The organism is Neisseria sp. 20925_1_37, assembly GCF_041433255.1.
Classification (GTDB): domain Bacteria; phylum Pseudomonadota; class Gammaproteobacteria; order Burkholderiales; family Neisseriaceae; genus Neisseria; species Neisseria flavescens_D.
This window is the reverse complement of the sequence record NZ_JAPWBC010000001.1, coordinates 56,095-113,765: the sequence shown is the minus strand read 5'-3', so window position 1 is coordinate 113,765 and position 57,671 is coordinate 56,095. Positions and strand designations below refer to the sequence as shown.

The 57,671-nt window shown below is 50.5% G+C and carries 56 protein-coding genes (2 of these 56 only partly in view); 22 read left to right on the top strand and 34 right to left on the bottom strand.

From position 1 onward, the window contains the following. The 10 genes from nuoG to truC form a co-directional block, all read right to left on the bottom strand. Window positions 1-374, bottom strand: the 5' portion of a protein-coding gene (gene nuoG, locus O3661_RS00570; protein ID WP_371491931.1) for an NADH-quinone oxidoreductase subunit NuoG. Its footprint begins 1,888 nt before the window's first position; only the first 374 of its 2,262 coding nucleotides appear in the window; the start codon lies at window positions 372-374; its stop codon lies off the left edge, out of view. Between the two features lie 58 nt (window positions 375-432). Next, window positions 433-1,728 (bottom strand): NADH-quinone oxidoreductase subunit NuoF, encoded by a 1,296-nt coding sequence (gene nuoF / locus O3661_RS00565; protein WP_003676995.1) that lies wholly within the window; start codon window positions 1,726-1,728, stop codon window positions 433-435. Between the two features lie 57 nt (window positions 1,729-1,785). Continuing rightward, complete coding sequence (nuoE, locus tag O3661_RS00560) at window positions 1,786-2,259, bottom strand: NADH-quinone oxidoreductase subunit NuoE (protein WP_004519138.1); 474 nt, start codon at window positions 2,257-2,259, stop codon at window positions 1,786-1,788. Further along, the gene (gene nuoD, locus O3661_RS00555; RefSeq protein WP_371491930.1) at window positions 2,259-3,515 is read right to left on the bottom strand and encodes an NADH dehydrogenase (quinone) subunit D; all 1,257 of its coding nucleotides are present in this window, start codon (window positions 3,513-3,515) and stop codon (window positions 2,259-2,261) included. The genes nuoE and nuoD overlap by 1 nt, the downstream gene beginning before the upstream one ends. Continuing rightward, window positions 3,505-4,098, bottom strand: a complete 594-nt coding sequence (locus O3661_RS00550; protein WP_002216335.1) for an NADH-quinone oxidoreductase subunit C — start codon at window positions 4,096-4,098, stop codon at window positions 3,505-3,507. The genes nuoD and O3661_RS00550 overlap by 11 nt, the downstream gene beginning before the upstream one ends. A 12-nt stretch (window positions 4,099-4,110) precedes the next feature. After that, window positions 4,111-4,593: an NADH-quinone oxidoreductase subunit B family protein gene (locus O3661_RS00545; protein ID WP_002215610.1), complete on the bottom strand. Its 483-nt coding sequence runs from the start codon at window positions 4,591-4,593 to the stop codon at window positions 4,111-4,113. Next, window positions 4,584-4,940, bottom strand: coding sequence for an NADH-quinone oxidoreductase subunit A (locus O3661_RS00540; protein WP_003747867.1), 357 nt, complete (start codon window positions 4,938-4,940; stop codon window positions 4,584-4,586). The genes O3661_RS00545 and O3661_RS00540 overlap by 10 nt, the downstream gene beginning before the upstream one ends. Window positions 4,941-5,265: 325 nt before the next feature. Next, window positions 5,266-6,723 carry an oligopeptide:H+ symporter gene (locus O3661_RS00535; protein ID WP_371491929.1) on the bottom strand — a complete coding sequence of 486 codons (1,458 nt, stop codon included), beginning with the start codon at window positions 6,721-6,723 and terminating at the stop codon, window positions 5,266-5,268. A 196-nt stretch (window positions 6,724-6,919) separates the two neighbouring features. Continuing rightward, window positions 6,920-8,023, bottom strand: a complete 1,104-nt coding sequence (gene prfB, locus O3661_RS00530) for a peptide chain release factor 2 (RefSeq protein ID WP_003681666.1) — start codon at window positions 8,021-8,023, stop codon at window positions 6,920-6,922. A 97-nt stretch (window positions 8,024-8,120) separates the two neighbouring features. After that, a complete protein-coding gene (gene truC / locus O3661_RS00525) occupies window positions 8,121-8,837 on the bottom strand; it encodes a tRNA pseudouridine(65) synthase TruC (protein WP_283121436.1) in 717 nt (238 codons plus the stop codon). Window positions 8,838-8,977: 140 nt separating this feature from the next. Here truC and O3661_RS00520 point away from each other — a divergent pair, with 140 nt between their 5' ends. Further along, window positions 8,978-9,706 (top strand): TIGR00730 family Rossman fold protein, encoded by a 729-nt coding sequence (locus O3661_RS00520; RefSeq protein ID WP_371491927.1) that lies wholly within the window; start codon window positions 8,978-8,980, stop codon window positions 9,704-9,706. Window positions 9,707-9,818: 112 nt separating this feature from the next. On the opposite strand, the gene O3661_RS00515 is transcribed toward O3661_RS00520, so the two are convergent. Together O3661_RS00515 and sstT are read right to left on the bottom strand one after the other, a co-directional pair. Further along, window positions 9,819-11,675 carry an ABC transporter ATP-binding protein gene (locus tag O3661_RS00515; RefSeq protein ID WP_371491925.1) on the bottom strand — a complete coding sequence of 619 codons (1,857 nt, stop codon included), beginning with the start codon at window positions 11,673-11,675 and terminating at the stop codon, window positions 9,819-9,821. 227 nt (window positions 11,676-11,902) lie between these two features. Further along, window positions 11,903-13,126 carry a serine/threonine transporter SstT gene (sstT, locus tag O3661_RS00510; protein WP_371491923.1) on the bottom strand — a complete coding sequence of 408 codons (1,224 nt, stop codon included), beginning with the start codon at window positions 13,124-13,126 and terminating at the stop codon, window positions 11,903-11,905. A gap of 447 nt (window positions 13,127-13,573) precedes the next feature. Between sstT and O3661_RS00505 the strand changes: the two genes are divergently transcribed. Continuing rightward, the gene (locus tag O3661_RS00505; RefSeq protein WP_371491922.1) at window positions 13,574-15,415 is read left to right on the top strand and encodes an autotransporter assembly complex family protein; all 1,842 of its coding nucleotides are present in this window, start codon (window positions 13,574-13,576) and stop codon (window positions 15,413-15,415) included. 78 nt (window positions 15,416-15,493) lie between these two features. Beyond that, window positions 15,494-19,642: a translocation/assembly module TamB domain-containing protein gene (locus tag O3661_RS00500; RefSeq protein ID WP_371491921.1), complete on the top strand. Its 4,149-nt coding sequence runs from the start codon at window positions 15,494-15,496 to the stop codon at window positions 19,640-19,642. Window positions 19,643-19,882: 240 nt separating this feature from the next. Here O3661_RS00500 and O3661_RS00495 read toward each other — a convergent pair whose 3' ends face one another. The 12 genes from O3661_RS00495 to gltX all read right to left on the bottom strand — a co-directional run bounded on the left by O3661_RS00495 (window position 19,883) and on the right by gltX (window position 29,755). After that, the gene (locus O3661_RS00495; RefSeq protein WP_371491920.1) at window positions 19,883-20,056 is read right to left on the bottom strand and encodes a zf-HC2 domain-containing protein; all 174 of its coding nucleotides are present in this window, start codon (window positions 20,054-20,056) and stop codon (window positions 19,883-19,885) included. A gap of 12 nt (window positions 20,057-20,068) precedes the next feature. Next, window positions 20,069-20,647, bottom strand: coding sequence for a sigma-70 family RNA polymerase sigma factor (locus O3661_RS00490; protein ID WP_107857761.1), 579 nt, complete (start codon window positions 20,645-20,647; stop codon window positions 20,069-20,071). A gap of 143 nt (window positions 20,648-20,790) precedes the next feature. Continuing rightward, window positions 20,791-21,477, bottom strand: coding sequence for a DUF2063 domain-containing protein (locus O3661_RS00485; RefSeq protein WP_371491919.1), 687 nt, complete (start codon window positions 21,475-21,477; stop codon window positions 20,791-20,793). After that, a complete protein-coding gene (locus O3661_RS00480) occupies window positions 21,467-22,309 on the bottom strand; it encodes a DUF692 domain-containing protein (protein WP_371491917.1) in 843 nt (280 codons plus the stop codon). The genes O3661_RS00485 and O3661_RS00480 overlap by 11 nt, the downstream gene beginning before the upstream one ends. Before the next feature lie 86 nt (window positions 22,310-22,395). Next, entirely contained in the window at window positions 22,396-22,668 is a 273-nt protein-coding gene (locus O3661_RS00475) for a hypothetical protein (protein ID WP_049333024.1), read from the bottom strand. An 85-nt stretch (window positions 22,669-22,753) separates the two neighbouring features. Continuing rightward, on the bottom strand, window positions 22,754-23,203 hold the full coding sequence (locus O3661_RS00470; protein ID WP_070712394.1) for a DoxX family protein: 450 nt from the start codon (window positions 23,201-23,203) through the stop codon (window positions 22,754-22,756). Between the two features lie 222 nt (window positions 23,204-23,425). Continuing rightward, window positions 23,426-25,735, bottom strand: coding sequence for a DNA helicase RecQ (recQ, locus tag O3661_RS00465; RefSeq protein WP_371491915.1), 2,310 nt, complete (start codon window positions 25,733-25,735; stop codon window positions 23,426-23,428). A 108-nt stretch (window positions 25,736-25,843) separates the two neighbouring features. Beyond that, complete coding sequence (locus tag O3661_RS00460; RefSeq protein ID WP_049323689.1) at window positions 25,844-26,179, bottom strand: zinc ribbon domain-containing protein YjdM; 336 nt, start codon at window positions 26,177-26,179, stop codon at window positions 25,844-25,846. Window positions 26,180-26,238: 59 nt separating this feature from the next. Then, window positions 26,239-26,577 carry a hypothetical protein gene (locus tag O3661_RS00455; protein WP_308881978.1) on the bottom strand — a complete coding sequence of 113 codons (339 nt, stop codon included), beginning with the start codon at window positions 26,575-26,577 and terminating at the stop codon, window positions 26,239-26,241. Between the two features lie 278 nt (window positions 26,578-26,855). Beyond that, window positions 26,856-27,830 carry a hypothetical protein gene (locus O3661_RS00450; protein WP_371491914.1) on the bottom strand — a complete coding sequence of 325 codons (975 nt, stop codon included), beginning with the start codon at window positions 27,828-27,830 and terminating at the stop codon, window positions 26,856-26,858. After that, the gene (locus O3661_RS00445; protein ID WP_234394602.1) at window positions 27,823-28,254 is read right to left on the bottom strand and encodes a hypothetical protein; all 432 of its coding nucleotides are present in this window, start codon (window positions 28,252-28,254) and stop codon (window positions 27,823-27,825) included. The genes O3661_RS00450 and O3661_RS00445 overlap by 8 nt, the downstream gene beginning before the upstream one ends. Before the next feature lie 106 nt (window positions 28,255-28,360). After that, entirely contained in the window at window positions 28,361-29,755 is a 1,395-nt protein-coding gene (gltX, locus tag O3661_RS00440; RefSeq protein ID WP_371491913.1) for a glutamate--tRNA ligase, read from the bottom strand. Between the two features lie 165 nt (window positions 29,756-29,920). Here gltX and O3661_RS00435 point away from each other — a divergent pair, with 165 nt between their 5' ends. Both O3661_RS00435 and O3661_RS00430 read left to right on the top strand, forming a co-directional pair. Further along, window positions 29,921-31,015, top strand: coding sequence for an ABC transporter substrate-binding protein (locus O3661_RS00435; protein WP_128581090.1), 1,095 nt, complete (start codon window positions 29,921-29,923; stop codon window positions 31,013-31,015). 117 nt (window positions 31,016-31,132) lie between these two features. Then, complete coding sequence (locus O3661_RS00430) at window positions 31,133-31,285, top strand: hypothetical protein (protein ID WP_234394603.1); 153 nt, start codon at window positions 31,133-31,135, stop codon at window positions 31,283-31,285. A gap of 179 nt (window positions 31,286-31,464) precedes the next feature. On the opposite strand, the gene O3661_RS00425 is transcribed toward O3661_RS00430, so the two are convergent. Together O3661_RS00425 and arsC are read right to left on the bottom strand one after the other, a co-directional pair. After that, entirely contained in the window at window positions 31,465-32,121 is a 657-nt protein-coding gene (locus tag O3661_RS00425) for a YdcF family protein (protein WP_070584448.1), read from the bottom strand. 25 nt (window positions 32,122-32,146) lie between these two features. After that, the gene (arsC, locus tag O3661_RS00420; protein WP_004519164.1) at window positions 32,147-32,506 is read right to left on the bottom strand and encodes an arsenate reductase (glutaredoxin); all 360 of its coding nucleotides are present in this window, start codon (window positions 32,504-32,506) and stop codon (window positions 32,147-32,149) included. A 169-nt stretch (window positions 32,507-32,675) separates the two neighbouring features. Between arsC and O3661_RS00415 the strand changes: the two genes are divergently transcribed. The 9 genes from O3661_RS00415 (at window position 32,676) to O3661_RS00375 (ending at window position 41,706) form a co-directional block, all read left to right on the top strand. Then, the gene (locus O3661_RS00415) at window positions 32,676-33,158 is read left to right on the top strand and encodes a TlpA disulfide reductase family protein (RefSeq protein ID WP_049349226.1); all 483 of its coding nucleotides are present in this window, start codon (window positions 32,676-32,678) and stop codon (window positions 33,156-33,158) included. Between the two features lie 249 nt (window positions 33,159-33,407). After that, window positions 33,408-34,058: a cell division ATP-binding protein FtsE gene (ftsE, locus tag O3661_RS00410; RefSeq protein ID WP_003681151.1), complete on the top strand. Its 651-nt coding sequence runs from the start codon at window positions 33,408-33,410 to the stop codon at window positions 34,056-34,058. Next, complete coding sequence (ftsX, locus tag O3661_RS00405) at window positions 34,055-34,972, top strand: permease-like cell division protein FtsX (protein WP_371491910.1); 918 nt, start codon at window positions 34,055-34,057, stop codon at window positions 34,970-34,972. The genes ftsE and ftsX overlap by 4 nt, the downstream gene beginning before the upstream one ends. Window positions 34,973-35,168: 196 nt before the next feature. Beyond that, window positions 35,169-36,422 (top strand): UDP-N-acetylglucosamine 1-carboxyvinyltransferase, encoded by a 1,254-nt coding sequence (murA, locus tag O3661_RS00400; RefSeq protein WP_049333045.1) that lies wholly within the window; start codon window positions 35,169-35,171, stop codon window positions 36,420-36,422. Window positions 36,423-36,685: 263 nt separating this feature from the next. Continuing rightward, window positions 36,686-37,165, top strand: a complete 480-nt coding sequence (locus tag O3661_RS00395) for a protein-(glutamine-N5) methyltransferase (protein WP_371491908.1) — start codon at window positions 36,686-36,688, stop codon at window positions 37,163-37,165. Window positions 37,166-37,231: 66 nt separating this feature from the next. Next, window positions 37,232-37,933 (top strand): hypothetical protein, encoded by a 702-nt coding sequence (locus O3661_RS00390; RefSeq protein ID WP_371491906.1) that lies wholly within the window; start codon window positions 37,232-37,234, stop codon window positions 37,931-37,933. Then, on the top strand, window positions 37,930-39,300 hold the full coding sequence (locus tag O3661_RS00385; RefSeq protein WP_371491905.1) for a hypothetical protein: 1,371 nt from the start codon (window positions 37,930-37,932) through the stop codon (window positions 39,298-39,300). The genes O3661_RS00390 and O3661_RS00385 overlap by 4 nt, the downstream gene beginning before the upstream one ends. A gap of 126 nt (window positions 39,301-39,426) precedes the next feature. After that, window positions 39,427-41,484 (top strand): methionine--tRNA ligase, encoded by a 2,058-nt coding sequence (metG, locus tag O3661_RS00380; protein ID WP_371491904.1) that lies wholly within the window; start codon window positions 39,427-39,429, stop codon window positions 41,482-41,484. A 27-nt stretch (window positions 41,485-41,511) separates the two neighbouring features. After that, a complete protein-coding gene (locus tag O3661_RS00375) occupies window positions 41,512-41,706 on the top strand; it encodes a hypothetical protein (RefSeq protein WP_049349216.1) in 195 nt (64 codons plus the stop codon). A 108-nt stretch (window positions 41,707-41,814) separates the two neighbouring features. On the opposite strand, the gene rsgA is transcribed toward O3661_RS00375, so the two are convergent. Next, window positions 41,815-42,681 (bottom strand): ribosome small subunit-dependent GTPase A, encoded by an 867-nt coding sequence (gene rsgA, locus O3661_RS00370; protein WP_371491903.1) that lies wholly within the window; start codon window positions 42,679-42,681, stop codon window positions 41,815-41,817. A gap of 151 nt (window positions 42,682-42,832) precedes the next feature. Here rsgA and O3661_RS00365 point away from each other — a divergent pair, with 151 nt between their 5' ends. From O3661_RS00365 to O3661_RS00345, 5 genes are all read left to right on the top strand, one after another. Beyond that, window positions 42,833-43,450, top strand: coding sequence for a tellurite resistance TerB family protein (locus O3661_RS00365; RefSeq protein WP_371491901.1), 618 nt, complete (start codon window positions 42,833-42,835; stop codon window positions 43,448-43,450). A gap of 99 nt (window positions 43,451-43,549) precedes the next feature. Beyond that, window positions 43,550-44,470, top strand: a complete 921-nt coding sequence (locus O3661_RS00360) for a patatin-like phospholipase family protein (protein WP_371491899.1) — start codon at window positions 43,550-43,552, stop codon at window positions 44,468-44,470. A gap of 108 nt (window positions 44,471-44,578) precedes the next feature. Continuing rightward, window positions 44,579-46,435, top strand: coding sequence for a ribonuclease catalytic domain-containing protein (locus tag O3661_RS00355; RefSeq protein WP_371491898.1), 1,857 nt, complete (start codon window positions 44,579-44,581; stop codon window positions 46,433-46,435). A 135-nt stretch (window positions 46,436-46,570) separates the two neighbouring features. Next, window positions 46,571-46,798: an exodeoxyribonuclease VII small subunit gene (locus O3661_RS00350; RefSeq protein WP_003681131.1), complete on the top strand. Its 228-nt coding sequence runs from the start codon at window positions 46,571-46,573 to the stop codon at window positions 46,796-46,798. After that, window positions 46,782-47,678 carry a polyprenyl synthetase family protein gene (locus tag O3661_RS00345; protein WP_371491897.1) on the top strand — a complete coding sequence of 299 codons (897 nt, stop codon included), beginning with the start codon at window positions 46,782-46,784 and terminating at the stop codon, window positions 47,676-47,678. The genes O3661_RS00350 and O3661_RS00345 overlap by 17 nt, the downstream gene beginning before the upstream one ends. A gap of 156 nt (window positions 47,679-47,834) precedes the next feature. Here the strand turns inward: O3661_RS00345 and ftsY are convergent, their stop codons facing one another. Then, window positions 47,835-49,367: a signal recognition particle-docking protein FtsY gene (gene ftsY / locus O3661_RS00340; protein ID WP_371491896.1), complete on the bottom strand. Its 1,533-nt coding sequence runs from the start codon at window positions 49,365-49,367 to the stop codon at window positions 47,835-47,837. 147 nt (window positions 49,368-49,514) lie between these two features. Between ftsY and msrAB the strand changes: the two genes are divergently transcribed. Further along, complete coding sequence (gene msrAB, locus O3661_RS00335; protein ID WP_371491894.1) at window positions 49,515-51,083, top strand: bifunctional peptide-methionine (S)-S-oxide reductase MsrA/peptide-methionine (R)-S-oxide reductase MsrB; 1,569 nt, start codon at window positions 49,515-49,517, stop codon at window positions 51,081-51,083. A gap of 130 nt (window positions 51,084-51,213) precedes the next feature. Here msrAB and purB read toward each other — a convergent pair whose 3' ends face one another. Continuing rightward, window positions 51,214-52,584 carry an adenylosuccinate lyase gene (gene purB / locus O3661_RS00330; RefSeq protein ID WP_070826694.1) on the bottom strand — a complete coding sequence of 457 codons (1,371 nt, stop codon included), beginning with the start codon at window positions 52,582-52,584 and terminating at the stop codon, window positions 51,214-51,216. Window positions 52,585-52,794: 210 nt separating this feature from the next. On the opposite strand from purB, the gene O3661_RS00325 reads away from it, so the two are divergent. Continuing rightward, complete coding sequence (locus O3661_RS00325; RefSeq protein ID WP_070826693.1) at window positions 52,795-53,235, top strand: surface-adhesin E family protein; 441 nt, start codon at window positions 52,795-52,797, stop codon at window positions 53,233-53,235. A gap of 385 nt (window positions 53,236-53,620) precedes the next feature. On the opposite strand, the gene O3661_RS00320 is transcribed toward O3661_RS00325, so the two are convergent. Then, complete coding sequence (locus O3661_RS00320) at window positions 53,621-54,190, bottom strand: L-threonylcarbamoyladenylate synthase (RefSeq protein ID WP_039861929.1); 570 nt, start codon at window positions 54,188-54,190, stop codon at window positions 53,621-53,623. Window positions 54,191-54,262: 72 nt separating this feature from the next. Then, window positions 54,263-55,534, bottom strand: coding sequence for a phosphoribosylamine--glycine ligase (purD, locus tag O3661_RS00315; RefSeq protein WP_371491891.1), 1,272 nt, complete (start codon window positions 55,532-55,534; stop codon window positions 54,263-54,265). Between the two features lie 140 nt (window positions 55,535-55,674). On the opposite strand from purD, the gene O3661_RS00310 reads away from it, so the two are divergent. After that, window positions 55,675-55,986: a DUF4298 domain-containing protein gene (locus O3661_RS00310; protein WP_371491889.1), complete on the top strand. Its 312-nt coding sequence runs from the start codon at window positions 55,675-55,677 to the stop codon at window positions 55,984-55,986. 53 nt (window positions 55,987-56,039) lie between these two features. On the opposite strand, the gene O3661_RS00305 is transcribed toward O3661_RS00310, so the two are convergent. The 3 genes from O3661_RS00305 to O3661_RS00295 all read right to left on the bottom strand — a co-directional run. Beyond that, a complete protein-coding gene (locus O3661_RS00305) occupies window positions 56,040-56,651 on the bottom strand; it encodes a YigZ family protein (RefSeq protein WP_371491888.1) in 612 nt (203 codons plus the stop codon). A gap of 61 nt (window positions 56,652-56,712) precedes the next feature. Further along, entirely contained in the window at window positions 56,713-57,645 is a 933-nt protein-coding gene (locus O3661_RS00300; protein WP_371491886.1) for an electron transfer flavoprotein subunit alpha/FixB family protein, read from the bottom strand. Window positions 57,646-57,655: 10 nt separating this feature from the next. Continuing rightward, window positions 57,656-57,671, bottom strand: partial view of an EtfB protein gene (locus O3661_RS00295; protein ID WP_371491884.1) — the end only. The gene runs 734 nt beyond the window's last position; the window shows 16 of its 750 coding nt (coding positions 735-750); its start codon lies beyond the right edge, outside the window; the stop codon is at window positions 57,656-57,658.

Here is a 57,671-nt window from a genome sequence, read left to right as displayed (position 1 = left end):
TCGGTATAACGGCTGGTATTTTTGCCGTAGCCCATCGCCAAATCCTGCAACTGGCATTCGCCGCCTTGGTCGCAGGTCGGACAATCAAGCGGATGGTTGATGAGCAGGAACTCCATCACGCCTTCTTGCGCCTCTCGGGCTTTTGCCGAATGCGTACGCACAATCATGCCGTCTGTAACCGGCGTGGCACAGGCGGGCAGAGGTTTGGGGGCTTTTTCCACGTCCACCAAACACATACGGCAGTTGGCGGCGATGGAAAGTTTTTTGTGGTAACAGAAATGCGGGATATAAGTACCGAGCTTGTGCGCGGCTTCAATCACCGTCGCGCCCTGCTCCACAGATACCTGTTTGCCGTCGATTTCGATTTGTAACATGGTTCGTTCCTAGTTACGGGTATTTAATAAATAATTCTTTTAGAGGCCGTCTGAAAACTTAGCACCACTTATTCGGTTTCATCGGTCCGCCGTGTTCGATGTAATGCACAAACTCATCACGGAAATGCTTGGTAAAGCTGCGGACTGGGAAGACGGCGGCATCGGCAAGGGCGCAGATGGTGCGGCCTGCCATTTGGTTACCGATAGAATCCAACAGATCCAAGTCTTCCATGCGGCCTTTTCCTTCTACGATGCGGTGGACGATGCGGTAGAGCCAGCCCGTACCTTCTCGGCAAGGCGTACATTGACCGCAAGACTCGTCGTAGTAGAAGTAGCTCAGGCGCTCAAGGGCTTTGACCATGCACACGTCTTCGTCCATGACGATAATCGCGCCGGAGCCCAGCATCGAGCCGGCTTTGGAAATCGAGTCATAGTCCATATTGGTCTGCATCATGATATCGGCAGGCAAAACTGGCGCGGACGAACCGCCGGGAATGACGGCTTTAAGTTTTTTACCGCCACGCATACCGCCCGCCATTTTCAAGACTTCGGCAAACGGCGTACCCAATGGCACTTCATAGTTGCCCGGACGCTCGACATGACCGGAAATACAGAACAATTTGGTACCACCTGCATTCGGAATACCTTTATCGGCAAATGCCTGTCCGCCGTCACGGATAATGAAGGGGACGGAGGAGAACGTTTCGGTATTGTTGATGGTAGTCGGTTTGCCGTACAGGCCGAACGAAGCAGGGAATGGCGGTTTAAAGCGAGGCTGGCCTTTTTTTCCTTCCAACGACTCGAGCAATGCGGTTTCTTCGCCGCAAATATATGCGCCGTAGCCGTGGTGGGCGAAGAGTTCAAATTCAAAATCCGAACCCAAAATATTTTTACCCAAAAAGCCTGCGGCACGCGCCTGCTCCAAAGCAGCTTCAAAACGTTGGTAACCTTCGAAAATTTCGCCGTGGATGTAGTTGTAGCCGGCTTTCGCACCCATCGCGTAACCGGCAATAATCATGCCTTCAATCAGGGCATGAGGATTGAACATGATGATGTCGCGGTCTTTAAATGTACCCGGCTCGCCTTCGTCGGTGTTACAAACCACATATTTTTCGCCCGGGAAGGAACGGGGCATAAAGCTCCATTTTAAACCGGTCGGGAAGCCCGCACCGCCACGACCGCGCAAGCCAGAGGTTTTGACTTCGTCAATCACATCGGTTTGCGAGATGTTTTCGGACAGGATTTTACGCAGGGCGGTATAACCGCCACGTTTGACGTATTCGTCCAATGTCCAGCAATCGGGATTGGCGGTATCCACTTGGTCAAAAATCACGCCTGATTGGTAAATAGCCATTTTTGGTGTGCCTGTTCGTTTTCGTATCGGTTGCAGCCGTTGTTTTCAGACGGCCTTTTATTTCAGTTCGGCAAGTTTCTTGTCAATCGCTTCTGCGGTCATAAAGCTGCACATGCTGTGGTTGTTGACCAGCATGACCGGAGCGTCGCCACATGCGCCCATACATTCGCCTTCGACAAGGGTAAATTTGCCGTCGGGCGTGGTTTCGCCGTAGCCGATACCGAGTTTTTGTTTGAGGTATTCGCCGGTTGCCATACCGCCGCGCAGGGCGCAGGGCAGGTTGGTACAAACGGTCAGTTTGTATTTGCCGACAGGCTCAAGGTCGTACATATTGTAGAAAGTAGCGACTTCGTAGGCTTGTGCAGGCGAGATGCCGATATAGTCTGCGACAAAAGCGATGGTCTCAGGAGCAAGCCAGCCTTTTTCGGTTTGGGCAATACGCAATGCGCCCATGATGGCGGAGCGACGTTGGTCGGCAGGATATTTTGCCAACTCGATGTCAATTTGTTTTAAAGATTCTGCGGATAACATTATCGGTCAACCTCCCCGAATACGATGTCCTGCGTACCGATGATGGCAACAACGTCGGCCAGCATGTGGCCTTTTGCCATTTCGTCCATGCCTTGCAGGTGGGCGAAGCCGGGTGCGCGGATTTTCAGGCGGTAGGGTTTGTTTGCGCCGTCTGAAATGATGTAAACGCCGAACTCGCCTTTCGGATGTTCGACAGCGGTGTAGGTCTCGCCCTCGGGAACGTGCATACCCTCGGTAAAGAGTTTGAAATGGTGAATCAGGTCTTCCATACCTGTTTTCATTTCGGTACGTTTGGACGGAGCGAATTTGTGGTTTGTGGTAATGACCGGACCCGGATTGACACGCAACCACTCGGAACATTGTTTGATGATGCGTACGGATTGACGCATTTCTTCCATACGGCAGAGGTAGCGGTCGTAGCAGTCGCCGTTGACACCGACGGGGATGTCGAAATCCATTTTGTCGTACACTTCGTAAGGCTGTGTCTTACGCACGTCCCATTCCACGCCAGAACCGCGCAACATAACGCCGGTAAAGCCTTTCTGCATGGCGCGCTCAGGAGTGACAACGCCGATGCCGACGGTACGCTGTTTCCAAATACGGTTGTCGGTCAGGAGGGTTTCGAGTGTATCGATGTTTTTCGGAAAACGCTCGCAGAAGGCGTCGATAAAGTCGAGCATGGTGCCTTCGCGGGATTCGTTAAGCTGCTTCAATACTTTGGCGTTGCGGAATTTGCTGCTCTCGTATTTGGGCATGAAGTCGGGCAGGTCGCGGTAAACGCCGCCGGGACGGAAGTAGGCGGCGTGCATACGCGCACCGGAAACGGCTTCGTACAAATCCATCAGCTCTTCGCGGTCGCGGAAGGCGTAAAGGATGGCGGTCATCGCGCCGATGTCGAAGGCGTGCGAACCGATGCCCATCAAGTGATTGAGGATGCGCGTTACTTCGGCAAACATCACGCGGATGTATTGGGCGCGGATAGGCACATCGATACCGGCAAGTTTTTCTACTGCCAAGCAATACGCCTGCTCGTTGACCATCATGGAAACATAGTCCAAGCGGTCCATATAGGGCAGGGCTTGCAGATAGGTTTTGGTTTCAGCCAGTTTTTCAGTACCACGGTGCAAGAGGCCGATATGCGGGTCGGCACGGACAATGGTTTCGCCCTCCAACTCCAAAATCATACGCAATACGCCGTGCGCCGCAGGGTGTTGCGGGCCGAAGTTGATGGTGTAGTTTCTTAATTTATTGGCCACCGTAGTTCTCCTCACGGACGATACGCGGCGTGATTTCGCGCGGCTCGATGGTAACAGGTTGGTAAATCACGCGTTTTTGCTCTTCGTCGTAACGCATTTCCACATAGCCGGAAATTGGGAAGTCTTTGCGGAACGGATGTCCAACGAAGCCGTAATCGGTCAGGATGCGGCGCAGGTCGGGATGGTTGTTGAACATGATGCCGTACATATCGAAGGCTTCGCGTTCGTACCAATCCGCGCTGTTGTAAATATCGACTACGGATTCGACTACGGGGAAGTCGTCGTCTGAAACCCAGACGCGTACGCGGATGCGTTGATTGTTTTTAACGGAAAGCAGCTGACTGACGACGGCAAAGCGTTTGCCCTGCCATACTTCGTTTTTGTAAGTGCTGTAATCGACACCGCACAAGTCGACCAGAAGCTCGAAATGCAACTCTTCATGGTCGCGCAATGCGGTCATGACTGAAATATAGTGTTCGGGCAGACACTCGACGGTAATCTCGCCCAAAGCCGAAATGACTTTGCTTGCCTGATCGCCCAGTACGCCGACGACGGTCTCGTATAAGTTTTGAATGCTTGCCATATCGTCCTCTCCTTACTCGTCACGCGCGATGGTGGAAGTGCGCTTGATTTTTTGTTGGAGCTGAATCAGGCCGTAAATCAGGGCTTCCGCAGTCGGCGGACAACCCGGCACATAAACGTCTACCGGCACGACGCGGTCGGCACCGCGCACAACGGAATAAGAATAGTGGTAATAGCCGCCGCCGTTGGCACACGAACCCATAGACAATACCCAGCGCGGCTCGGCAAGCTGGTCGTATACGCGGCGCAGGGCTGGCGCCATTTTGTTGGTCAACGTACCTGCCACAATCATCAGGTCGGCCTGACGGGGCGACGGACGGAAAATGATACCGAAACGGTCAAGGTCATAACGCGCCATACCTGCATGCATCATTTCCACGGCGCAGCAGGCCAAGCCGAAAGTAACCGGCCACAATGAACCGGTACGCATATAGTTCAACACCGTATCCGCGCTAGTGGTGATGAAACCTTTTTTTAAAACGCCTTCTATTCCCATTCCAGCGCACCTTTTTTCCATTCGTAAACAAAGCCTACCGTCAAAACGACGATAAACACCAGCATAGACCAGAAGCCGTATGTACCCAATTCTTTAAATACCACTGCCCACGGCAACATGAACGCGACCTCCAAATCAAACAGGATAAAGAGGATGGCGACGAGGTAATAACGTACGTCGAACTTCATCCTTGCGTTTTCAAAAGCTTCGAAACCGCATTCGTAAGGCGCATCTTTCTCGGCGTAGTGGTGTTTCGGACCCAAAATCGTGCCGAGCAGGATAAACAGCACGCCGGCCGCAAGACCGACGAGGATGAATACGAGGACGGGAAAATAACTGGCCAACATGGTCGTACCTAACTGGTTGACAGACAAATCTTAAAAATAGATTACCATTTTATCGAATTTCAAAAGCCATTTAAAGGTAAATATCAGCAAATCAGTAAAAAAACCTCAATAAATTCAATAAAGTTATGAGAACAATTCTTATTTGTATTTAATATTTCCAAATTTTAATTTCGTTTTAATCATGTATCATTTAATTCGGATTTTCCGCCTATTCGATTTATGTCCCGAATCCGCCCTCTTTCCGATTCCCAATCAAACATGAAGCCGTCTGAAATAGATTATTTTCAGACGGCCTGCGTACATCACATTATTTTAAATAGAAAAATCAATCGACACCTTTGAGCATGCGGTTCAATACCGGGGTAAGTACCAACAGGATACCGCAGGTTACTGCGCCGATGGTGGCCAGCATCCAGTAGAAATCCAATGGCGACTGAGCATTGTAGTAGTCTTTAAACAACACTCCGCCCAAGGTAAAGCCGATGGACAATGCCAAGAAATTCAACGCAACCATTTGTGTTTTAAACATGCTCGGTGCGATTTTGGTGGAAAACGACAACGAAATCGGCGACAGCATCAATTCGCCTATCGTAATCGCCAGCAACACCAGCATAAACACGATAATCGGCATCGGGGTTCCGGATGAAATATACGGGATGAAACACAAATAAGAGACGCCGGTTACCAACATGGCCAGTGCAAACTTCAACGGTGTTTTAGGTTGGCGTTTGCCCATTTTCGTCCACACCGCCGCCATCACGCCGGAGAAGAGAACCACCCACATGGCCTGTATCGAATCTTTCCATGAAACAGGCACGGTAAAGCCGAAGAAAGTACGGTCAACCGTTTCGTCAAAATAAACCGTTGCAACGGTGTACACCTGAAACCAAACCGCCCAGAACATACAAATGGTCAAAAACAACGGAATATAGGCCATGATGTAGCGTTTATTGGCTGCCTCGACCTGACTGCTTCCCAGCAGACGTGCAAAATAAGCGATAACGGTGATAATGACCACGCCCAAAAGCCAGCGTGAAAAGTTCTCAAGATTGAGCGCACCGGAAGCAATCACGCTGCCCAACACCAAAACCAGCAACACGCCGACAGCTATTGCAGTCTGAACCTTTTCAGGACGCAACGGATTGGGAGCCGGCGTATGCGGCAGGTTTTTACGGCCGCGCGAATACCACAGCAGGCCAAACGCCATACCGACAGCCGCTGCGCCGAAACCGTAATGGAATCCCATTCTGTCTTGCAAAATACCGGTCAACAAAGGGCCTAAGAAACCACCGATATTGATGGAAATATAGAAAATGGAGAAACCGGCATCACGCAATTCGCGCAGGTCGTCCCGTTCATACAAAGAGCCAACCATCGAACCGGCAGACGATTTCACGCCGCCGCTGCCCAGCGCGATAAACACCAAGCCCAACAGCAATCCCATCAAGCCCGGCACAATCGCCAATAAAATATGGCCGGTCATCACGACGATACCGGCAATAAACAGGGTACGTTCCGCGCCCCAAATGCGGTCGGCTAACCATGCGCCGAGAATGGTGGACAGGTAAACGCTGCCGCCGTATGCGCCAACAATACCGCCGGCCAAAGCCTTATCCATACCCAAACCGCCTTGATTCGCGGCGTAATATAGATAAATCAGCAGGATGCCCTGCATACCGTAGAAGGAAAAACGTTCCCACAGCTCAATGTGGAATAGGGTGGATAATTGCAAAGGATGGCCGAAGAAAGTTTTCTCGGCAGAAGACGGCTTTTGACCGGACATTATGAGTTCTCCTATATATTAGACAGGCTCAGGCTTCAGACGGCCTGTTATACCTACCAGTCATTTTTATAGAAACTATATATTACCGCCAATCTTTGCATTTGCAAAACATGTTTTAATATTTGCAAAATAATGTTTCTTTCAAACTGAAAAATGCCGTCTGAAATCTTTCAGACGGCATTTTATGTTTTACGGTTTATACGCCTTGTTTCAGGCTGGCTTCGATGAAGCCGTCCAAGTCACCGTCCAAAACGGCTTTGGTATTGCCGACTTCGTAGCCTGTGCGCAAGTCTTTAATGCGCGAGGAGTCCAAGACGTACGAACGGATTTGGCTGCCCCAACCCACATCGGATTTGCCTTCTTCCAATGCCTGTTTCTCTTCGTTGCGTTTGCGCATTTCCAATTCGTACAGTTTGGATTTCAACATTTCCATCGCGGCCGCTTTGTTGGCGTGTTGCGAACGGTCGTTTTGACATTGAACCACGATACCGGTCGGCTCGTGGGTAATACGCACGGCGGAGTCGGTTTTGTTAATGTGCTGACCGCCGGCACCGGATGCGCGGTAAGTGTCGATACGCAAATCGGCCGGGTTGATTTCGATTTCGATGGAGTCGTCGATTTCGGGGTAAACGAACACGGACGAGAACGACGTATGGCGTTTGTTGTTGGAGTCAAACGGCGAGTAGCGAACCAAGCGGTGAACGCCGGTTTCGGTACGCAACAGGCCGTAGGCGTATTCGCCTTCCACACGGATGGTGGCGCGGTTGATGCCTGCGATTTCGCCGTCGTCTTCTTCAAGGATTTCGATTTTGAAGCCTTTGCGCTCGGCGTAGCGGCTGTACATACGGAACAGCATACCCGCCCAGTCTTCGGCTTCGGTACCGCCCGCGCCTGCGGTGATGTCGATAAAGCAGTTGTTCGGGTCGGCTGGCTGGTTGAACATTCGTTTGAATTCGAGGTCGGCCATTTGTTTTTCCAAACCGGCCACGTCTTCCTGCACGGCGGCGAAACCTTCTTCGTCGTTTTCTTCGACGGCCATTTCAATCAGCATACGGTTGTCTTCGATACCTGTGGCGATGTTGTCGAGGGTCACCACGATGCCTTCGAGGATTTTGCGCTCTTTGCCGATTTCTTGGGCGCGTTTGGGGTCGTTCCAGAGTTCCGGGTCTTCGGAGAGGCCGACGACTTCTTCAAGGCGGTCTTTTTTGCCTTGGTAGTCCATATAGACGCGGATGTCTTCGCTGCGCTTCTCCAAGTCGTTTAGGGTATTGTTAAGCTGGTTGATTACTTCGGCTTCCATGATTCTTGTGTTCTTTCAAAATTTTAGGGGCGTATTGTAAGGGATTTGCCTGTTTTTTTCCATGACTGGGCCGTCTGAAAATGTGCGGCTTAGCTTTTCAGACGGCCTCGGTTTTAAATTTTTCCATCCAAAGCCGCCAGTCGTTGTCTGTCGGCGCGTTTACAGTAATCCGACTACCGTCTTCTATGCTTTGAAAACTGAGGCTTCGCGCGTGCAACATCAGGCGTTGCGTGCCGATATGTTCGGCAACGGCATGGTTTTGGCGCAAATCGCCGTAGTTGGTATCGCCGACGATGGGGTGGAAAATGTGTTTCATATGGCGGCGGAGTTGGTGTTTGCGGCCGGTGTGCGGCGTGAGTTCGGCCCACGAATAACGCGAAGTCGGATAACGCAGGGCGGATTGGAACGGCAACTCGGTTTGCGCCAGACAGCGGTAGGCGGTTTGCGCTTCCTGCAATGTCGCTTCGGTCTGCGCTTCAGCGATTTTGTCGGGCATATATTTGAGGGCGTAATCAATCAGGCCGTCTGAAGGCAGATGACCGCGAACAATCGCCCAATAGGTTTTTTCGATGGTTTTGTTTTCAAACTGCTGCGTCAATAACCGTGCGGCTTCCGTATCGAGGGCAAACAGCAAAACGCCGGAAGTCGGGCGGTCGAGGCGGTGGACGGGATAGACGTGCTGCCCGATTTGGTCACGCAGGGTCTGCACGGCAAAACGGGTTTCATGTTTGTCTAACCAGCTTCGGTGCACCAGCATTCCGGCAGGTTTGTTGACGGCAATGGTGCGGCTGTCGCGGTGGATAATATCGAGCATGGCGGAGCAATTGAATAAAAGCAGATATTGTAACGGGCTTTTGAAAATGTGGCAGGTACACTTGCCGCCGAAACCCAACTTTCAGACGGCCTGCTCCTTTCAGGTTACAATACGGCACATAAAAACACGAAGGAAAAGCCGTGAGCCTGCTCAAAAAACTGCCCAAACCCATGCTGCCCGACGAAACACGCCGCGATATTCAGGCGCGCGAGTCGTATCATGTATTGAAAATTATTTCCGAATTTGTCGAAGCCGGCGAAGAATTGCGCGCCATTCAGCCAGCCGTCAGCATTTACGGCAGCGCGCGCACGCCCGAAAACCATCCCGATTACGCGTTCACATTACGCTTGGCACGCAAACTGTCGGATGCCGGATTTTCCGTGATTTCCGGCGGCGGACCGGGCATTATGGAAGCGGCCAACAAAGGCGCGTTTACAGGTGCAAGTCCGGCGGTGGGGCTGAATATCGTGTTGCCGCACGAGCAAAAAGCCAATCCGTATCAAGATTTGTCAATTAAATTCCAACACTTCTTCCCGCGCAAAGTCATGTTCGTCAAACACGCCGTGGCCTATGTCGTCATGCCCGGCGGTTTCGGCACGCTGGACGAATTGTTTGAAAGCCTGACTTTGGTGCAAACCGGTAAAACGCCCGACCGCCCGATTATCTTAGTGGGCAAAGCATTTTGGGCGGGACTGTTGGACTGGATACGCGAGCAGTTGCTGGGCAGAAACCTGATTTTGGAAGAGGATTTAAACCTGATCCGCGTCATCGACGACGAAGACGAAATCATCGAAGAAATCTTCGCCCATTACGAAAACCGCTTGGAAGATTTGTCCGAACACCAAAATGCTTGGTCGCTGGGACTGTAAACAACTAAGGTTTCAACTGAAAAAGGGCGGTTATCCCACCTACCCTTTGCTTCATTAATAAAGGCCGTCTGAAAATGTTTTTCAGACGGCCTTTTATCTTCTTTCAAAGCGCTTAATTGTTTTCCCACTCAACATGCTCACTCAAGAAGCCGCCGCTTTGGTGCGCCCAAAGTTTGGCGTACAGGCCTTGTTTTCCGAGCAACTCGGTGTGACTGCCTTCTTCGATGATGCGGCCTTTGTCCAAGACGATGAGGCGGTCCATCGCGGCGATGGTGGAGAGGCGGTGGGCGATGGCAATCACGGTTTTGCCTTCCATCATTTTGTCGAGGCTTTCTTGGATGGCAGCTTCGACTTCGGAGTCGAGCGCGCTGGTGGCTTCGTCAAGCAACAGAATCGGCGCGTCTTTGAGCATAACGCGGGCGATGGCGATGCGTTGGCGCTGGCCGCCGGAAAGTTTCACGCCGCGTTCGCCAACGTGTGCATCATAGCCGCGTCGGCCTTTGGCATCGCTTAAGTTAGGAATAAAACCGGTGGCCTCGGCGCGTTCCGCAGCGGAAATCATCTCGGCTTCGGTCGCATCGGGACGGCCGTAGATAATGTTGTCGCGCACGGAGCGGTGCAGCAGGGAGGTATCTTGCGTCACCAAACCGATTTGGGCGCGCAGGCTTTCTTGGGTAACGCTGTCCACGTTTTGGCCGTCGATCGAAATCGTGCCGCTTTGAGGTTCGTAAAAGCGCAGGAGCAGGTTGACGATGGTGGATTTACCCGCGCCGCTGCGACCGATCAAGCCGACTTTTTCGCCGGGTTTGATGTTCAGATTAAAGCCGTTGAGGAGTGGTTTGCCTGCTTCGTAGGAGAAATCGACGTGATCAAACTTGATTTCGCCTCGGGTGACTTTCAGCGGCAGGGCTTGCGGCTTGTCGAGGATGGTGTGGGGTTTGGACAGGGTGGCCATGCCGTCGTTGACGGTACCGATGTTTTCAAACAATCGGGCGGATTCCCACATGATGTATTGCGACAAACCGTTCACACGCAATGCCATGGCCGTGGCGGTGGCTACCGCGCCTACGCCGACTTGGCCGTGATACCAAAGCCAAATGCCCAAGGCGGTCGTACCGACGGTCAGCGAGCTGTTAACGATAAAGCTGCAGGTGTGCAGCAGCGTTGCCAAACGCATTTGGGCATGGACGGTTACCATAAACTCTTCCATCGACTGCTTGGCATAAGCGGCCTCGCGCGCGCCGTGGGAGAAAAGTTTGACGGTGGCGATATTGGAGTAGGCGTCGGTAATGCGGCCGGTCATCAGCGAGCGCGCATCGGCCTGACGCGCAGCGGTTTTGCCGAGTTTGGGAATCAGAAAGCGCATAATCATCGCGAATCCAATCATCCAGCAGATAAACGGCACGATAAGCCAGGCATCGAATGAAGACAGAATCACGCCGGAAGTGATGAAGTACACCAACACATACACAACCATATCGGCGACGGTCATCACGACATCGCGCAACGCCAGCGCGGTCTGCATGACTTTAGCGGACACGCGTCCTGCAAATTCGTCCTGATAAAAGCCCAGGCTTTGACCCAGCATCAGGCGGTGGAAATTCCAGCGCAGGCGCATGGGGAACACGCCTTGCAGGGTTTGCAGGCGTACACTGGACGCGAAAAAGGTCCAAACGGCAAAAAATGCCACCATGGCCATCATGCCGATTAATGCATGGCCTTTTTCAACAAAAAGCGTTTGCGGAGTATAAGTGCCGAGCCAGTCGACTACCTTGCCCATAAATTGGAACATCAAGGCTTCCATGATGCCGACGCCGACCGTAAACACGGCCAACACGGCGATCCATTTACGCACGCCTTCAATGTTGCTCCAAATAAACCGCCACAACCCTTTTTCTGGCGTTTTTGGGGCGGCTTCGGGATAAGGGTCGATGCGAGACTCGAACCACGAGAATATTTTTTTAATCATTGTTTTTACAAATGTGATAAGACGGTCAGGCCGTCTGAAAAGAGGTGTTCAAATACATTCAGGACTGTATTTTACGGGAAAAATCCAACTGATGACAGCGGACACCGTCAGACCGACCAAACCAATCTATCGGCTTGACCATCTAAAAATCCCTTTTCCTTTACCCAAAGCAAAGGCCGTCTGAAACTTTTCAGACGGCCTTTGTTGGATTTAGGTTAACCCTAAAATCACTCTTTACGTTGACGGCCCAAATCGGCAGCGGCAGTAAACAAAACGTCGGTGGAAGAGTTCAACGCAGTTTCTGCAGAGTCTTGAATCACACCGATAATGAAGCCGACAGCAACCACCTGCATGGCCACATCGTTGTTGATACCGAACAGGCTGCACGCCAAAGGAATCAGCAACAACGAACCACCGGCCACACCGGACGCGCCACACGCGCTGACGGTAGCCACCAGGCTCAGCAGCAGGGCAGTGGCGAAGTCAACCGTAATGCCTTGCGTGTGCGCCGCAGCCATCGCCAAAACGGTAATGGTGATTGCTGCACCGGCCATATTGATGGTTGCACCCAATGGAATGGAGATAGAGTAAGTGTCTTCGTGCAGACCCAGTTTTTTCGCCAATGCCATGTTCACAGGGATGTTGGCGGCGGAAGAACGGGTAAAGAAGGCATACACGCCGCTTTCGCGCAGGCAGGTAAACACCAGCGGGAAAGGATTGCTGCGGATTTGCGTCCACACAATAATCGGGTTGACCACCAAAGCGATAAACAGCATACAGCCGAGCAATACGGCCAACAGCTGCATATAGCCGGCAAGTGCTTCAAAACCGGTTTCCGCAATGGTAGAGGACACCAAGCCAAAAATACCCAGCGGCGCAAAACGGATAATCCATTTCACAACGGTCGAAACGGTATCGGCCAAGTCGGCCGCCACTTGACGGGTCGTATCCGAACCGTGATGGCGCAAAGCCGCGCCCAATACCAAAGCCCAAGCCAAAATGCCGATATAGTTGGCATTAGCCAGCGCGTTAATCGGGTTGGCCACCAAATTCATCAGCAGCGTTTTCAACACTTCGATAATGCCGGAAGGCGGCGCAACGGATACATCGCCTGCCGTACGCAGAATCAGCGTGGTCGGGAATGCCATACTGGCGACAACCGCCACCACAGCGGCTGCGAACGTACCAAAAATATACAAAATCAAAATCGGTTTGATGTGGGCCTGATTGCCTTTTTGGTGTTGCGCAATGGCGGCAGTCACCAAAACGAATACCAAAATCGGTGCGATAGCCTTAAGCGCACCGACAAACAGGCTGCCCAGCAGTCCTGCACTGATACCGACTTGCGGCGCAACTGCGCCCACAAGAATACCTAAAACCAAGCCGATGGCGATTTGTACCACCAGGCTGACGCTGTTGATCGCGTTTAAAAGCGGATTGCCACTTGCCATATCCGTTCCTTCAATTTAAAGATATGTTAAAAAAGTCTTACATTCTAAAATAAAAAATCATTTGTCGGCGAGGTTTTCATGCACACCTCACAAAAACAGCATTAAAGTTTAGCATTTATGACACAGTTGGCACTTTATGCCAAAAATACAGTCAAAACTGCTCAAACCCTATTTTAAAGTATGCCCATACCGTTGCTTTACTTCTCTATATCTTGCTTTCAGACGGCCTGAAATCTGCGCCATAAGGCCGAATACAAAGGCAACTTCATCAACCAAAATACAAAAACATAAATATTACAATCGTATAGAAACAAACCAAAATCCGCCCTTACGTCACATTTTGCAACATTATCGCGCTAAATTTCCGTTTATAACCATAGCCTGAAACCTTGCAGAAATAATGTTAAAATCCCCAAACTGAAGAATTGTCGCTGTCGAACACACATCATGACCAAACTGACCTACCCTGTTTTATTTGCATCATTGGCGCTCGCCTACGGACACGCGTTGGCAGTAGATACTTCCGTTCCCAAAGCGGAAGACTACGAGGCCGTTCCCGAATCCGAAATGCCCAAGCAGCCCAAAGACGACCAAACAGGCAAACTCAAGCCCAAATTTCCCGTCAAAATCGACACCCAAGACAGCGAAGTCAAAGAAATGCTTGAAGAATACCTGCCGCTGATTACCCAGCAGCAGGACGAAGAGCTGGACAAAGAGCAGGTCGGCTTCCTCGCCGAAGAGGCTCCCGACAACGTCAAAACGATGCTCCGGACCAAAGGCTACTTCAACAGCAATGTCAATATTCAAGACCACGGCGAAAGCTACACCGTCAACGTCACCCCCGGCCCGCGCACCAAAGTCGACAACGTCAGCGTGGCCATCCTCGGCGACGTATTGAATGACGACAACTTGGCCGAGTACTACCAAAATGCGATGGAAAACTGGCAACAGCCCGTTGGCGAAAACTTCGACCAAGACGGCTGGAGTGCAAGTAAAACCTCCGTCCTCAGCGCGGTAACACGCAAAAAATACCCTTTGGCGAAACTCACTACCACCCAAGCCACCATCAATCCCAATACCCAAAAAGCCGATTTGAACGTCATCGTAGAGAGCAACCGCCCCATTTACTTCGGCGATTTCCAAATCACCGGCACACGCCGCTACCCTGAGAGCGTGGTTTCAGGCATGGCGCGCTTCCAACCTGGTTCGCCTTACGACTTAGACAAAATCCTCGACCTGCAACAGGCGCTCGAACAAAACGGCCACTATTCCGGCGCGTCCGTACAAGCCGACTTTGATCAACTGCAAGGCGACCGCGTTCCCGTCAAAATCAACGTGACCGAAGTCAAACGCCACAAACTGGAAACCGGTATCCGCTACGACTCCGAATACGGAATCGGCGGCCGCATCGCCTACGACTATTACAACCTCTTTAACAAGGGCTACATCGGCTCGGTCGTTTGGGACATGGACAAATACGAGACCACGCTGGCCGCCGGTATCAGCCAACCGCGCAACAACCGCGGCAACTACTGGACCAGCAACGTTTCCTACAACCGCTCGACCACGCAAAACCTTGAAAAACGCGCCCTGTCCAGCGGTATTTGGTATGTCCGCGACCGCAACAATATCGATGCCCGCTTCGGCCTCGAATTCATTACCGAAGACCGCAAAGTCCCCGACACCAGCTACGATTTGGGTCGAAGTCATGCCACTATGCTGACTGCCTCATGGAAACGGCAAAGCATCGAAACCGAGCTGCACCCTCAAAACGGCTACTACCTCGACGGCAAAATCGGTACAACTTTGGGCAAATTCCTCTCCTCCACTCAAATAGCACGCGCCACGGCACGCGCAGGCTATTTCTTCACACCTGAAAACAAAAAAATCGGTACGTTCATCGTACGCGGACAGGCAGGCTACGTTTATGCCCGCGAAGGTGAAGAAGTACCGTCCAGCCTGATGTTCCGCACCGGCGGCGCAACTTCCGTACGCGGTTACGAACTCGACAGCATCGGCTTGGCCGGCCCCAACGGCTCCGTCCTGCCGCAACGCGCCTTGGTGGTCGGCAGCCTCGAATATCAATTCCCGGTCACCAAAAGCTTCTCCGGCGCCATCTTCCACGATGTCGGCGATGCGGCAAGCAACTTCAAACACATGACCTTAAAACACGGTACCGGTTTGGGCGTGCGCTGGTTCAGCCCGGTTGCGCCGTTCTCCTTCGACATTGCCTACGGCCACCACGACAAAAAAATCCGCTGGCACATCAGCTTAGGCACAAGGTTTTAACAAACATACACCATCCATTCTTTCAGGCGGCCTCAGCCATTTCAGGCCGTCTGAACAACAGACAAACAGAAAAATATCATGACCGATACTGCAAACACTTCCACGCCGCCTGAACAACAGCCTGCCCCGTCAAAGCGCAAAAAACACCTGTTGCGCGGCTTTGTCCTGTCCGCCTTGGGCGTATTGACCGTTTCCACCGGCGCAATCAGCTGGCTGGTCGGTACGGAATCGGGTTTGCGTTTCGGTTTGTACAAAATCCCGTCATGGTTCGGCGTCAAAATCTCCTCGGACACACTGAAAGGCACGCTGATTGAAGGTTTTGAAGGCGACAAATGGTTGATTGAAACAGAAGGTGCGGATGTCAAAATCAGCAGCTTCCGCTTTGATTGGAAACCGTCCGAGCTGTTCCGTCCGTCCTTGCACATTACCGAAGTCGTGGCCGGCGACATCGCCATTGTGACCAAGCGCACGCCGCCCAAAGAAGAAGAGCCTTCGAAAGGCCTGCCCGACAGCATAGACCTGCCCGTTACCGCCTATCTCGACCGTTTGGAAACCGGCAAAATCAGCGTGGGCAACCGTTTTGACAAGCAGACCGTCTATCTCGACCATCTGCACGCAGCCTATCATTACGACAAAAAAGAACACCGCCTCCACATCAAAACTGCCGACACGCCCTGGAGCAGCTCGACAGGCGCGGTGGTGCTCGGTTTGAACAAACCCTACGTCCTCAATACCGCCATCTACACCAAAGGCCAGCTTGAGGGCGAAACCATACACGGCACGGTGCGCCTGTGGGGCAGCCTGCAAGACGTGTACACCGACCTGCTGCTCGACGGCGACAACGTTCATTTGTCTGCCAAATCCACCATCCACCCATTCGCCGACAGCCTCAACGAAACCGTCGGCGAAATCCTGGTTAAAGGTTCCAACATCAATCCGCAGGCCTTCCTGCCCACCCTGCCCAAAGCACGTCTGAATTTCGACGCCACCACTATTCCGTCCTTTACAGACGGCGTTGCGTTGGAAGGCTCGATTGACTTGGAAAACGACCAAGCCGGTTTTGCCGATGAAAACTATATCCCCGTCAAACGCATCCTCGGCGAATTCATTGTCGATGACAAAGGCACGGTCAAAATCGAAGACATCGGCGTCGGCCTGCTCAAAGACGGCAGCATCGACGTATCCGGCACTATCGACACCGCCCAAGACCAGCTCAAACTCGCACTGGGCATCAACAATACCGGCGCAGACGACTTTGTGCGTCAAAACATTGCAGGCCGTCTGAACGGCAGTATCGACGTCAAAGGCGAAACCTCCTCCCCCGTTGTCAACTGGAATCTCGACAGCGGATTTGCGCGTACAGACGGCATGCTGTTTTTCCAAACCGACAAACAGCTCGGCCAGCGCACGCTCAAGCTCGACAAAGTCCGCCTGGTTCCGCAAAACGGCGGCGAACTCAACGCTAAAGGCTCGCTCGAACTCTTCAAAGACCGCAAACTGCAATTGGACATCGTCAGCAAAGCCTTCAACCCTGCGCGTATCGATCCGCAGCTTCCGCAAGGCAGCGTCAACGGCAACATCAACTTAAACGGCATACTGGCGCAAGAAAAATTCGCCGGCAAAATGCAGTTTGCACCGAGTACGCTCAACGGCGTTCCGCTCAGCGGCAAAGCCGACGTCGCCTATGAAAACAAACATCTCTCGCGCGCCCTGACCGACCTGACCCTCGGCAGCAACATCGTCAAAACCAACGGCAGCTTCGGCAAAAAAGGCGACCGCCTCAACCTCAATATTACCGCCCCCGATTTGTCGCGTTTCGGCTTCGGCTTGGGCGGCCTGCTCAACGCGCGCGGCTATATCTCCGGCAGCTTTTCAGACGGCCTCAAAACCCTTGAAGCCGATTTGAACGGTGAAGCGCGCAACTTCAAAGTCGCCGATACCGTCAACATCCGCGCCCTCGACTTCAAGCTTAAAGGTTCGCCAGATACCAACCGTCCGTTGAGTGCCGATATTAAAGGCGAACACATCGCCGTCTCCGGCGGCGCGGCCATGATTGACAACGTCAACCTGCTCATCAGCGGCACAGGCTCGCACCACCACATCCGCGGCAACAGCAGCATGGCGGTGGACAACAAACGCTATAAGCTCGACCTCGACGCCACCGGCGGCCTCAACAAAGACCAAACCCAATGGAAAGGAACGGTCGACACGCTCGACATCAACGGCGCGTTCAACCTCAAACTGCAAAACCGCCTCAACCTCGAAGCCGGCAGCGAACGCGTTTCCCTCAGCAGCGCGCGCTGGGCGGCCATGGGCGGCAACCTCAACCTGCAAAATTTCGTTTGGGACAAAAAAGCCGGCATTACCAGTAAAGGCAGCGCACAAAATCTGCACATTACCGAATTACACAACTTCTACACTCCGCCTATCGAACACAACCTCGTCTTGGGCGGCGACTGGGATTTGGCGTACAGTCAAAACGCGCGCGGCTTTCTCAACATCAACCGTCAAAGCGGCGACATCATCCTGCCGAGCAAAGACCCGAAAAACAAACAGCCTTTGGGGCTTTCCGCACTCGCCCTGCGTACCCGTTTCCAAAACGGCCGCATCGACAGCACGCTGGAAGGCAACACCCGCTTCGGCAAAGTTGACGGCACGCTCGGCATCGCCCAGCAGTTCGGCAACAACATCAACAACGCCCCTGTCAGCGGCAAAGTCAATATCAGCGTTCCCGATTTAGGCTCGCTCAAATCCTTTATGCCGGCGACAGCCCAAGGCATTGCAGGCCGTCTGAACGCGACCGCCACCATCGGCGGCCGACTCGGTTCGCCCACCGTCAACAGCAACCTCGACCTCCAAACCAATTACGGCCGTGCCGACGGTACCGTCAACATCGGTCAGGGCACCAGCTTCGATACCGCCCCTCTGAGCGGCAAGCTCAACCTGAACGTTGCCAACCTCGAAGTCTTCCGCAACTTCCTGCCCGTCGGCCAGACCCTCAAAGGCCGTCTGAACGCCGCCGTCAACTTGGCAGGCCGTCTGAACGATCCGCAACTGAGCGGCCTGATTAACGGCGACAACCTCTATTACCGCCATCAAACCCAAGGCCTGATTCTCGACAACGGCGTATTGCGTTCACGCCTGCAAGGTCAAAAATGGGTGATCGACAGCCTCAAATTCCACCGTGGCGGCACGATTGAGCTCAAAGGTGCGGTCAACCTTGCCAACGCCAACCCTGATGTCGACGTGGACATCGTCTTCGACAAATACCGCACCCTCTCGCGTCCAAACCGCCGACTGCAGCTCTCCGGAACGGCCAAAGTCCTCTACAATCCGGAAAAAGGCGTATCGCTCAATGGCACGCTCAACACCGACTACGGCATGTTCGGTTCGCAAAAATCCTCCATGCCGACCCTCGACGATGACGTGGTCGTCCTAGGCGAAACCAAAAAAGAAGCAACGGCCACCACGCCCATCAACATGAACCTTACCCTGAACATCAACGACAATGTCCGTTTTGTCGGCTACGGCGCAGACGTTACCATCGGCGGCAAACTGGCCATCACGTCCCGTCCGGGCGAAGCCGTCCAAGGCGTCGGTACCGTGCGCGTTGTCAAAGGCCGCTACAAAGCCTACGGCCAAGACCTCGACATCACCAAAGGATCGGTTTCCTTTGTCGGCCCGCTGACCAATCCAAACCTCAACATCCGTGCCGAACGCCGTCTCTCCCCGGTCGGTGCAGGTGTCGAAGTCCTCGGCAGCCTCAGCAATCCGCGCGTGACCTTGGTTGCCAAAGAAGCCATGAGTGAAAAAGACAAACTCTCCTGGCTCATCCTCAACCGTGCCAGCAGCGGCAGCGACGGCGACAACGCCACGCTCTCCGCTGCCGCCAGCGCGCTGCTTGCCGGCCAAGTCAACGACCGCATCGGCCTCGTGGATGATTTGGGCTTTACCAGCAAACGCAGCCGCAACGCCCAAACCGGCGAGCTCAACCCTGCCGAACAAGTCTTGACCGTCGGCAAACAGCTCACCAACAACCTCTACGCAGGTTACGAATACGGCATCTCCAGCGCCGAACAATCCGTCAAACTCGTGTACCAACTGACCCGTGCCATCCAAGCCGTTGCCCGCATCGGCACGCGCTCCTCCGGCGGCGAGTTGAAATACACCATCCGCTTTGACAACTGGTTCGGCAAAGACGAACCCGAGCCGGAAGAACAACACTAAAAGCCGTGAAAAAGGCCGTCTGAAATTCATCTTTCAGACGGCCTTTTTCTTGTTCTACCGTATATTAGAATCTTAAGCTATGCCTCAAAAAACAAAGGTCAACGGCGCAAGTTTAAAAATAAATGCAGCTAAAAAAGTGAACGGCAAACCATGGCTTATTCAAGGTTAGCGATAAATCAAACAGATACAAAAAGGCCGTCTGAAACTGACAGGGGCAGGTTTCAGACGGCCTTTTTTTAATCATCGAAATATCTTGTGCATGGCGTTGCTGATTAATTCGAGCTGTTTCTTATATTCGCGGCAACGGGGGCAGAGCGACAGGTGGATGGCAAGGGCAATGCGGTTAAAAAGACTGAGATGCACTTGGTCTTGCTGTTTGGAAATCAGATCGGTTATTTTGCGGCATTTTTTCATGGCGTTTTCCTGTCAGGCATGGGAGAACCATTTGATTTGCAGACACTGGCGCAAGGTTTCACGAGCGCGGTGCATGATGGTGTGGTAGTTGGCATGGCTGATGCCGCATTGTTCGCGGATTTCATCGCTTGAAAAGCCGAGAATCTCTTTCATGGTAAACACGCGGGCGGTATTTTCCGGCAGATGGTAGAGGCAGGTCTGCAAAACTTGGTAGAACTCTTTATTGTTCAAACTGGCTTCGGGCGAGTCCCAACCCTGAGGTTGTCCTTCGTCTGTCCAATGCCCGTCGGCGGCAAAATGTCCTTCAAAGGCTTCATCCAAAGCTTCTTCGTCGCGCGTGACGAAAACTTGGCGTTGCCGCCCGATTTGGCGCAGGCAGTCGGTAATTTTGTTTTTTAAGATTGCAAACAGCCAGCTGCTCACTTGGGCGCCGCCTTTGAAACCCTCGGCCGCACGGTAGGCAGAAAGCATGGTTTCCTGTACGAGGTCTTCCGCCAAATCGGGGCGGTCGGGCAGCTGGATATGGGCAAAGCGCAGCAGCAGTTTACGGGATTCGGCAAGCTCGGCATCGGTCAGTTCGGGTAGGGCCATAATGTATCAGTATGAAATGAATGATAAACATACTTCTGATTTTACGCTGATATGGAAAGAGCATGCGATTGAATCTATAAACGATTTCAGTAGTATTTTTTGTTTTACCGAAACCGACTGCGCCCGTTTCAGACGGCTTTGATTTATGCTGCAACCAAAATGCCCTGTTCCAGCCATTCTGTCCATTTTTGCCTTAATGCGTCCTGCCAAGTGTTTTCAGACGGCATGAACTCTGCCAGCATGGTTTGCAGGCCATTTAGGGAAGTGGGCGTTTCTGCCAGTGTTTCCAGCAATAATGCGCCGAATCCATCAAGCGTTTGATACATCACGTCGTCTTCCTTATCGCGCCACACCAAAACGGCGGTTTCCGCCTCCTGTAATTCGTCCGTCACGTCATACTGATAACGGCGCACAAAGGCAGCGGGAGAAAGGGTGTAAGCCAAATCATCTGAATCGGCATGAGTTGTTTGGCTGTCGGTTTGAGCGGTTTCGGCGAGCAGCTGGGTGTGTTCAAAGTCCATCAATGCTAAGAGGTCGTCTGAAAGCGGCAGGCTTTGGCAATATCGGAGGAACTCGCCGGGGATTTCTTGAAAATAGGGCGTTTGAGCGCGCGCGTTGCGGACGAAACCTTCTTTCAGACGGCCCCATTCTTCGCTGTCAAAGTATTGCAGCGTTTCGGTATAGCAGCGGTCGATAAAGCTGTGGATATTGTTGCGTATCAGGCGGATATAGACGTTCAGGCGTTCTTGCGGCAGTCCGTCGGCGGCTTCGCCTTCGCGTATGGCTTGGGCAAAGCGGTGTTGGTATTGGGCGGAAGTTTCAGGCTGCACGGCGGTATTCCTTTCCGGCACGCATTTGATAGTCGGCGATTTTGGCGACTTCGGCTTCGAGTTCGGCAAAAGGCGGGAAATTGAAATCGCGTTCCAACAGGGTAGGCGGAATCGTCGGCAGTTTGGCATAGGCCAGTTCGAGCAAATCCCAAACGGTCGGCAATACTGCCGCGCCATGCGTATCAATCAATAATTCCGGCGTTTCCACATCATGTCCGGCAATGTGGATATAGCACACGCGCTCTGCATCCACATTTTCTAAAAAGGCTTCGGGCGACAACAGGCCGTGATTGACGGCGTTGACGTAAATATTGTTCACGTCCAAATGAATGCCGCAGTCGGCTTCACGGGCAACCGCGTTGAGGAACTCGACTTCGTTCATCTCGGCAAGCGGAGAATGCAGGTAGTAGGAGGTGTTTTCCACGGCAATACGGCAGCCCAACCGATCCTGCACTTCGCGGATACGGCGCGCGGTATGTTGTACCATTTCTTCAGTGAAAGGCAGCGGCAACAAATCGTAAAGATGACCGCCGTCGTGGCAGTAGCTCAAATGGTCGGAGAAAAACGTGCAATCGTAACGGCGCATCATTTCTTTGATTCCGTCTATCAAGGCGGTATCCAGCGGGGCTTGTCCGCCCAATGACATGGATAATCCGTGCAACGCCAGCGGCAGCCGTTCCGCCACGCGGTCAAACTGTTTGCGCGCCCTGCCGCCCATTTTCAGCCAGTTTTCGGGGGCGGCTTCGATAAAGCGTATTGGGCTGTCGTCTGAAAGCGAGAGGAAGTCTTCCGCCAAGTCGCGGCGGTAGCCCAAGCCTGCGTGTTGAATCATGGTGATGTCCTGTTATGGTGCCGTATGAACGACAAAGTCGCATTTTCGTTTATAAAATGCGACTTTGTTAAAGGTATGTTGCAGGATTATTTAGAACCGCATTTACCTTCGCCGCATTTGCCTTCTACTACTTTGGCAGCTTTGGCTTTAGATGCTTTGCCTTTTTTGGCGTGTGCTTTTTTCATGGCCGCGCCGCAAGAACCTTCACCGGCTTTGGCAGCCGCGCCGCAAGTACCTTCGGCAGCTTTAACAGTTTTCTCAACGGCCACGTCGCTGGCGGCTTTATCAGCGGCAACAACACCGGCAGCCAGAGACAGGGACAGTGCACCGGCCAGAGCAGCAGCTACATTTTTTTTCATTTCAACTTCCTTTTTAAAATATGGGTTTTAAAACAAATCAAGGGATAATATCGGGCATTTAAAGTCGGCCCGCGACCGTTAATCCTTAAAGAAAATGCTTGATGCGGCAACAGCGTTTCTTCAGCAGGGCATCCAAAGACAGACGGCCTGCGCCCTGCAATAGGACAGGAAATAAAACAACCAAATAAATCAGTGCCATTTTATAACCGTTGTCGCACACATTGTACCCTAAGCCGGCATGTACGGCAGACCATGCGACAGCCGTTACGACCATCAATCCCAACGCGGACAGCCGCGTTGCCAAGCCGACGATGAGTAGCGCAGGCAAAACCAGTTCCGCCCACATGGCCAAATTCCAGTTGACCGTATCCGACAATAAATTGAACGGAAAGGGAAATTGACTGTTTATTTCTGCAAACCAGTTTTCCCCGTTCCATTTTTCCAGGCCGGATTCAAGAAATTCATACGCGGCAAAAAGCCTGAGCGTCAACAAACCGAAAGCAGCCTGCCAAGAGGGGTTGGATGAGGTGTTCATTTATTTTCCTAATCGATGTGTGTCAAATGGGCTGGGACGAAAAATCAATCGGCACCATCCCATCTTTCATGCCTGTTTAGACGCGGCTGCTTTAAAAAACTGACAAAACAAATAAAGTTATTTTCTTATTCATTGTTTTATAAAGATTAAAAATTCAAAAGGCCGTCTGAAATACCATGCTTGATTGGGTTTCAGACGGCCTTTGATGATGAACGCGGTCAATCAATCCGCTTGTTTACACAATTCAACAATTTCCGCGCCGTATTTGTCGGTTTTCTCCTCATTCATGCCGTGGATTTCCGCCAACCCCGCCAAATCTTGCGGCCGTCGGGCGGCAATGGCGCGCAGGGTAACTTTGCTGCATATCTGATAAGCTTCGAGGCCTTCATGGCGGGCAGTATCGATATTCCACTGAAGCAGACGACGCATCAATCGGCGTTTGCGTTTGTCCTCTTCACTCAGGCCGTCTGAAAACGGGCGGCAGATGTTTAAAATGCCCTTGCCGTATTGCTCTATACGTTTTTCGCCGAGTTTATACACACCTAAAAGGTCGATGGGTTCGGCAGGCGTATTGGTCAGCAAATCGTCCATGCTTTCGTTGGAGAATACCGTACTCAGCGTTACTTGATCGGCACTTGCCTGCTGCTCGCGCCAAGTTTCCAAAGCCTGTTTTAAGGCCTGTTCGCGCTTGCCCAAGCTGTGGATAATTTGTGCACTGTCTGTGGAAACCGTACCGGCTTCGGCAGTTTCGCAAACGTCGAGTATCTCCAAACCGAATTTATTGATTTTCGCCTCGCCCAAGCCGTAGATTTGATGTAAATCCTCCAAACTTCGGGGCATTTTCTCGACAATATCGCGCAGGGTTTTGTCGCCGCAAACCACATAGGCCGGTACTTCCTCCGCCCGGGCGCGTTGTTGCCGCCATTGGCGCAATGCCTGCCACAAACGCTCTTCGCGTTCCGTACGCAACCAATCGTCTTTCGGCTTTTGAGTGGCCGTTTTTTCGCGGCGCAGGGGACGCAGCATGACTTCGGTTTCACCCTTGAGGACTTGTTTGGCCGCTTCGGTCAGCTGCAGGGCTTGGTGCTGCTCGACATTGACAGTGAGATAGCCCAGACTGATGCACTGGCGGATAACGCTGCGCCATTCTTTGTCAGTCTGTTCGCTGCCGATACCGAATGTGGATAACTTGTCATGGTCGTTGCGCAGTATCCAATCATCGCTTTTACCGCGCAAAAGGTTGGTGATGTAACCGGCGGCAAAACGTTGTCCGGCGCGGTACACACAGCTGAGTAATTTTTGCACCAACACCGTGCCGTCAAACCGCACGGGCGGATGTAGGCAGTTGTCGCAATGGCCGCAGGGTTCGGATTCTTCGCCGAAATGTTTGAGCAGCAGTACGCGGCGGCAGGCGGCGGTTTCGCAGACGGAAAGCATGGCATCAAGTTTTTGCATTTCGATTTGCTTTTGCACCTCGTCGCTGTTGCCTTCGGCAATACGTTCGCGCAGCAACACCCAATCGTTCAAGCCGTAACATAGCCAGCTCACGGCAGGCAGCCCGTCCCGGCCGGCACGTCCCGATTCCTGATAGAAATGTTCGACACTCTGGGGCATATCGAGATGGGCGACAAAGCGCACGTCGGGTTTGTCTATACCCATGCCGAACGCCACGGTCGCCACCACAATAATATTGTCTTCATGCGTAAAGCGGCGTTGGTTTTCCTCGCGCACATCCATGCTCAAACCGGCATGATACGGAATCGCCTCCAAGCCGTTTTCACACAAAAACTGCGCCACATCCTCGACTTTTTTGCGGCTTAAACAATACACAATGCCGCTTTGCCCATGCATCTGCTTGCGGATGAAATCCAGCAATTGTTTCTTGCCATTATTTTTTTCGATAACCTGATAATAAATATTCGGGCGGTCAAAGCTGGAGATAAATTCGGGCGCATTGTCCAAGTGCAGATAATGCTTGATGTCGGCGCGCGTGGCCGCATCGGCGGTAGCGGTCAGGGCGATACGCGGGATGTTCGGATAGCGTTCTGCAAGCATGCCGAGCTGTTGATATTCGGGGCGGAAATCGTGTCCCCATTGGCTGACGCAATGCGCCTCATCAATGGCAAACAGGCTGACGGTTTGTTGGTCGAGAAAACGCAAAAAGCGATCGGTAACCAAGCGTTCCGGAGCGACATAAAGCAGTTTCAGACGGCCTTGGGCAAGCTTGTCGGCAATATCGCGCGCCTCATCTGCCGACGTACTGCTGTTGACTGCCGCCGCTTCAATCCCGGCCACATGCAGGCTGGCTACTTGGTCGTTCATCAGCGCAATCAGCGGCGATACGACAACCGCCACGCCTTCGCGCATCAGCGCCGGAATCTGGTAACACAAAGACTTGCCCCCGCCCGTCGGCATCAGCACCATCAAACTCTCGCCACCGGCCAAAGCATTAACGATAGCCTCCTGCTTGCCACGAAATTCGGGATAACCGAATACTTCGTGCAAAATCTGTTTGGCGGTCGGCTGAGGCATAATGGTTCCGTAGAATAGGGGAAAGCGTTATTTTAACGGTTTTACACCCGCGTATGTGCGGAACATTTTGCCGCCGCTTTTTCAGACGGCCTTTCAAAGATAAAATCTTTAAGCTTTTTTGACGAACTCAGATTTCAAGTTCATCGCGCTGCCATCGATTTTGCAACCGATATTATGGTCGCCCTCTTGTAGGCGGATACCTTTGACTTTGGTGCCTTGCTTGATGACCATAGAGCTGCCTTTGACTTTCAGATCTTTAATCAAGACAACCGTATCGCCATCTTGCAAGACCGCGCCGTTGGCATCTTTGACTTCCAAGGCATCATCGCCGGCAGCCGCAGCATCGGCCTCGTTCCACTCATGGGCGCACTCAGGGCAAACGTATTGAGCGCCGTCTTCGTAAGTGTATTCGGAGTGGCATTTGGGGCAGGGAGGTAGGGACATGAGGTTTCCTTATAAATATGATAAAAGAAGCGTAAAACGCAAATAATACAATGTCTAAATTATTGAGTCGCCTTGCTGCCGCCTGCGCCGTAGACGGCATTCCAAGCCGCGTCCAACATCTGGCCGGCTTGTTGCAGCTTGGCATTTTGCTGCTCTTTCTGAGCCAAGGCCGTCTGAATTTCGCCTTTCAAACGGTCAATATCGGATTGCGCTGCCTGCAAACGGCGCTGCGCGCTTTCCAAATCACTTTGCAGGGAAATGATTTTGCTGTCGTTGCTGTTTTGCTCATTCAAAGCGGCACGGTAAACCGATTGGACGGACAGCAAACGGTCTTCCGCCTCACCGGCATACGCAGCGGCGGCGGATAACATCATCAGGGCAAGTAAGGTTTTTTTCATGGGTTTTCCTTTAAAGTTGTTTGATTTGTAAAGTAAAGCGCAGAGCCGATTTTTCAGCCGCCAAGTTTACATAAATATGCTTGTTGGTCTTTGTTCTTGATGGCTTATTTTATCCAATCCGGACATTCAGGCTGCCGATAAAAGTTAATTCAATCGGCAGTTGTGACAGGCAGGCGGCTATTATTTTCTCATATTCTCCGCCTTATTCCATTATTTTCTGGTTTTATTAGAAAAGGCCGTCTGAAAAATTTTCAGACGGCCTTCCCTTCAATTACGTTTTAAGAACGACTCATCCCCTGTGCTTGTGACTGAGCATACTGTCTTTGTTGTTCTTCATACTCAAAACGCTGCGTCGCTTCCTGAACCTTTGCAAGGCTTTCTTCTATCGGAATATAGGCTGCTGTCTGCATATCCATAGATACTCGATTCAATACGGGATTACGCTCACCAATCAGATACTGTCCGTCTTTTACATTAAACAGCGTGACATCTGTCATTTTTTTGGAATAACCCAACGCAGTAAGAGCCATTGCGGAGTTTTGCAGTTTTGCTTCCTCAATCGGTATCCCAGTTTTCTCATGGTATTCGGTTAGATGTCCTTTTACTGCATTGAAAAGATTTTGGGTTTCAGGAGCAAGGGATTGTAGTTTGGATACAAAAAAGGACTGTGAATATTGTAGTAGCTGTTCTTTCTCATTTTTAAATGATAATTTCATTTCCTCAGTAAAAACGCGATTATCATCCAAATTATTTATTGTCTCTCCTCTTTTTACTGCATCATAGATCCATTTTTCCAATGGATCTTTAGTTTCTCCTTTGATTATTGCTTGTTCCCATTTGAAATATTCCTTTTGTCCAACGGCGTTATTCCATTTATCCATGTTAACTTCTTTTCGCCAATCTTCCATACTCATGTTAGCAGGCTTATTAGAAATATCTTCATGATCATCAAGTATTGCTTTAGCTTGATCACGTCCTATTACCTTGGATAATTCATGAAATTGATCCTGAGATACAGAGTAAGCAATACCAGAATTAGATATTAATATATTTTCAGCTACTTGTTGAATATTTTGAGTCATAACTGCACTTAAAAGAGCATGTCTATATGCATCATAGCTATTATTATGTGGGTCTATATCATCTTCCCCTGCAAAGCCACCATATTCATTAGCCTTTTTTACTGCATGCGACACAAAAGTACCAGCTACATACTCCTTAACAGTACTAGGACTAAAATAGTAATCACTCATTTTCACACTTCCCTAAATTAAAGTTAGAAAAATTTGAATTATTTGATATTTCTGCCTGTAAACAAATATTTTCATTTACAGGATAACAAACTTCGGGTTGTCTGTTCATAGGCCACGATTCAATGTAATAAACCTTCTCAAATTTTCCATTTTTTTTACCCCAAAATATTGTTTTATCTTCGGCCATTTTGTAAAAAAATAAATCTTGTCCTAATTTATTCTCAAAATCAGTTTCCAATACATAAGGTTTTTGAATACAAACTTCATCATACCCATTAAAAATCTCGATTAAAGGGATACTATTTTTTCCTTGAATTAATGGAAATAAGTTATTATTCCTATTAAAAAATCTAAAAAATAGACAAATAAACACTATTATTATAAATATGAGTATTAGAATAACTTTAAAAGAAATATTTTTCATAATCATACCATTATAAAAACATAATGATTATACGCCTGAAGACTAAATCTTGACAACCCAAAAGGCCGTCTGAAAAATTTTCAGACGGCCTTTTATCATTCATGCCTTACGAACGGATCCGTTTCAACACTTCTTCTTTGCCGATTAATGCCAATACGGCATCGACGCTTGGGGTTTTCGCCGTACCGCAGACAGCAAGGCGCAGGGGCATACCGAGTTTGCCCATTTTGATGCCTTCTTCGTCGCAGAAAGGTTTGAAGAGGTCGTGGATGGCTTCGGCGTTCCAGTCTTCCAGCCCTTCGAGGCGTTCGGCAAAGCGCAGCATACGGGCGGCGGCTTCGTCGTCCCAGTGCTTCTGCACGTCTGCTTCGGCCGGCGTTTGTTTGACGTAGAAGTAGAGGCACTCGTCGGCAAGCGTGTTCAGGTCTTGGGCGCGGTCTTTGACCAATGCCAACACGTCTTCCAAAGCAGGCTTGCTTGTTTCGTGGATATCGCGCAGGGCAAGACGCGGTTTCACCATTTCGGCCAGTTTTTCGTTGGCGGTGATTTTGATGTGTTCGCCGTTGATCCAGTAGAGTTTCTTCAAATCCATGCGGCTTGGGGATGGGGAAACGTCTTTCAAATCAAACCATTCGATGAATTGTTCCATCGTGAAGAACTCGTCGTCGCCGTGCGCCCAGCCCAAGCGTGCCAGATAGTTGAGCATGGCTTCGGGCAGGATACCCATTGCGCCGAAATCGGTGATGGCAACGGTATCGCCGCTGCGTTTGGAGATTTTTTTGCCTTGTTCGTTAAGAATCATCGGCAGGTGGCCGTATTCAGGCAGGGTAGCGCCGATGGCCTTTAATATGTTGATTTGTTTCGGGGTGTTGTTCACATGGTCGTCACCGCGGATAACGTGGGTAACGCCCATGTCGTAGTCGTCCACGACAACGCAGAAGTTGTAGGTCGGCGTGCCGTCGGCGCGGGCGATAATCAGGTCGTCGAGTGCTTCGTTGGGGATGGAGATTTCGCCTTTGACCAAGTCCGTCCATTTCGTAACGCCGTCCAAAGGCGTTTTGAAGCGGACGACGGGTTGAACGTCGGCAGGGATTTCGGGCAGGGTTTTGCCTTCTTCCGGACGCCAACGGCGGTCGTAAGTCGCCGTGCCTTCTTTTTCGGCTTTCTCGCGCATGGCTTCCAGCTCTTCTTTGCTGCAATAGCAGTAGTAGGCATGGCCTTTTTCTAAAAGTTCGGCGATGACTTCTTTGTAGCGGTCGAAACGGCGGGTTTGGTAAACGACGTTGTCGACGTTGTCGTAGCTCAGGCCGACCCATTTCATGCCGTCGAGGATGATGTTGACGGATTCGGCAGTAGAGCGCGCCAAGTCGGTGTCTTCGATACGCAATAGGAACTCGCCTTTATGATGGCGGGCAAACGCCCATGAAAACAAGGCGGTGCGTACGCCGCCGATGTGCAGGTATCCGGTGGGGCTGGGGGCGAAACGGGTTTTGACGGTCATGATGGCTCCAAAGTCTTTGAAAACAGGTATTTTACTTTTTCGGCGTGGTTTAAACAATGTAAGGCCGTCTGAAAATAATGTCGGCGCAGAAGGACCGTCTGGGAACTTTTCTCCTGAAAACAAATCAAATATAATGATAATTATTTTTTTTTAAAGGATCCGCTCATGAACAAACGCACTTTATTTGCCGCCCTCGCCCTCCTGCCCCTTTTTGCCCAAGCCGAAATCAAAACTATCAAAGACGTATTGGGACGCGAAGTCAAAGTCGATGTCCCTGTCAAACGCGCGGTTTTGGCGTTTTACTATCCCGACTATATCGCGGTAACGGGTGCGGACAAATTTAAAAACGTCATCGGTATTTCGCGTGAGTTTTGGGAGAAATTCAATCCCGGCAGCTGGGCGATGTTCAAACAGAAGCTGCCTACGCTGCAAAACATTGCGGACATCGGCAACATCAGCACCGGCACGTTTTCACTGGAGAAAACGCTCGCGCTCAAGCCGGACGTATTGATTCTGGCCGACTGGCAGTATAAGGCCATCGCCACCCATCTGCCGCGCATTAAAGCGGCAGGCATACCCGTCGTCGTGGTCGATTTCAACGCCGAAACCGTCGCGCGGCACACGCGCAGTGCGGAAATTTTCGGCGAACTCAACGGTACGCAGGCGCGCGCCCAAAAAATTGCCGCCGAATACGCCCGAGGCATTGCCGATATCCAAAAACGCGTCGCGCGCGCCAAGCAGTCCAAACCGAAAATCTATATCGAGTTCGGCGACAAAGGCCCGTCCGAATACAGCTACACCTTCGGCAAAGATATGTGGGGCGCGATTGCCGACACAGCAGGCGGCAACAATATCGCCGCGCCTTACGTTAAAAACTGGGGACCGATAAACCCTGAAAAATTCCTGACGGCCAAACCCGACGTCATCGTCATTTCGGGGACGGAAAACGGCCATAAAGACAAGCCTGGCATTATGGCGATGGGCATAGGCATCAGCCAGGCCGATGCGCAACGCCGCCTGGCCGGATTTGTCAAACGCAAAGGCTGGGCAGACATTCCTGCCGTCAAAAACAAACGCGTTTACGGCATCTACCACACCGCCTCCCGCTCGCTCACCGATTTGGCCAGCGCGCAATTTATCGCCAAAACCCTGTATCCGCAGCAGTTTGCCGACATAGACCCAAACAAGACCTATCTGGACTTCTACCGCAAATACCTGCCCGTCGTGCCGGACGGTACGTTTTACATCCGATTGAAATAGCGGCTGCAAAAATCATAGGCTCAGGCCGTCTGAAGATTCAGACGGCCTGAACATGTTATGCCGATAAATATTTAATGAGTATAATTACTGTTCTTTCAACAAAATTACTGGGTACGTATGAACGGACAAAACCAAATCGACCGGCCTCAGGCTCCGGTCGTCAGCATCAGCGAATGGTTGGTTGGTAACCAGCTTGATTATGATGATTCCGCTGGTCAATCTGATCATGATGTTTGTGTGGGCATTCAGCTCAAACACCAATCCGAATAAAGCCAATTATTTCAAGGCTGCCTTGATTCTGTTTGCCATCGTAATGGCAATTTATCTGGTGCTGGCCGTAGTCTTTTGGGGTAGTATAGCTGCAAATCAATATCAATAAGTAAGAATACATTTAGGCCGTCTGAAACCTAAAAGGCTTCAGACGGCCTTTTACATGGATTACCGAAAGCTCAACCACCTATCCAATTCCAAACCGCATCGCTCCATTTGCCGATACGGTAGAGAAACAAAGAATAGCTCTCCTGCATCAGGAACTTGGCTTTCTTACTGCGCTCATCAAAGCGCGTGGTCGGTGTGGCGGAGAACTGCGCGTCCGACAAGCCCAAATCGGCGGCCATTTCTTCGGCGCGCGCCAAATGATACGGGTCGCTGACAACGATAATGCTACCGACTCCGTTGGCGTGCATGATGGGGACGATATTGCGCAGGTTTTCGTAAGTGTTGCGCGACGTGTTTTCAAACAGGATATTGTGCGCCGGTATGCCCTGCTTGAGCGCGTATCGGCGCCCCACTTCGGCTTCAGTCATGAATCCTTTTTTGGGCGTACCGCCGGTGAAAATGATTTTGCCGACCCGATGGCTTTGGTAGAGCGTGATGGCGTGGTTGATACGCTCACGGAACACCGGCGACGGGCGTTTGTCCCACGCCGCCGCTCCCAACACCACCGCCGCATCGGCATGAGCGTCCTTCGGCAAGGTTTGCAAACCTGTCCGGTAAATCTGCCATGTGCCACTCAAAAAAATACCGCACACCAACAAAACGCTCAAAGCAAGGCCGCGAAATAGGTAGTATCGCAAGCCATTGCGGCTTTTAAGCAGGGAAATCATCTTCAGACGGCCTTATCCAACCCCGTCAGCCGAGTAGGGCGGCAATGTTTTCCAACGGACGGCCGATGGCTGCGCGCGTAGGCGTTACCAAAACGGGACGCTCAAGCAGGGCAGGGTGTTCGGCGATTGCCTGAAGCAGGGCGGCATTGTCCAAATCGGGATTGTCCAAACCCAATTCTTTGTACAAATCGTCTTTCGTGCGCATCATGCCGCGCACCGACTCGATGCCGAGTTTGGCAAACATATCCTGCAAAGTCGCCAAATCGGGCGCGGTATCCAGATATTTGACCACGTCGGCGGCAACGCCTTTTTCTTCGAGCAAAGCCAGCGCGGCACGCGATTTGCTGCAACGCGGGTTGTGATAAAGTGTGAATTCAGACGGCATGAAAATCTCCGTATTATTGCAAAATCATTCAATGATGGCGGTTATTATCGTCTGCAACTGATTTTTACTCAAACTTTTTACCTGATATCTTGATACGAATCGGTAGGCATGCCCACCAAACCGTTTTACAATAAACACAATTTCGATTGGCAACCTCAAGGATACAACCATGAAAGCCTTAACCGCCCTTCTACTGTCCGCCACCGTTTTTACCGCTGCACCGGCCTTTGCCGCCGACGAAACGGCAGGTTGGCAGGACAACAAACCGCAAAGCCTGGAATCGCTCAAAGCCCCCGTGCGCGTGGTCAACCTTTGGGCAACCTGGTGCGGCCCCTGCCGTAAAGAAATGCCCGCCATGTCGGCATGGTACAAAGCGCAGAAAAAAGGCAGCGTCGATATGGTCGGCATCGCGCTGGATACGACCGACAACATCGGCAAATTCCTGAAACAAACGCCAGTCAGCTACCCGATTTGGCGTTATACCGGTGCCAACAGCCGCAACTTCATGAAAGCCCACGGCAACAACGTCGGCGTATTGCCCTTCACAGTCGTCGAAGCGCCGAAATGCGGCTACAAACAAACCATCACCGGCGAAGTCAACGAAAAAAGCCTGACCGCCGCCGTAAATTTGGCCAAAACCAAATGTAAATAAAACAGCGGATAGGGTGCTTAACCTACGCTGATACCGAGGTCGTCTGAAACCCAATCGTTCAGACGGCCTTTATTTCAAACCATGTTGTTTTGTGTTGCAAACCGGCAGTGTATCCACAGGCAGAACCGGGGTTTCACTATCAAAAAGCAGCCGAAATATTTATAATCTGTGAATATCCCCATTTTTTCAGACGGCATGTTGCCCTATCGATGACGCCGGCCGTCTGAAGCCCTATTTTCAGGAAAACCCATGATCCGTTTCGAACAAGTTTCCAAAACCTATCCCGGCGGTTTCGAAGCCCTGAAAAATGTCAGTTTCCAGATTAACAAAGGTGAGATGATTTTTATCGCCGGCCATTCGGGCTCGGGCAAATCCACCATTTTGAAGCTGATTTCAGGCATTACCAAGCCTACCAAAGGCAAGGTTTGGTTCAACAATCAAGACCTCGGTACCTTGAGCGACAATCAGATCGGCTTTATGCGCCAACATATCGGCATTGTCTTCCAAGACCACAAAATCCTCTACGACCGCAATGTCTTGCAAAACGTTATCCTGCCTTTACGGATCAGCGGCTACCAGCCGCGCAAAGCGGAAGAGCGCGCGCGTATTGCGATTGAGAAAGTCGGCTTGAAAGGCCGTGAAAACGATATGCCCATCACTTTGTCCGGCGGCGAACAACAGCGTTTGTGCATCGCGCGTGCAGTGGTTCACCAACCCAGCCTGCTGATTGCCGACGAGCCGTCCGCCAGCCTCGACCGCGCCTATGCGCTGGATATTATGGAATTGTTCAAAACCTTCCATGAAGCAGGCACGACTGTGATTGTTGCGGCGCACGATGAAACGCTGATGGCGGATTACGGCCACCGCGTCTTGCGCCTGCAGAAAGGACGCCTCGCATGAGTATGATTCATTACATCTCGTTACACGTCGAATCGGCACGCGCCGCGCTCAAAGAGCTTTTGCGCCAACCCATCGGCACGCTGCTGACCCTGCTCATGCTTGCCGTTGCCATGACCTTGCCGCTGTTTATGTATTTGGGCATCCAAAGCGGTCAAAGCGTATTGGGCAAACTCAACGAGTCGCCGCAGATTACGGTTTATATGGACACCGATGCGGCAGATTCTGATGCCGATACGGTGAAAAACCTGCTCCAACGCGACAGCCGTATCGATAAAGTCCGCTTTATCAGCAAGCAGGAAGGTTTGGAAGAATTGCAGACCAATCTCGACCAAAACCTCGTTTCCATGCTCGATGGCAACCCGTTGCCCGATGTCTTTATCGTTACGCCCGACCCTGCCACTTCTCCGGATCAGATGCAGGCCATCTATAAAGACATTACCAAACTGCCGCGCGTCGAATCGGCAACCATGGATACGGAATGGGTACAAACCCTTTATCGTATTAACGAATTTATCCGCAAGATTTTGTGGTTCCTCTCGCTGACTTTGGGCATGGCCTTTGTCTTGGTGGCACACAACACCATCCGCCTGCAAATCCTCAGCCGTAAGGAAGAGTTGGAAATCACCAAGCTGTTGGGTGCGCCCGCTTCCTTCATCCGCCGCCCTTTCCTTTATCAGGCAATGTGGCAGAGTATTTTCTCCGCCGCCGTCAGCCTGGGCTTGTCAGCTTGGCTGCTGGCCGAAGTACGGCCGCTGGTGGACGCGATTTTCAAACCCTACGGTCTGAACATCGGCTGGCGTTTCTTCACATTTAGCGAAGTGTCGCTGGTATTCGGCTTCGTCATCGCGCTGGGCGTATTCGGTGCATGGCTGGCCACCACGCAACACCTTTTGGGCTTCAAAGCCAAAAAATAAGCCTTGGCAAACAGGCCGTCTGAACCATTCAGACGGCCTGAAATCTTATCCTTTCGCAACTTAAACAAACCTTGTGAAAATTTAATACTGCCAAATCTAACAGCAAGGGCATAATCCCTTATAATTGATGGTTTATTATCCATCTCATTTCATTTGTGCGGCATAAACCGTGCAGACAAATAACGAAAGACATCCTGTGGACAAACTCAAAATCTCTGCCAACGGCCCCCTCAACGGCGAAATCATCGTATCCGGCGCAAAAAATGCTGCCCTGCCGCTGATGTGTGCCGGTCTGCTGACTTCCGGCACTTTACGCTTGAAAAACGTACCCATGCTCGCCGACGTCAAAACCACCCAAAAACTGCTGCAAGGCATGGGCGCACGCGTTTTGACCGACAACATCTCCGAATTTGAAATCAACGGCGGCACCGTCAACAACACCTGCGCACCTTACGAGCTGGTAAAAACCATGCGCGCATCCATCTTGGTTTTGGGCCCGACCCTCGCCCGCTTCGGCGAAGCCCAAGTCAGCCTGCCCGGCGGCTGCGCCATCGGTTCACGCCCGGTTGACCAACACCTCAAAGGCCTCGAAACCATGGGTGCGGAAATCACCATCGAACACGGTTACGTCAAAGCCAAAGGCCGTCTGAAAGGCACGCGCGTCACCATGGATGTCGTAACCGTAGGCGGTACCGAAAACCTGCTGATGGCGGCCACGCTCGCCGAAGGCACCACCATCCTCGAAAACTGCGCCATCGAGCCCGAAGTCGTCGATTTGGCCGAATGCCTCGTCAAAATGGGCGCAAAAATCAGCGGCATCGGTACAGCAACCATGACCATCGAAGGCGTAAAAGAGCTGCACGGCTGCGAACACAGCGTCGTTCCCGACCGTATCGAAGCCGGTACCTTCCTCTGCGCCGTCGCCATGACCGGTGGCAAAGTTGTCCTGCGTAATGCCGCACCGAAAACCATGGAGGTCGTATTGGACAAACTGACCGAAGCCGGCGCCATCATCGAAGCAGGCGACAACTGGATTTCCATCGACATGCAACAACGCCCCAAAGCCGTGGATATCCGCACCGTCGTCCACCCAGGCTTCCCAACCGACATGCAGGCGCAGTTTATGGCCATGAACGCCATTGCCGAAGGCAGCAGCCGCGTGGTGGAAACCATTTTTGAAAACCGCTTCATGCACGTTCCCGAACTCAACCGCATGGGCGCAGACATCACCACCGAAGGCAACACCGCCTACATCAAAGGCGTAGAAAAACTCTCCGGTGCCGTCGTGATGGCAACCGACCTGCGCGCCTCCGCCAGCCTCGTCATGGCAGGTTTGGTCGCAGATGGCGAAACCATCGTCGAACGCATCTACCACCTTGACCGCGGCTATGAATACATCGAGAAAAAACTCGGCGGCGTAGGCGCAAAAATCGAACGCGTACGCGGTTAATCCCATACGCAGCCGATAAATAAAAGGCCGTCTGAAAACAAAATCTAGCAAACTCGCTATGCTTGTTTTCAGACGGCCTATCTAATTGTGAAATAAAAAGCAGGTAACAAGATAAGGAATAGGATTTTCCGATTCGTAAACTGCTCAAAAACCTACCTTCCAATCTTTTCAAAATTCATCTGGTTTATATAAACAACATCATTAAAGCAATAGAAAAGCCGATAATTATTCACTACTAATCTTCCACATAATCAATATACATTATGAACGATTCATCACTCACGACAAAGAAATGGCTAACCCGTTATGGCCATAAACTATGTTTCTTTATTGCCATTTTCATTTGGATTTATTCCTTATTTCAAAATGTATTTACTTTTGGAAAAGAAGGACAATATGAGGGATTTTTTGTTCTAATTATTGGAACAATATTTGGACCTGGTTTAGGCCACATTGGATATTTTGCTGTTTATGCAAATTATATTTGGTTCATTTTAATATTTATATCTCTTATCCGACCGCAAGCAAAGAAATTTATATTTACTTTGCATGGATTATTATGGGTTGTGGCGCTACTTACATTTACCTTAACCGAAGTAATTGTGGATGAAGCGGGAGGACATGCAAAACCAACTTACGGATTAGGATTGTATTTATGGTTTACAGCATTTTTATTGACAACCATCGCAGAATTTCTAAAACGGCGTATTTATCAAAATTTGAAAGAAAATACAAAAGAATAAAGTAACAACAAATATTCCTGTATACTTTGAATCAAGATTCAAAGTCTTATTGTAGAAGGAACCCTTATGAAACCTTTTATCTTGCTATTCGGTCTCTGTGCCGCTTTATCATTAACTGCCTGCAAGAAGGAGAAAAACATGTACGAGGAATACGGATTTAAAGAATCGGACTTCCCTACCTATAAACTGCCAAAAGGAGATGCTCCTCCAAAGGATGTCAAAATTAACCCAAACCGTAAAGAACATTATCAAGCAGTGGTTAAAATCAAAGATGCGCCTCTAGCTTTCCAGATTGTGACGGGAGATGAACTTTACCAATCGGAAAACTGCAAATATGTAACCAATCGTTGGGTAGGTGCGACAACGTGGCCTCAATACCGAAAAAAACTGGAGATGACTAAAATTGATAATAATACATATGCTACAGACTTTTATTCGGATACTCCTTTAGATGAAGATTACTATGGGGAAGGCGTATGTAAATGGCAGTTTTTAAGTGCTGCCATAGTAATGGAACCGACAGGAAAAGATAAGCGAGAAACAGCTTTGATCGTCCGTATTGATTCAGAAGATTTAAAAAAACTGACTGCGCAAAATCCTGAATTAATCGTTAAGCATGAATATCAGAAAAGTAATTTTCCAATAGCAAAAGATTTGAATTTTGAAGATGGTTGGTCTGATGATGGTAGCTCTATAAAGAGTGGATTAATTGTCGCTCCAGAAGATAAATTTTCAGTTGAATTGACATTGAGAAAGGTTGAAAAATGAGAGCATTGAATAGTCAGGATTTTGCCCTGCTGTCTGATCACATTTATGGGAAGAAAGATGAAAACGGCGAAAAAAAACTGGTTTTTGATAACGAAAAAAATAAAGAAATAACTTTAAACGGTATTAAATATGCTGTTGAAAGAATCAGTGACAATCCAAAAAATGGTTATTTTGGTGCCATTTACCGCCGCTTAGACACCAACGAGTTAGTAGTCGTCCACAGAGGCACGGAGTTTGAAACACGCCAAGACCGAGAAGCCGATATGCGCATGGTCAAAGATCATACTAACCCGCAATATAACGATGCAAAATTATTGACACAAGAAGCCGAAAAATTAAAAAACGGAAAATATAAGAATGCCTCAATCTATCAAACCGGTCATTCACTAGGAGGAGCACTTGCCCAGCTATGTGGTAATCGTTATAGCCACCGTACCGAAACTTTCAATGCCTTTGGTGCAGCAGGCTTGAAAGAAGCTCTCCCAATCAATCCTTTGGCAGACAGATTAATCATCAATCACCGCATGGGTGGAGACTATGTCTCATCTGCAAGCAATCATTTAGGCAGAAGTATTTTGTATACTACAAAAAACGAAGTAGATAATCTGCGTAAAGACGGCTTTAGCACACAAGATCCGTCAGATGACAAATTTTTGGCCAACGCAGGTTTCAGAATGCCTTCAAGTTGGGGTAATTGGGGCAGTGCATCAGATTTATATACTTCTCATGCTGTTAGCAATTTTACGCACGAACATGGTTTGTCTGTTTTATCCCCAAAATCCCCTGCTCATAAACTAGCTGAAAATAATATGGCAATGATTGGGCGGTTTAACAATTATGTAAAAGAAGAAATTCGCAAATCCCCTGATAAATTTGAAAAATATATCAATCTTGCAGACCGTTTTATTGCAGAAAACCAACCGCAGTATTCAAATCCATATGAACAACAGGATCGTCCTCAATACGCCTTTTTAGATCCGCAAATAAATGCTAGCAAACTACAAAACTTTTCCCCTGAAAATCAAAAGTTCTTCAATACTGCAATGGTGCACCTAACGACGTATCATAAGACAAACAATCTGCCTATTGATGAGGGAAAACTACAAAATTCCGCGATGGCACTTACCGCCTTGGCTCTGTCAAAAAATATCACTGATCTTACTTTATTTAGTGTAAAAAACGACCAGTATCTAATCGGGAACAGAAATCCTACATTAAATCTTGCTTCTATGGATATAGGACTATCTGCATCTATTCCCGTGGAAAAGAGCTTTAATCAAATCCAGCAAACGGCACAACTCTCTGAATATGAAGAGCAACAAAAACAATTAGTGCAATCTCAATCACGTGGAATGAGCATTGGGTAACAATCTTTCTGCTAAGTCTCAAAAGGCCGTCTGAAACACCGGCAATCGGGTTTCAGACGGCCTTTGCGTATTGTTTTGCGGTATAATTCTCGACATCTTTATCCATTGTTTTTCAAAGCACAAACCATGACACGCAAAATCCTTGTCACTTCCGCGCTGCCGTATGCCAACGGCAGCATCCACCTCGGCCACATGGTCGAACACATCCAAACCGACGTTTGGGTACGCTTCCAAAAACTGCGCGGCCACGAATGCTACTACTGCTGCGCCGACGACACCCACGGCACGCCCGTGATGCTTGCCGCGCAAAAACAAGGCATCGCGCCCGAAGACATGATTGCCAAAGTGCGCGAAGAGCATCTCGCCGACTTTACCGGTTTTTTCATCGGCTACGACAATTATTACAGCACCCATTCCCCTGAAAACAAACAGTTTTCCCAAGACATTTACCGCGCGCTGAAAGCCAACGGCAAAATCGAAAGCCGTGTCATCGAGCAGCTTTTCGACCCTGAAAAACAAATGTTCCTGCCTGACCGCTTCGTCAAAGGCGAATGCCCGAAATGCCACGCCCAAGACCAATACGGCGACAACTGCGAAGTCTGCGGCACGACCTATTCCCCGACCGAACTGATCAACCCGTATTCCGCCGTTTCCGGTGCCAAACCCGAATTGCGCGAATCCGAACACTTCTTCTTCAAACTGGGCGAATGCGCCGACTTCCTCAAAGCATGGACTTCCGGCAACAACCCGCACGACGGCAAGCCCCATCTGCAACCCGAAGCCCTCAACAAAATGAAAGAATGGTTGGGCGAAGGCGAAGAAACCACCCTGTCCGATTGGGATATTTCCCGCGATGCACCGTATTTCGGTTTTGAAATCCCCGACGCGCCGGGCAAATACTTCTACGTCTGGCTGGACGCACCCGTCGGTTACATGGCGTCGTTTAAAAACCTGTGCGACCGCATCGGCATCGATTTCGACGAATACTTCAAAGCCGACAGCCAAACCGAGATGTACCACTTCATCGGCAAAGACATCCTCTATTTCCACGCCCTGTTTTGGCCTGCCATGCTGCATTTCTCCGGCCACCGCGCCCCGACCGGCGTGTACGCACACGGCTTTTTGACCGTAGACGGACAAAAAATGTCCAAATCGCGCGGCACGTTTATCACCGCCAAATCCTATTTGGAACAAGGCCTGAACCCTGAGTGGATGCGCTACTACATCGCCGCAAAACTCAACAGCAAAATCGAAGACATCGATTTGAACCTGCAAGACTTTATTTCGCGCGTCAACAGCGACCTCGTCGGCAAATACGTCAACATCGCCGCCCGCGCGTCAGGTTTCATCGCCAAACGCTTTGAAGGCCGTCTGAAAGATGTTGCCGACAGCGAATTGCTGGCAAAACTGACTGCGCAAAGCGAAGCCATTGCCGAATGCTACGAAAGCCGCGAATACGCCCGCGCCCTGCGCGACATCATGGCATTGGCGGACATTGTCAACGAATACGTTGATGCCAACAAACCTTGGGAACTCGCCAAACAAGAAGGCCAAGACGCACGCCTGCACGAAGTATGCAGCGAGCTCATCAACGCCTTTACCATGTTGACCGCCTACCTCGCCCCCGTATTGCCGAAAGTGGCCGAAAACGCCGCCAAATTCCTGAATTTGGAAGCCATCACTTGGGCAAATACATGCGAAACCTTGGGCGAACATGCCATCAACAAATACGAACATTTAATGCAACGAGTGGAGCAAAAACAAGTGGACGATTTAATCGAAGCCAACAAACAAAGCATCGCCGCAGCAGCCGCGCCTGCCACCGAAGAGAGCAAATACGAAAAAGTCGCCGAACAGGCCAGCTTCGACGACTTCATGAAAATCGATATGCGCGTCGCCAAAGTATTGAACTGCGAAGCCGTCGAAGGCAGCACCAAACTCCTGAAATTCGACCTCGATTTCGGTTTTGAAAAACGCATCATCTTCTCCGGCATCGCCGCGTCTTACCCAAATCCTGCTGAATTGAACGGCCGCATGGTCATCGCCGTCGCCAACTTCGCCCCGCGCAAAATGGCAAAATTCGGCGTATCCGAAGGCATGATCCTCTCCGCCGCCACAGCCGAGGGCAAACTGAAGCTCCTCGACGTTGACGCAGGCGCACAGCCCGGGGATAAAGTGGGCTAAGGCTTATCCAAACCATAAGGAGAAACCATGTTAAACCTTTCCGCACCGGTACTTAAAGAAATTGAGTTGCTTCATGATGCAGGCTTATCGGTTGGCGCTATTGTTACAGTGTTGCGTCTGAAATTTCCGGTAGAGCTCCATGATCGGGAGGACAAACAAATTGAAGAAGCCGTGCTTCTCATGATCAATCCGCCGCGAAAAGCACCTTCTCTTTCCCGCTAAGGTAGCGATACCGGTTGAAAGGTAAATTTGGTTATGCTTCAACAAAAGGCCGTCTGAATTTTTCAGACGGCCTTTTTATTTATCCAAACACTTATTTCCGTTAAAACTTTATCTCAACAATTCATCGGTAACGCGTTGCAGAAATTCGATGCGCTCGGGTTTGGCTTCACCTGATTCGGCAGCGGCTTTGACGGCGCAGCCGGGTTCGGCGCGGTGGGTGCAGTTGTGGAAACGGCACTGGCCGATAAGATGGCGCAGGTCGGGGAAGTATTGCAGTAAATCGGCGGCTTGGAGATGGTGCAGGCCGAATTCTTGCAGGCCGGGGGAATCGATGAGTCGGGTTTCTGCGTTTAAATCGTACAGTTGGGCATGGGTGGTGGTGTGTTTGCCGGAGTCGAGCGCGGTGGAAATGTCGCCGGTTCGGGCGGCTTGGTTGCCGAGTAGGGCGTTGGTCAGGGTGGACTTGCCCATGCCGCTTTGTCCGAGCAGGATGTTGGTTTGCCCTTCTAAAATGGGGCGCAGGATGTCGGCGTTTTCCAATGCGTTGGTTTCGACCACAGAATAGCCGAGGGTTTCGTAGAATTTGAGTTTCTCACGCCATTGGGCGGTTTCGGGGAGGTCGGCTTTGTTGAGGACGATAACGGCGTCGATGCCGGCCGCTTCTGCCGCGAGGAGGGCGCGTTGCAACAGGGCTTCGCTAGGTGAGGGGCTGGCGGCGGTTACGATGAGGAGTTGGGTAACGTTGGCGGCAATCAGTTTGGTTTTCCACGCGTCTTGGCGGTAGAGCAGGCTTTCGCGCGGGAGATAGTCTTCAATCACGACTTGTTCGCCGTTGATGGGGCTGATGTGGACTTGGTCGCCGCAGGCGAAATCGACGCGTTTTTTGCGGGTGGTGGCGTCATATGTTTGGCCGTCGGGGGTGCGGACGATATAGCGGCGGCCATAGCTGGTAATGATTTGGGCGGTATCGGTCATGATGGGGTTTATTGTTTGGAATGGTGTGATTGTACCGAAAGTCGGCTATGGCCGTCTGAAAACTTGTTTGCACCTTTTAACTTTCTTTGGCTTGGTTTTTTGGTGTTTCTGCCCTATATTTGCAATGTATTTGTTTTCAGGAGATTTTTTTATGGATTTCAGTCAGTTGCTCAATCAGGTTTTGGGTGCGGCTCAAAAAGGCGGCAAAGCGGTGGCGGACAGCCCGCTCAATTCTTTCGGCGGCGGTGCGCTGACGGGTGCTTTGGCATCGATGCTGTTGAAAAAGAAAAATACGAAGAAGCTGGTAAAGGCTGGCTCGGTCGCTGCTTTGGGTTTTCTGGCTTATAAAGGCTATCAAAACTGGAAACAAAACCGCCAGCAGGACGAATTGCCGCAAAGTGCGTTCCAACCTGCCGGTCTGATTGGTGAAAACCACAGCCGTGTGATTTTGCAAACGATGATTGCGGCGGCGGCTTCAGACGGCCTGATTGACGATGCGGAACGCGCGGCCATTGAGCGTGAAAGCGGCAACGATGCGGAAATGGCAGCATGGCTGCAGGCTGAATATGCGCAACCGGCCTCTATCGAGCAAATTGCCGCTTCTGTCGGCAGCGACGAGGCTTTGGCAGCTGAAACTTATCTGGCGGCCAGATTGGTCTGCGCGGACTTGTCACGCAAGGAAATCGTGTTTCTGAGCCGTTTGTCCCAAGCTTTGAATTTGGACGACCAACTGGTCGAAAGCTTGGAAAAACAGCTCGAATTGGCTTAAGCTTGATTTAAAAGGCCGTCTGAAACCTGATTTCAGACGGCCTTTCGACTTCATTTCGGAGTAAAATAACTCTTTCGACATATTAAAGGCTGTCTGAACATGAACAAACTTTTTTCCACATTCAAAACGTTTTTAGCCGCTTCGTCCGTCTTGGTATTGGCTGCCTGTCCGAGCGGCAACGCGCCGCAATCCAAACCTTCTACGCAGGGTCAAAATACGGTTTCGCGTCCTGCACCCAAACCGAAAGCCACGGTTGCGCTGGCTTTGGGCGGCGGCGCATCCAAAGGCTTTGCCCATATCGGGATTATTAAGGTTTTGAAAGAAAACAATATTCCGGTAAAAATCGTTACCGGCACATCCGCCGGCTCGATTGTCGGCAGTATGTACGCTTCGGGAATGTCGCCCGACCGCCTCGAATTGGAAGCGGAAATTTTGGGTAAAACCGATTTGGTGGATTTGACCTTGTCCACCAGTGGCTTCATCAAAGGTGAAAAACTGCAAAACTACATCAACCGCAAAGTTGGCAACCGACCGATGCAGCAGTTCCCCATCAAATTTGCCGCCGTTGCGACCGATTTTGAAAGCGGCAAACCGGTGGTGTTCAACGTAGGCAATGCCGGACAAGCCGTCCGCGCTTCTGCTTCGATTCCGAACGTGTTTCAACCTGTCGTTATCGGCAGCCGCAAATATGTAGACGGCGGCCTGTCGCAGCCCGTACCGGTCAGCGCGGCGAAAAAAATGGGTGCAAACTTCATCATTGCCGTCGATATTTCCGCCCGTCCGGCCAAAAATGTCAGCCAAGGCATGTTCTCCTATCTTGACCAAACCTTCAACGTGATGAGCCAAACCGCCTTGCACCAAGAATTGGGACAAGCCAATGTGATCATCAAACCGCAGGTTTTGGAGCTAGGTTCGGTTGGCGGTTTCGACCAAAAACAACGCGCCATCCAACTGGGCGAACAGGCCGCACGCGCCGCCCTGCCTGAAATCAAACGCAAACTGGCGGCATATCAGTATTAATTATCCGCCGTTTGAACAGGCCGTCTGAAAGTATGTTTTTCAGACGGCCTTTCTTGTGCAAATCTGCTAAAATCACGCGTTTCCTACAAATCATAAAATCCTAAAAAAATGAATATCTTTTACGAAGAGTCCGGCCAATTCAAAGTTGCCTCCATCGTCCAAAAAAACGACGCCACCTACCAAGTCGATACCCAACACGGCAAACGCACCAAAGTGAAGGCGAACAATGTCTTTGCCGAGTTTGACGGCGACATGGCGGCGTTTTTGGAAAACGCGCAGGCACAGGCGGCGGACATCGACACCGATTTATTGTGGGAAGTATGCGGCGAAGAAGAATTTTCCGCCGAAGCCATCGCCGAAGAATATTACGGCCATGCGCCGACCAAAACCGAGCTGGCGGCGACTTTGATTGCGCTTTACGCCGCGCCAATGTATTTCTACAAAAAAGCCAAAGGCGTGTTCAAAGCCGCGCCGGAAGAAACCTTAAAACAAGCGCTTGCCGCCATCGAACGCAAAAAACAGCAAGACGCACAAATCGACGCTTGGGCGGAAGCCTTGAAACGCGGCGAGATGCCGTCTGAAATCGCAGCAGATCTGAAAACCATCCTGCACGCGCCCGACAAGCAGTCGCTGACCTACAAAGCCTTTACCAAAGCCGCCGATGCGCTGAAAACCTCCGCCTACGAACTGGCGAAAAAAACGGGCGGCATTACGTCCATTCCCCAATACCTGCAAGACGGGTTTGAAATCAAATATTTCCCCAAAGGAACAGGTTTCCCCGACCTTCCGCTTCCCGAAATGCCCGACCTGCCCAAGGCCGATGTTACCGCCTTTTCCATTGACGACGAATCGACCACCGAAGTCGATGACGCCTTGAGCCTGACCGACTTGGGCAATGGCATGAAACGCGTCGGTATCCACATCGCTGCGCCGTCGCTTGCCATTAAACCAGGCGACAAAATGGAAAAAAACATCATGGAACGCTTGAGCACGGTTTATTTCCCCGGCGGCAAAATCACCATGTTGCCCGAAAACTGGATTGCCGCGTTCAGCCTTGATGCAGGCGCATACCGCCCTTCCATCAGCATTTATTTCGATGTGGACAGCGAGTTCAACGTCTGCGCGCCGACCTGCAAAATCGAAGCGGTCAACATCGCCGAAAACCTGCGCATTCAAACCATCGAGCCGCATTTCAACGCCGAAACCGGCTTGGACGAAGCAGGCGAAATGATGTTCGCCCACCATCAAGACCTGATTTGGTTCTATCAATTCGCCATCGCCCTGCAAAAAGCGCGCGGCAAATACGAGCCCGACCGTGCGCCGCAATACGATTACAGCATCGAATTGGATGAGGAAGGCAACGTATCCGTCGTCCGCCGCGAACGCGGTTCGCCCATTGATACGCTGGTCAGCGAGATGATGATTCTTGCCAACAGCACTTGGGCGCAAATGCTGGACGAAAACGAGCTGCCCGGCCTTTTCCGCGTCCAACCGGCAGGCAAAGTGCGCATGAGCACCAAATCCGAGCCGCACATCGGCATGGGCGTGCAGCATTACGGCTGGTTTACCTCGCCGCTGCGCCGCGCCGCCGACTACATCAACCAAAAGCAGCTGATCAGCCTGATAGACGATACTGCCGAGCCGCTGTATCAAAACAGCGATGCCGAGCTTTTCGCCGCGCTGCGCGACTTTGATGCCGCCTATACAGCCTACGCCGACTTCCAACACCAAATGGAAGCCTACTGGAGCCTCGTGTACCTGCAACAGCAAGGCACGAGCGAGCTGACGGCCACCATCCTCAAAGAGGACCTCGTCCGCATTGAAGGCCTGCCGCTGGTAACGCGCGCGACCGGTATTCCGTTTGACGCGCTGCCCAAATCGCAGGCATTGTTCAAAATCACTGAATTGGATGCCGAGAAGCAGTTTATCGCGCTCAACTATCAAAAAGCCGTTTTACCGGGCTGATAACGTTATTTCGTTTGAAAAAAAGCCGTCTGAACGCAGAAACAGAAATCTTTGATTTCGTTTTCATCCCTGTTCAGACGGCCTTCATCATCTAAAAATGCTACAATTCCCCTTTTCTGCCCATCATTTCAAACCATGAAAAAAAACGCCCCCCAATCCTTTGAAGAAGCCTTATCCCGCCTCGAAACCCTGACCCAGGCCATGCAAAGCAGCGAAATGCCGCTGGAAGACGCCCTGGCCGCCTATCAGGAAGGCAACGAATTGGTCAGATACTGCCAAACCAAATTGGCGGAAGTCGAGCAGAAACTGCAAGTCTTGGATGCCGGCGAACTGAAGGAGTTGAACCTTGAACCCGGCGAATGAACTCAAAACATGGCAGCAAAAAGCCCAAGCGCAAACCGAATTGCTGCTGGCGCATTTCTTGCCGTCTGAAAGCCAAGTGCCGCACGCGCTGCACGAAGCCATGCGTTACGTTACCCTCGGCGGCGGCAAACGGCTGCGCCCGCTCTTGGTGCTTGCCGCGTCCGAATTGGGCGAAGCAAACCAAAATGCCGTCGAGCAGGCGATGGCGGCTATTGAAATGGTACACGTCTATTCGCTGGTTCACGACGATATGCCGGCGATGGACAATGACAGCCTGCGGCGCGGTAAACCAACCTGCCATGTGCAATACGATGAAGCAACCGCCCTTTTGGTCGGCGATGCGCTGCAAACCCAAGCCTTTGATGTATTGAGCCGTCCGACAGGCCTGCCTGCCGAACGCCAGCTTGCCATGTTGTCCACACTGGCTCAGGCATCCGGCAGCCTCGGTATGGCGGGCGGACAAGCCATCGACCTTGCTAATGTCGGCAAAGCCATGAATCAGGCCGAATTGGAACAGATGCACAGCCTCAAAACCGGAGCGCTCATCCGCGCGGCCGTGGCTTTAGGCGCACTTTCCTGCCCAGACTTAACACCGGCGCAAATCCAAACCTTAGACCACTACGCCGCCAAATTGGGCCTGGCTTTCCAAGTGATCGACGATGTATTGGACTGCGAAGCCGATACCGCCACCTTGGGCAAAACCGCCGGCAAAGACTCGGACAACGACAAACCGACCTACGTCAAACTGATGGGCCTGCACGCTGCGCGTACTTACGCAGAAACGCTGATTGCAGAAGCCGTTGCACTGATCGAGCCATTCGGCGACAAAGCCTTGCGTCTGCGCCAACTGGCCGAGTTTGTTACCTCACGGAAAAACTAAACCTGCAAATAAATAAAGGCCGTCTGAAACCTGATTTTAGGTTTCAGACGGCCTTTTTAACAGCCTGTTTGGCTGGTATCAACCAAATACGGAGTCTTTCAAAATACGGCTCAGAAATCCCCCGCAGACTGCGTTTACAAGCCTCAGCCTGTCTGTTTAATCCAATAGGGCATCCACGAACGCTTTGGCATTAAACGGACGCAAATCGTCGATGCCTTCGCCTACGCCGATATAGCGGACAGGAACTGGGCGGTCAGAGGCAAGGGCGGCAAGGATACCGCCTTTGGCTGTACCGTCTAGCTTGGTGACGATCAGGCCGGTCAGACCCAGCGCTTCGTCAAAGGCTTTCACTTGGTTGACGGCGTTTTGACCGATGTTTGCATCCAAAACAACGATGATTTCATGTGGCGCATCAGGCATGGCTTTTTGCAACACGCGTTTCACTTTTTTAATTTCTTCCATCAAATGAAGCTGCGTCGGCAGACGGCCGGCTGTATCAGCCAGCACGATATCGATACCGCGCGCTTTCGCGGCTTGGACGGCATCAAAACAAACGGCTGCGGAATCGCCTGTGGTTTGCGAAATCACGGTCACATTGTTGCGCTCGCCCCAAGCTTGAAGCTGCTCACGCGCGGCGGCACGGAAAGTATCGCCTGCCGCCAGCAACACAGATTTGCCCTGCGCTTGGAAATATTTGGCCAGTTTGCCGATAGACGTGGTTTTACCTGCGCCGTTGATACCGGCAAGCATAATCACGAAAGGCTCCTTGGTTTCCGGTAAGACCAAAGGCTTCTCCAGAGGCTTAATCAAATCGTACAGCGCATCTTTCAGCGCACCGCGCAATTCGTTGCCGTCTTTGAGGCCTTTAAGGCTGACACGGTCGCGCACGTCTTTCATCAAGTATTCGGTAGCTTCCATGCCCATATCGCTGGTAATCAGCACGGTTTCCAGCTCTTCGTACAAATCCTCGTCGATTTGTCCGCCACCGAACACGCCGGCCAACGATTTTGCCATTTTGTCGCGTGATTTGGTCAAGCCTTGTTTCAAACGCGCAGCCCAACTGAGCTTTTGTTCTTCTGCCGGAGCAGGGGCTTCGGCTGAAGCCTCTGCAACAACTTCTTGAACTTGCTCGACAGCTTCGCTAACTGCCTCAACAGCTTCTTCTTTGACTGCTTCGGCCTGTTCCGCTACTTCTTCAGCAACCTCGGCCGCTTCAGACGGCATCTCGGCAACGGTTTCCTTTACCTGCTCAACAACCTCGCTGACGGTTTCAACAGCTTCTTCTTTGACTGCCTCAGCCTGTTCTGCCACTTCTTCAGCAGCCTCGACCGCTTCAGACGGCATCTCGGCAACGGTTTCTTTTACCTGTTCAACAGTCTCGCTGGCGGTTTCAACAGCCGCTTCTTTTGCCGCTTCAACGTGTTCTTCTACTTTTTCAACTGTTTCAGACGGCGTTTCGGTCAAAGTTTCCCGAACCTGCTCGACGGTTTCGCTGATAGTTTCAACAGCCGATTCGACAACTGATTCAACATGCCCTTTGACGCTTTCTGCTAAAGATTCGGCATCTTCTTTAATATTTTCAACTACTTGAGCAACTTCAGATTCTATTTTTGCTGCGGTTTCCTGAACTTGAGCCTCCTCAGGAGCCGGAGTTTCCTGTTTTTTCTTGCGACGGAAGAAGCTGAACATTAAATTTTCCTTTTAATTTTAGAAACTTGAAATAGGGAGTATTGTAGCGTATTTTACGTGGCAAGGTCGTCTGAAAATCAAGGTTGTCAGGTTTTGGCATTTCCAACGTCTAACGAGACAAACCATCCCCATACAGGAAACATAAAGATGAATCCCCGCACATTATTTTCACTTTGCACCAAGTTCAGCTGCCTGCTTGCACTTGGCGCCTGCTCATCCAAAATGATGGATACCGAAGCCGCAACCGTACCGCAGGCATTGTCCTCGTTGAAAACCCCTGACAACCGCCCTGCCAGTGTTTTCCTGAAAAAAGACAAACCCACCCTGATTAAATTTTGGGCAAGTTGGTGTCCTTTGTGTTTGTCCGAATTGGGACAAACCGAAAAATGGGCGCAAGATGCAAAATTCGGTTCTGCCAACCTGATTACCGTTGCCTCGCCCGGTTTTCTGCACGAGAAAAAAGACGGCGACTTTCAAAAATGGTATGCCGGTTTGAACTATCCTAAGCTGCCCGTCGTTACCGACAACGGCGGCACCATCGCCCAAAGCTTGAATATCGGCGTTTACCCTTCATGGGCATTAATCAGCAAAGACGGCGACGTGCAGCGCATCGTCAAAGGCAGTATCAACGAAGCGCAGGCATTGGCGTTAATCCGCGATCCCGATGCCGATTTAGGCCGTCTGAAAAACACATTTTACAAACCCGACACACAGAAAAAGGATTCAGCAATCATGAATACGCGCACCATCTACCTTGCCGGCGGCTGCTTCTGGGGCTTGGAAGCCTATTTCCAACGCATAGACGGCGTGGTGGACGCAGTATCCGGCTACGCCAACGGCAAAACGCAAAACCCAAGCTACGAAGACGTTTCCTACCGCGATACGGGCCATGCCGAAACCGTCAAAGTTACCTACGATGCCGACAAACTCAGCCTAGACGACATCCTGCAATACTATTTCCGCGTCGTTGACCCGACCAGCCTCAACAAACAAGGCAACGACACCGGCACGCAATACCGCAGCGGCGTGTACTACACCGACCCCGCCGAAAAAGCCGTCATCGCCGCCGCACTCAAACGCGAGCAGCAAAAATACAAACTTCCCCTCGTCATCGAAAACGAGCCGCTGAAAAACTTCTACGACGCCGAGGAATACCATCAGGACTACCTGATTAAAAACCCCAACGGCTACTGCCACATCGACATCCGCAAAGCCGACGAACCGCTGCCGGGCAAAACCAAAGCCGCCCCGCAAGGCAAAGGCTTTGACGCGGCAACGTATAAAAAACCAGGTGCTGCCGAACTCAAACGCCTCCTGACCGAAGAGCAATACCAAGTTACCCAAAACAGCGCGACCGAATACGCCTTCAGCCACGAATACGACCACTTGTTCAAACCCGGCATTTATGTGGACATCGTCAGCGGCGAACCCCTATTCAGCTCTGCCGACAAATTCGATTCCGGTTGCGGCTGGCCGAGCTTTACCCACCCGATTAATGCCTCTGCCGTTACCGAACACGATGATTTCAGCTACAACATGCGCCGCACCGAAGTGCGCAGCCATGCCGCCGACTCACACTTAGGACACGTTTTCCCCGACGGTCCGAAAGACAAAGGCGGCCTGCGCTATTGCATCAACGGCGCAAGTTTGAAATTCATTCCTTTGGAAGAAATGGACGCTGCCGGCTACGGCGCATTGAAAGACAAAGTAAAATAACGGTTTGAATCGAAAAAGGCCGTCTGAAATTTCTTTCAGACGGCCTTTTTAATTTGTCGGATATAGAGGGTTGGTTTCTTATCTATCAAAAAATCTCAATAACTAAGAAAATGCACCCTACAAAAACCTTTTAAATTCGTTTTGCCAACTCTTCGGCCTTACCCACATACAACGCAGGGGTCAGCTCAAGCAATTTGGCTTTGGCTTCTGCCGGAATTTCCAACGATTCGATAAAGAGTTTCAACACTTCAGGCGTAATGCCGTCTTTACCGCGTGTCAAGTCTTTCAGCTTCTCGTAAGGATTGGCCACGCCGTAACGACGCATTACAGTTTGAATCGGCTCGGCCAACAGCTCCCAAGTAGCGTCCAAATCGGCAGCAAGGGCGGCAGGATTCGGCTCAAGCTTGTTTAGACCGCGCAGATGGGCGGCAAAGCCCAATACGGTATAGCCCACGCCCACGCCCATATTGCGCAATACGGTGCTGTCGGTCAGGTCGCGCTGCCAACGGGAAATCGGCAGTTTTTCGGACAAAAAGCCCAATACGGCATTGGCCATACCGAGGTTGCCTTCGGAGTTTTCAAAGTCGATCGGATTGACTTTGTGCGGCATGGTGGAAGAACCGACTTCGCCTGCTTTGACTTTTTGTTTGAAGTAACCCAAAGAAATATAGCCCCAAACGTCGCGGTTGAAGTCGATCAGAATCGTGTTGACACGGCTGATGGCTTGGAAAAATTCCGCCATATAGTCGTGCGGCTCGATTTGAATAGTGTAGGGGTTGAAGGTCAGGCCGAGGCTGATTTCAACGAAGTTGCGGCAATGGTTTTCCCAATCCACATCAGGATAGGCGACCATATGGGCATTGTAGTTGCCGACTGCGCCATTGATTTTGCCGAGGAACTCTTGCGCTTGCAGGTTTTTAAACTGACGTTGCAGGCGGTACACGACATTGGCAATTTCTTTACCCAGTGTGCTTGGTGTAGCAGGCTGGCCATGCGTGCGGCTCATCATAGGGACGGCAGCCAACTCATGCGCCATGCCGGTCAGTTTTTCGATAATTTCGGCCAGTTTCGGCAGTAAAACAGCCTCACGCGCTTCTTGCAGCATTAAAGCGTGGGACAGGTTGTTGATGTCTTCGCTGGTGCAGGCAAAGTGGATGAACTCGCTGGCAGCAGCCACTTCAGGCACGCCGGAGAAGCGTTCTTTAAGCCAATATTCGATGGCTTTGACGTCGTGATTGGTGGTCGCCTCAATGGCTTTGACGGCGGCGGCATCTTCAAGTGAGAAGTTTTCGATCACTTTGTCGATTTCGGCAAGCGTAAAATCGCTGAAAGCAGGAACTTCTACAATCTTAGGCTCGGCGGCAAGGGCTTTGAGCCAGTTTAATTCAACTTTGACACGCGCACGCATCAGGCCGTATTCGGAGAAAATCGGACGCAATGCTTCAACGGATTTGGCGTAGCGGCCATCTAATGGGGAAAGTGCAGCGATAGGGTTAATCATGTCGGATCTTCCTATGGGATGAAAACCAAATTGTTTGCAATTATACATGATTTTACACTCCAAGGCCGTCTGAAAGACAGGTTTCAGACGACCTTTTCAGCGTATTTTTCATAAAATGCTTTTCAGAGGTTCAACTTTGCAAAATCGATTTACGATATATGCCATCTTCACGGATAATATCGACTGACTTTTTGTAAATAATGAGGTTTTATGAATATCAAACGTTTTTCCCTAGCTACAACCGTATTTGTGGCTTTGATGTTGAGTGCCTGTGAAACAACCACCACTTCAAGCGGCGGCGGTAGCTGGACCAACATCGGCACCATCTCTGAAGGCAATATCAAAGTGGCCATTGATAAAAGCAGCATTAAAAGAAATGGCGCACTGGTTACTTTCCGCGATAAAAAAACTGTTTCCAAACTGAAAGAGGAACGTTTCGTCAATACGCCTGCCTATAAAACGGCTATAGGCAGCTGGGAAATTCATTGCTCAAACAAAACCTATCGCTTGGCAGCGCTGCAACTGATGGATGAACACGGCCGGGTGATTTCCAACCAAAGCTATACGCCGACCAGCATCCGCCCAATGAGCGTCATGAGCGGCACGATTACTGAAAAACAATACGAAACTGTGTGCGGACATAAGCTTTAATACACACTTATTCACAAAGTTATCCACAGTTTGAATATTTAAAAGGCCGTCTGAATGCTTTGAATATCAAGTTTCAGACGGCCTTTTTATGTTTTTATGGAAATTTATCTTCAAATTTATCCACAAAATTTGTTTATTCAAAAATAATTTATTACAGCGATTCATTTACGCTCAAAGTTTGCTTCATTCTTTGCAAGAGCATTTCACAAAATACTGCTTTATACTCTATTTATTGACTTACTATCTGCTTAATCGATCTGTATTTACAGACTACTATGTATCAAACTGGATCTGCACTAAATGCTTTTCACACAGGTATTCCAATCTTTTGGAAAAAATTTGCTTCTTCAAATAAATACCTTTCCTTTGATGATACAACCCTTCTTTAACGTAGCCTTGCCCCTGTTTCTCCGTCAATAATCTGGCTAGGCGTTTTCTGCTTACCTATCAATCCGCCTACAACCCAGACTTTCCTACCAAACTGTCTTCTGACTTCCCTTTCCGTTTTGCATGCCCGTTTTCCTGCACGATTGCATGAAGTAGAGACTAAAGGCATTTCCAAAACCTGACACAAACGCCTTGCACCTGCGTGCGCAGGAACCCTGACAGCCAATTTACTGCGTCTTTTTCCCCGCAATGAGGGCAATACTTTTTTGCCGGCCGGCAATAAAAAAGTTTTCGGAGCAGGCCATGCTTCATGCAGCATGGTTTGGATATTTTCAGACGGCCTTTGCAACAAAGGTTGCAACTGTTCCAAGCTATGGCCAATGACAATCATGCCTTTGTGTTGCGGTCGTTTTTTCAGATGAATCAGTTGATTGAGTGCTTTAGGCAAAGTAGGGACACAGCCCAAGCCATAGCAAGACTCGGTAGGATAGGCGACCAAACCGCCTTTTTTAAGATGCGCCTGCAACCTGCGTTGGGCTGCAGCCGATAAAATTCTGGGGAACATCATCATAATACCAAGGCCGTCTGAAACTGCGATTGTCGGACAATCTGTGTTCAGACGGCCTATTTCTATTCATTATTAACGGTTGATGGCTTTATCGGCAATGTCCTTACGGTATTGCATACCGTCAAAACGGATGGTTTCCAATGCCTCATAAGCCTTGCTTTTAGCTTGGGCAACATCATCGCCCAAACCGACTACACACAACACACGGCCGCCGTTGGTTATAACTTCGCCTTTTTCATTCGTTGCAGTACCGGCATGGAAAACTTTACCGATTTGATTGGCCTTATCCAAGCCGAAGATCACATCGCCTTTTTTCGGAGAGTCAGGATAATTTTGTGCAGCCAACACCACGCCTACTGCAGTCTGCAGATTCCATTCGGCAGCAACACTATCCAGTTTGCCGTCGATTGCCGCTTCAACCAAGTCCACCAAATCGCTATCCAAACGGCTCATAATCGGCTGGGTTTCAGGGTCGCCGAAACGGCAGTTGAATTCGATGGTATAAGGCGCGCCGGTTTTATCAATCATCAAGCCTGCGTATAAAAAGCCGGTAAATTCATGACCTTCTGCTTTCATACCGGCCACGGTCGGCAAAATAATTTCATTCATCGCGCGCTCGTACACATCAGGCGTTACCACCGGAGCAGGACTGTATGCGCCCATACCGCCGGTATTAGGGCCTTTGTCGTCATCCAGCAGGCGTTTATGGTCTTGACTGGTTGCCATCGGCAAAACATGATTGCCGTCCACCATAACGATAAAGCTTGCTTCCTCGCCTTGCAAGAAATCTTCAATCACGACGCGCGCGCCTGCATTGCCCATTTTATTGCCCAACAACATATCGTCGATAGCCGCATGGGCTTCATCCAAAGTCATGGCGACAATCACGCCTTTACCTGCAGCCAAACCATCCGCCTTAATAACAATCGGCGCACCTTTTCGATTGACGTAATCATGTGCCGCATCGGCATTTTCAAAGGTTTGGTATTGCGCAGTCGGAATCTTATATTTTGCCATAAATGCTTTAGCAAAATCTTTTGAACTCTCCAGTTGGGCCGCGTATTGAGTTGGGCCAAAAATCTTCAACCCGGCAGCACGGAAATCATTCACCACACCGGCAGCCAAAGGAGCTTCAGGGCCGACCACGGTAAAGGCAATATTTTCATTACGGCAAAAATCAATCAAATCTTGATGCGCCGTCAACGCTATATTCTGCAGTTTAGGCTCAATTGCCGTTCCGGCATTACCAGGTGCTACAAAGACAGTTCCTACCTTAGACGACTGCGCCAATTTCCAAGCCAGTGCGTGTTCACGTCCACCATTACCAATAACGAGCAATTTCATACCATCTCCTTGAAGAATAGATGTTGTAAATAAAATTCAATCGATGGAATATTGTTCCATCTTGCATAGCTGTTTCAAATTAAGAATAATATTGCACCAAGACAACCATACTCTAATTTCAAACAACGAAAGGACAAATCATGCAAAAACGTATTGATGAAATTCAAAGCAAATACCGCGAATGGTGCGAATTACTGCCGCAACTGGAAGCAGATATCGCCCGCTGGAAACATGCTGCAAGCCTCATGCAAGACATGGATGACTTCTATACCAACGAATACCAAGCATGCCATCAAGCCATTGAAGAAGGTGCAGATGTTGATTTACGTACACAGGGTGAATACAGCATTATGAGCGAAGATGCCCTATGGAACGCACTGGGGGAATTTCATCAACTGGCTTGGGAACACCTACGCTCAAGCGTAAATGCTTTAGACAGATACCAAGTCTAAAATATCAAAGGCCGTCTGAAACTTTTGATTTCTCAAATATGTTCAGACGACCTTTATTCAAACGGCTTTTCAGTATCTACTTCAATTTGGCGCGTATTTTTCCAAGCAGCAATACAAGCTTCATAATCGGCCAACGCTATTTTCACTGTCAACTTACAATCCAGTTGCAAATCCTGTTCCACAATATCGGCCTGATATTGTTTGGCAATCCGTATAGCCTCATTCAAAATAGGATATTCACATTTCAACCAAACTGTCTTTTCGACATTCTTTTCAACAACTTCAGCTATCGCCAATGCCTGAGCCGTTGATTCCTTATAAGCATGAATCAGACCAGGAACACCCAATAGCGTACCGCCAAAATAACGCACAATCACAACCAACACATCCGTTACGCCGACAGAATCAATCTGCCCCAGAATAGGGCGGCCTGCACTTCCGGACGGTTCTCCATCATCGTTTGCGCGAAATTGCATTCCATCCACACCCAATCGGTAAGCGTAACACCAATGTCGTGCCTTGTGATGCTCTTCCTTTAATGGGTCGAGATATTTCTTCACATCGGCCAAAGTGCGAATCGGATAGGCGTATGCTATGAAGCGGCTGCCTTTATCTTTAAATTCAGCCTGTGTCGGTGTGGTAATGGTTTTATAGGTCGTAATCATGCCAAAATATTTTCAGACGGCCTTTGTTATAAAAGGCCGTCTGAACGTTTCACGTGAAACATTAGTTTTTCAGTGCTTCTGTCAGTTGAGGCACAACTTCAAACAAATCACCAACCAAGCCGTAATCTGCCACATTGAAAATAGGCGCATCAGCATCTTTGTTGATAGCAACGATCACTTTACTGTCCTGCATACCGGCAACGTGTTGGATAGCACCGGAAATACCGATAGCGAAGTACAGTTGCGGCGCAACCACTTTACCGGTTTGACCAACTTGGGCATCATTTGGCGCATACTCGGCATCCACTGCCGCACGGGAAGCACCAATCGCTGCACCCAAAACATCCGCCAAAGGAGTCAACACTTCATTGAATTTTTCAGCACTGCCCAATGCACGGCCACCGGAAACAATCACTTTTGACTGAGTCAATTCAGGACGGTCAGATTGGGAAAGTTGACGGTTTACGAAACGGCTCAGGTTTTGAGCAGGCATTGCCTCAACATTGACCACTTCTGCATTACCGCCTTGTCCGGCAGCATCAAATGTGGTTGCACGGAAAGTCAGTACCAGTTTTTCAGAATTGGATTGAACGGTTTCAAATGCATTACCGGCATAAATCGGACGGACAAATGTCGAGTTATCCACAACCTCGGTTAAATCCGAAACTTGTGGCACATCCAACAGGGCTGCTACTCGGGGCAGAAGATTTTTACCAAATGCAGTTGCAGTCGCAGCCACATAGCGGTAATCCGCAGCCAGTTTAACAACCAAAGGCGCTAATTCTTCTGCCAAACCTTCAGCGTAATAGGGCGCATCAGCTACCAAAACTTTCGCTACACCTCCAACCTGTTTCGCCTCTTCAACGACCGCAGCAGCATTACTGCCGGCAACCAATAAATCTACATTACCCAATTTGGTGGCAGCCGTTACCGCATGCAAAGTGGTAGGATTCAAATGTTGGTTATTATGTTCCGCAATAATCAATACGCTCATTTCATACTCCTTAGATCACTTTGGCT

Excerpts from the sequence above, each read along its gene's own strand:
- O3661_RS00305 (WP_371491888.1), bottom strand. The coding sequence starts at position 56,651 with ATGATTACGACCTATAAAACCATTACCACACCGACACAGGCTGAATTT.
- O3661_RS00480 (WP_371491917.1), bottom strand. The coding sequence starts at position 22,309 with ATGATTCAACACGCAGGCTTGGGCTACCGCCGCGACTTGGCGGAAGAC.
- O3661_RS00475 (WP_049333024.1), bottom strand. The coding sequence starts at position 22,668 with ATGAAAAAAAATGTAGCTGCTGCTCTGGCCGGTGCACTGTCCCTGTCT.
- O3661_RS00500 (WP_371491921.1), top strand. The coding sequence starts at position 15,494 with ATGACCGATACTGCAAACACTTCCACGCCGCCTGAACAACAGCCTGCC.
- O3661_RS00365 (WP_371491901.1), top strand. The coding sequence starts at position 42,833 with ATGGATTTCAGTCAGTTGCTCAATCAGGTTTTGGGTGCGGCTCAAAAA.
- O3661_RS00490 (WP_107857761.1), bottom strand. The coding sequence starts at position 20,647 with ATGGCCCTACCCGAACTGACCGATGCCGAGCTTGCCGAATCCCGTAAA.
- ftsE (WP_003681151.1), top strand. The coding sequence starts at position 33,408 with ATGATCCGTTTCGAACAAGTTTCCAAAACCTATCCCGGCGGTTTCGAA.
- arsC (WP_004519164.1), bottom strand. The coding sequence starts at position 32,506 with ATGCCGTCTGAATTCACACTTTATCACAACCCGCGTTGCAGCAAATCG.
- ftsY (WP_371491896.1), bottom strand. The coding sequence starts at position 49,367 with ATGTTCAGCTTCTTCCGTCGCAAGAAAAAACAGGAAACTCCGGCTCCT.
- ftsX (WP_371491910.1), top strand. The coding sequence starts at position 34,055 with ATGAGTATGATTCATTACATCTCGTTACACGTCGAATCGGCACGCGCC.
- O3661_RS00395 (WP_371491908.1), top strand. The coding sequence starts at position 36,686 with ATGAACGATTCATCACTCACGACAAAGAAATGGCTAACCCGTTATGGC.
- O3661_RS00325 (WP_070826693.1), top strand. The coding sequence starts at position 52,795 with ATGAATATCAAACGTTTTTCCCTAGCTACAACCGTATTTGTGGCTTTG.
- O3661_RS00430 (WP_234394603.1), top strand. The coding sequence starts at position 31,133 with ATGAACGGACAAAACCAAATCGACCGGCCTCAGGCTCCGGTCGTCAGC.
- O3661_RS00385 (WP_371491905.1), top strand. The coding sequence starts at position 37,930 with ATGAGAGCATTGAATAGTCAGGATTTTGCCCTGCTGTCTGATCACATT.
- O3661_RS00415 (WP_049349226.1), top strand. The coding sequence starts at position 32,676 with ATGAAAGCCTTAACCGCCCTTCTACTGTCCGCCACCGTTTTTACCGCT.
- nuoF (WP_003676995.1), bottom strand. The coding sequence starts at position 1,728 with ATGGCTATTTACCAATCAGGCGTGATTTTTGACCAAGTGGATACCGCC.
- O3661_RS00350 (WP_003681131.1), top strand. The coding sequence starts at position 46,571 with ATGAAAAAAAACGCCCCCCAATCCTTTGAAGAAGCCTTATCCCGCCTC.
- recQ (WP_371491915.1), bottom strand. The coding sequence starts at position 25,735 with ATGCCTCAGCCGACCGCCAAACAGATTTTGCACGAAGTATTCGGTTAT.
- O3661_RS00455 (WP_308881978.1), bottom strand. The coding sequence starts at position 26,577 with ATGAAAAAAACCTTACTTGCCCTGATGATGTTATCCGCCGCCGCTGCG.
- O3661_RS00390 (WP_371491906.1), top strand. The coding sequence starts at position 37,232 with ATGAAACCTTTTATCTTGCTATTCGGTCTCTGTGCCGCTTTATCATTA.
- O3661_RS00550 (WP_002216335.1), bottom strand. The coding sequence starts at position 4,098 with ATGGCAAGCATTCAAAACTTATACGAGACCGTCGTCGGCGTACTGGGC.
- truC (WP_283121436.1), bottom strand. The coding sequence starts at position 8,837 with ATGCTCGATATTATCCACCGCGACAGCCGCACCATTGCCGTCAACAAA.
- O3661_RS00450 (WP_371491914.1), bottom strand. The coding sequence starts at position 27,830 with ATGAGTGATTACTATTTTAGTCCTAGTACTGTTAAGGAGTATGTAGCT.
- O3661_RS00320 (WP_039861929.1), bottom strand. The coding sequence starts at position 54,190 with ATGATGTTCCCCAGAATTTTATCGGCTGCAGCCCAACGCAGGTTGCAG.
- O3661_RS00355 (WP_371491898.1), top strand. The coding sequence starts at position 44,579 with ATGAATATCTTTTACGAAGAGTCCGGCCAATTCAAAGTTGCCTCCATC.
- sstT (WP_371491923.1), bottom strand. The coding sequence starts at position 13,126 with ATGGCAAGTGGCAATCCGCTTTTAAACGCGATCAACAGCGTCAGCCTG.
- O3661_RS00460 (WP_049323689.1), bottom strand. The coding sequence starts at position 26,179 with ATGTCCCTACCTCCCTGCCCCAAATGCCACTCCGAATACACTTACGAA.
- nuoE (WP_004519138.1), bottom strand. The coding sequence starts at position 2,259 with ATGTTATCCGCAGAATCTTTAAAACAAATTGACATCGAGTTGGCAAAA.
- msrAB (WP_371491894.1), top strand. The coding sequence starts at position 49,515 with ATGAATCCCCGCACATTATTTTCACTTTGCACCAAGTTCAGCTGCCTG.
- metG (WP_371491904.1), top strand. The coding sequence starts at position 39,427 with ATGACACGCAAAATCCTTGTCACTTCCGCGCTGCCGTATGCCAACGGC.
- O3661_RS00445 (WP_234394602.1), bottom strand. The coding sequence starts at position 28,254 with ATGAAAAATATTTCTTTTAAAGTTATTCTAATACTCATATTTATAATA.
- O3661_RS00505 (WP_371491922.1), top strand. The coding sequence starts at position 13,574 with ATGACCAAACTGACCTACCCTGTTTTATTTGCATCATTGGCGCTCGCC.
- O3661_RS00535 (WP_371491929.1), bottom strand. The coding sequence starts at position 6,723 with ATGTCCGGTCAAAAGCCGTCTTCTGCCGAGAAAACTTTCTTCGGCCAT.
- O3661_RS00515 (WP_371491925.1), bottom strand. The coding sequence starts at position 11,675 with ATGATTAAAAAAATATTCTCGTGGTTCGAGTCTCGCATCGACCCTTAT.
- rsgA (WP_371491903.1), bottom strand. The coding sequence starts at position 42,681 with ATGACCGATACCGCCCAAATCATTACCAGCTATGGCCGCCGCTATATC.
- O3661_RS00360 (WP_371491899.1), top strand. The coding sequence starts at position 43,550 with ATGAACAAACTTTTTTCCACATTCAAAACGTTTTTAGCCGCTTCGTCC.
- O3661_RS00435 (WP_128581090.1), top strand. The coding sequence starts at position 29,921 with ATGAACAAACGCACTTTATTTGCCGCCCTCGCCCTCCTGCCCCTTTTT.
- O3661_RS00470 (WP_070712394.1), bottom strand. The coding sequence starts at position 23,203 with ATGAACACCTCATCCAACCCCTCTTGGCAGGCTGCTTTCGGTTTGTTG.
- O3661_RS00375 (WP_049349216.1), top strand. The coding sequence starts at position 41,512 with ATGTTAAACCTTTCCGCACCGGTACTTAAAGAAATTGAGTTGCTTCAT.
- O3661_RS00425 (WP_070584448.1), bottom strand. The coding sequence starts at position 32,121 with ATGATTTCCCTGCTTAAAAGCCGCAATGGCTTGCGATACTACCTATTT.
- prfB (WP_003681666.1), bottom strand. The coding sequence starts at position 8,023 with ATGGAAGCCGAAGTAATCAACCAGCTTAACAATACCCTAAACGACTTG.
- purD (WP_371491891.1), bottom strand. The coding sequence starts at position 55,534 with ATGAAATTGCTCGTTATTGGTAATGGTGGACGTGAACACGCACTGGCT.
- O3661_RS00300 (WP_371491886.1), bottom strand. The coding sequence starts at position 57,645 with ATGAGCGTATTGATTATTGCGGAACATAATAACCAACATTTGAATCCT.
- purB (WP_070826694.1), bottom strand. The coding sequence starts at position 52,584 with ATGATTAACCCTATCGCTGCACTTTCCCCATTAGATGGCCGCTACGCC.
- O3661_RS00310 (WP_371491889.1), top strand. The coding sequence starts at position 55,675 with ATGCAAAAACGTATTGATGAAATTCAAAGCAAATACCGCGAATGGTGC.
- O3661_RS00495 (WP_371491920.1), bottom strand. The coding sequence starts at position 20,056 with ATGAAAAAATGCCGCAAAATAACCGATCTGATTTCCAAACAGCAAGAC.
- O3661_RS00540 (WP_003747867.1), bottom strand. The coding sequence starts at position 4,940 with ATGTTGGCCAGTTATTTTCCCGTCCTCGTATTCATCCTCGTCGGTCTT.
- gltX (WP_371491913.1), bottom strand. The coding sequence starts at position 29,755 with ATGACCGTCAAAACCCGTTTCGCCCCCAGCCCCACCGGATACCTGCAC.
- O3661_RS00545 (WP_002215610.1), bottom strand. The coding sequence starts at position 4,593 with ATGGGAATAGAAGGCGTTTTAAAAAAAGGTTTCATCACCACTAGCGCG.